The organism is Sulfitobacter sediminis, assembly GCF_040811725.1.
GTDB lineage: Bacteria > Pseudomonadota > Alphaproteobacteria > Rhodobacterales > Rhodobacteraceae > Sulfitobacter > Sulfitobacter sediminis.
The window spans coordinates 1-55,853 of record NZ_JBFNXX010000009.1; the positions used below are offsets into that span (position 1 = coordinate 1).

The window sequence follows — 55,853 nt, forward strand, 5'->3', positions numbered from 1 at the left end:
GCACCAGGCGCTCAACATGCGACCGCCAATGCCCGAGACTCTACAAAGAAGTGGCCCAGTCCGTGGGGGCTAGACACGAGATCAACATGCTGTAGCCCCCGTAGCTGCTAGAACGAACAAAATCACCAGACCAGCGAGAAGCCATCGGAACCTTGCTCGTTCTTTTACTATCTCTGGAGCGATGAAAGTTGAAACGTTTGGAGTGTTGTAGATTTCGTTGTGCATGAGCAGACTTCAGTTGGCAGATTAGGGCGAGCATCCTTCTTTTGCATGATGAATGAGGCGAGAAGTTGCCGAGAAGTTGCCGTAACTTGGGTATTTCGGTTGTGCGATGGAGGCCGCTCGAGACTCAGATCAAAGCAATCAATAATACCTGCCATCCCGCGCCAGACAAATGACGTGAAAAGCAACACTCGACATCTACCTAAAATAGAACTGCGCTCAACGTACCAACTCTTCCTATTGCCCCCTTGGTTCACTCACCTGAGCCTTGGGGTGCCTTTTGAGTTCGGGTGGCCTGGGTTTGTTTTCCGCTACTTCCAATTGAGATCAACACAACTGGAGGTTCGCCGGTCAATTCCTAGACAGACTGCATGACATTCGACTAGCCTTAGGCCAGTCATAACGAAATCGATTGCAGCAGAGATCAAAGGCAACCCGGTCGTATGAAGAGCCTCAAGTTCATCCCCCTAGCGGCTTGCCTCCTGTTCCCGACACCATCTTCAGCCTCCTCTCTTCCTGATTGCCCAAGCTCCACGGAGGTGGTTTGGAACAACTGTTACGGGAAGCACACTTACTCTGACGGGGGAGAGTATGTTGGGGAGTGGAAAAATGACGAACCACATGGCTTTGGAGTTCTAACTGAGACCAATGGCTGGAGATACGTTGGCGAATGGGGGGAGGTCAGGCCAACGGTCTGGGTACCCTCACTTTGGCCAACGGTGACAAGTACAAAGGTCAGTTTAAAGATGATCAAAAGGACGGCCTAGGTGTCGCCAGATTTGCAGATGGTCTGACCTTCGTTGGCGAGTACAGTAAAGACCAGCAAAATGGCCGAGGTTACTTGGTTTGGCCCCACGGAGCGGCTGACTTCTGCCAATACACGGATGGCAAACTTTCCGACTGTGTAGGCAAATCTGTTGACGATGTCGCCCCAGCACTTATGGAAGCGTACCTCTCTCTCTCAGCTCAATCACGAGAAAGAATTCAAGACAAACTTTATGTTGCTGGTTACATTCTGACCGACAATTCTAGCGTTTGGAGAAGAGACACATTCGTAGGGCTAATCTCCTATGCTGCACTTGAGCTGGGAACAATTGACGTACAGGGCAAAGTAGCTGCTCGCTATGTGATTGAGGCTTTACTGCAGGACATCCCTCAGCAAGACAGTCCAAGTCCCTCCGCAAGAGCTTCATGCTTCAATGATCCCTCAACCTGCTCTGTGAAGCAGCTTTGCTACATGGCTACGAGCACAATTGATGGCAGAAAGGTTTGGAGAACTTCGGAGAATGGCCCTTTAGAGTATGTGGAAGAAGCCAAGAGGCGAGGGTTAGCTTGCGATGTGGAGGTTCAAGTTGCAGAGCCGCAAGTATCTCAAGACGATGAGACATACAGAGTGGCCTCCGGAACTGGTTTCTACGTCTCTAACCAAGGCCATATCATCACAAACAGTCATGTGATTGAGGGTTGTGAAGAGATCAAAGTTCACTCCAGAGGAAGGGTATTGAACACCATTATCATCGCCAGTGACCAACTGAACGACCTTGCCTTGCTCAAAACTGATGAGACCCCTGCCGCTTACTTCTCGCTCAGCAGAGAGAACCCTTACGCATTGCAGGATGTAATCGTAGCTGGCTTTCCGTTTGGTGACAGGCTCAGCTCTTCCCTGAAGTTCACGCAGGGCATTGTGAGTTCTGTGTCTGGGGTCGGTAATAATTACTCGCAAATCCAAATCGATGCTGCCCTTCAACCGGGGAACAGCGGTGGCCCTATCTTGGACGGTTTCGGGAACGTGATTGCTGTTGCTGTAGCAAAGCTCGACTTGAAGAAAATCTTGGAAGACTACGGCGTGATCCCCGAGAATACCAACTTCGGGGTCAAGTCTTCAGCTGTCCGCAACTTGATGGAAGGCAACCGCATTACACCGGAAAGCCCGAGCAAGAAAACACTCTCGAAGTTCGAGCTGAGCGATCTGGCAACTGATGGCACTGTGTATCTGACTTGCTGGATGACAACCGCTCAAATCGAGCAACTGAAGACCCGTAAAGTGATGTTCGAACAGTTTGAATAAGTGCCTGATTAGGCCCCTTAATGAGTCGCCTGGCGGGTGATCCTTATTGGAGGCGAGACCCCCCCCTAAATCGGCCTCTGAGAGCCTCTGAGGTCCATTCTGGCGGCCTTACCCAACCCTACGCTTGCGGCGTGCCATTAGGCCCAAGCCACCAAGCGCTGCTAAAAGCATGGGGAACGCCGCAGGGAGTGGGACCACAGTTGTTTCGAATAGTTCAACTTCAACGAAGCCGCCATCAAAGGAATTTAAGAAGTCCAAATTGATTGATACGGAGTCTGGCGTGAAGGAAAACCTGTCTGAGCTCAAACCAGTAACATTCGACGTGTAGGAGAGTCCTGCAATCCCTGTTCCAAAATCTAGGCTTCCAAATGTAAGGGGCCCTAGCCCAAACATGTTACCGATTCCTGTTGTCATGTCTAAGCGAATGTCGGAGGCACCTATGTCAACAATAATGTCTGTATTCCCGGTTATTCCAACTATGAATTCGTCACCTGATCCAACAACTGCCGTGTTGTTTACGCATATCCAAGTAGATGTGCCACTGGTTGAGCAATTGACGGTGTCCCCAAGAAGAGATGCGCTGGATGCAGCAGATACTGAACAGGTCAGCAACCCGATAGTAGCAACAATTGTTCTTAAGGGTTTCATGTCGATCTTCGGTTTCATCTTAACATGAGCAGAGCACATAGACGCAAATCGAGTCAACGAGCCCAAACGTATATCTCTTACTCTTTCTGGTGCTCTTATACTTCTTGTTTCAATGAAAATGCTTTTGACAGCATCCGGGCCCTCGTTGCTCTATCTCTTGGGCTTCAACGGACATCTTGAAATACGATATTTGGTAAGAATTCGTATCGGCCCAATCAATCAACACATTGATTTAAAACAAAAATACAGAAGGTGTAATTTGTCTGTATGGGAGCCCAGTACTCGGAAGTTACACCTACACCTTGCCAGTCCAGCCAAACCGACCTTCCAGCTTCTTGATCAGCTCTTTAACCTTTTCATCTCCTTCTTTAGACCAATCGTAGTCTTTGGCCTCAGACCGCTTGGCGTTCTTCACATCATCCGCTTTCGTAGGATACCCTTCAACAGTTAACCAATCGGCTAGCTCTTTGTAGGTACAGTCTTTGATGCCATCTTTGTTGTTGGCGAAGTCCTTCAGGAACTGTCTTTTGCACTGATCAACAAGGGGACCCTTGCCTGAGATAGCTCCGGACGATCTGAGCGAGGCTGTATGTATGAAGCGTTCCCAATCTTTCCAGTTGTCCTCGGTTTCTAGGCACTTGGTCTTTCTCCACTCATCAAACCTCTTCCGCGTCTCCCTAAATGTGTCGATGTCTTTGTGTGGTTTTGACTGTAAGGATACGTGATCGTAGTTCTTCTCGTTGATGACCTGACCAACCATGACAGTGGTGGGAGAGTGAAGCTCTCTTTTCCAGTCAAACTCCAGGTTTGTCTTCTTCCATCTTTCCTCCATCAACAGATCAGAGTCCTTCAGGTGCATGTCTCGCATCGAGGTAAGCTGGCGGGTGAGAACCTCTGTGTCCGGTGTCCGCCTGAGAAACAGTTCCAACATCCAGTTGTTTTCAGCTTCGTCTTTGTCGTCAGCCCTGGGAACCGAAACTCCTGCCTTTGCTGTCAGCGTAGGAAGGACATCGTCAAGGATGCCTACGGTGAGTTGCCCTCTTGTCTTCATGCAAATGACTTGCGGGACAACATGCTTGACCTCAATGATCTTCCTATCGCCTGTAAGACGCTCTGCTTGATCTCTAAAGAAAGTGCACAGGGGTCCACTCAGGTCTACCTCCTTCTTCTCGGCATCCGTAATGAAGCCATCTGTCGTTGCGCTGATAACCGTCTTGTCATCTGGAACACGGGTCAGAAGTTCTCCCAGCGTCGCCCTGACAATGGAGGTAATGTATGCCGCGAGAAACGGTTGCGTGATCTTGGAAGGGGGTAATGGCTTGGTTTCATCGCTCCTACTGTCAAAGACTCTCTTCTTTTGAAGACCTTGAGCCACCTTCCCGTAGAGACTGTTCCCGATTTCCTTCCAAGCGCGCTCGAATATCGACCCTTTCGTGTTCTTCGTTCGCTCGTCACGGACCATCTTACTGAAGAGTTCAAATGGCCTTGTGTTATCCTTCCAAGGCACAATGACGCCAGCTTTGATCTCAACATTAGCACCAATTGATTTCGCCAGTTCGATTTCTGGAGAACCGCAGCAGGATTCACCCTTCAGAGGGAAGATCAATCCATTGTCAGACCGCACAGGAAGACACGGGAACTGACAGTCTTCAGGAAACTCAAACCTTACCCTTGCCAGTCCTAACCGATCCTTGGTGAATTCTTTAACATCCTTAGTGTGATACAGGCTTTCCCAGTCGGGGGTCCTAATAGCAGCCATAGCTGTGGAGTACGCACCTGAGATATCAATGTCCGTCCAGAAGGCGTCTTTGGAGGGACCGAACGTGTAAGCTTCATTTCGACCACCGTGGTAACACTCGGTAGCAAGCGCTTGGTTTTCATGAACTTCAGAGATTGGAACCTTACGCTTCTTCGTTAGATAGGCCCCTTTAAGGAACTTCGTCTCTATGACTTCTTCTTGCCCAAGCACATCATCACTCGATATTCCATTGTGATCCCAAAGACTGAACAGAAGCTTTGTCGCAATAGACCCCAAGGTAAGAGGTACCTTGAAACCCAGCCCTTGCTCCTTAGAGAACTCCGCTAGTTTCCAAGCGTACTCAGCAGCAATCTCAGCATCTCTGATCGCATACTCCTTAAAAAGAGTAGGATCGTCTTTAAGAAGCTTATCCATTGCCACCTTATAGGATGGCTTAATCTCTATCTTCTTTAGGCCAACCAAATCACCGAGTGCTGCTAAGGAAGAACCTCCGGGTGAGATCGTCATCGTATCGCGACAATGAACAGTCACCTCATGTTTATTTCTGCTTTTATCGTAGATTGACCGCTTCAATGGACCTCCAACAGAAGCGTAGGTACCGCGAAGCGAGTCTAATTTTCTGGATAATTTCTTGTAATCCTTGAAGCTTGCAAAATCTGCTCTGCTGAAGTGAGCACACGCATAAACTTCTTTCGGCCAGCCGCCTGTAATAACACCCTTTTTCATTGCCTCGATAATGGCTTCAGCGATCAGTTCATTGAAGGTAAACTTGTCCTCATCTTTCTCGGACTTCGTATATACGATCCCTGTACAAAGGCCTTTATCCGACTTGACGGCGTACTGATAACTCAGGATTGCGTTACGCTTCCCACGCCTTACATACTCGCTATCAAACCCAATAATAATCATAGGCGTATTCCTGCACTACTATGACAAAGTACAAATTTCATTGTGCAAATTCCTAATTCATTACCAAAACTATTGCATCGATCACTTCATTATTTCGCCTGAGAACAACACCTGACCTACCACACATTGCTTCCCAGTATTTTCTTGGGGTGCTGAACTCCCACAACTCATCCCCCTCCTTCAGCTTAGATTTCAACTTAACCCACTCTGGGTTATCCAAATTGATGAGAGGTTTAGGTTTAGCGGGACGGAACCATACGCTCAAATATGGAGGTAGACAGCACTCCTGTATCTGTGATCTCAAGTCTGGAGGTGGAACATTTTCAGCCTCTTCTACTGTCAATTTTCTTGTCAGCCAATCGTGCAAGATCAAGTATTCCGACACCAATAGAAACTCCGATAATGTGGCTGGAGAGATGGGCATGACAATGAGGTGTTTCAACCGTTTGTGGTATATTTCTTTTTATTTACTCACAGCACCAAGCTAATTTGCCCTGACATTTGCGTCTTCATTTGCTTCCAAAAATGACCAAGCAAAGCGTCTACAAATCTAGAGGCACCTCAGTTAGAATGCTGGCTAGGTACCCCACTCTTACTCTCAACCCACTGGAAGTTTCACATGATGAACAGGCTTTTGATAACTCTTGGCGTAATAAGCCTGCTAGGAACACTTTTCTCTTCCCAAGCTCATGCCGCCGAAATCCAAGCCTATCCAGGAGAAAATGGTTACCAGGTTATCATGATCACTGGTCCGATAATGAAGGGGGATGGGGATGCATTCTACGCGATAGCGAGAGAAACTCCAAAGGCGTTTGTCCTGCTCACTTCACCGGGGGGGCTAGTTGAGGAGGGAATCTGGATTGCTGCAGAAATTGCCGCTCGAGGTTATCATACGTGGGTGTTGCCAGGCGCTGGCTGCCATTCGATTTGCGCCGTAATGTGGGTCTCTGGAGCTAGACGCTACATGGACAAGGATTCTAACATCAGTGTGCATGCAGCGTACGAAATGGCCATTATGGCTGATGGAAGCGCCAAATATTCAGTGTCCGGGTCGGCAAATGCTAAAATCGGCGCGTTCTTGAATGAGCTAGAATTGTCTTTCAAAGCAATTGAATACTTCACTCGCGCAGCGCCGGGAGAGCCCCTCAAACCCATAACTCCTGATATTGCACTGTGGTTGGATATTGATGCGCATATTGTAGACGGGGAAGAGATTGCTCGTCCAAAAGACAGGCCCACTCCACGCAAGATCACTGATCGGGTGGTCCAGTATTCTGGCATGGCAGCGTACTGCACTGATGTCTTTGGTGTTTCCGAAGAGTTTTTTCGTTCCCAAGCGCGCGCAGTCTTGTCAGCTGGGCATGAAGTCTACGGAGGAGAAGTGTTTGCCGGACTACTAGGAGAGTACAGTGACGCGGCAAAGGATGAGATTGCTGATATTGGATTTGCCCGCTGGTGTCTCGATGTGGAGAAGAGACTCCGATCGCAGTCTATGGATACGGGCATAAATGGTCCCAGCTTCAACTGCGCTAAGGCCGAAACCCCAACTGAGTTTGCCATCTGTCGGTCTGAGGACATGTGGGCACTTGATCGCGCGATGAACTGGATATTCTTTATTTATCGAAGGAATACAAAATCAAGCGTTTCACGCGAGTTCCTTAGACAACAAAGGGATTGGTTGAGTCGTCGAGATGAATGTTCAGACAATTCCGATTGCTTGATCCGAAAATATCAAAGCAGGCTGATCGAATTTGGTTTCTAAACCTACCAGACATGGAGCCGCGGTTGTCTCACTGGACCTTGCCCCAGGGACATATGAGAAAAGTGCCTCAAACGTATACAACTTTTCAATTAAGCCTGATCTAGGTTCAATCGGAGAAGACAATGACAAAGCCAGAGATCGCCCAGAAGGCCCCCTACCCAACTGAAGTCGAAGCCGGAAAGAACTACTTTTGGTGTGCCTGTGGGAAGAGCAAGAACCAACCATTCTGTGATGGGAGCCACAAGGGGACAGACTTTTCGCCGGTTAAGTACACTGCAGACAAGGATGGGAAGGTCTTCTTCTGTGGGTGCAAGGCTTCGGGTAAGTCACCGTTGTGCGATGGAAGCCACTCGAAGATATGACCAAATCTTAATCAAGCACTCGCCGTATTCCTACGCCATCCGACAGACGTGAAAAGAAACACTCGACGTCTACCCAGAATAGAACTACGCACATCGTACCAACTCTTCCCTATTGTGCCCCCTTGGTTCATTCTCCCGAGCCTTGGGAGTTACTTTTGGGGCGGGCCTACATGATAGCCACCAGTAGCATCGGCCTAGCCACAATAATCGCGAACAGTAGCGCAGTGATTAGCAGCAGCTTAACTCGTTCCGGCCTGTACTGCTCCGAAGACAAGAACTCGCCGAACGCAATCAGGGAGTGCAGAACCCAGTGGAAAAAGCCTTTTCCCGTCGGGTCGAGCCGCTCCATTGAAACTCGTGTCAGTCGCCAGAGAGTTCTAAACGTGAAACCGCACCAGATTACAAAAACTACGGTCATTATGGCCAGCCAAGTAAGGTTCAAAACAGTCACGATCCGACCTCCTGATTTGGCTAAAGAACACGCATGGACCAATCCGTTACTCGCTAGTGAGCCGTGCCTTCATTCTTTGGCGACATTAACATAATCCGGGCCTTCGTGTAGATCGTTATCCGAACAGGTTCCTATATATACCCTATAGCACTTTGTTCGGTTAAGGCTTCTTCGCTCATTCCTCTGGCCCCGACCTCTCGCATCCTGTGAATGGGCCAAAACTCCACCTTCAGATCGTGGACGCTTCCTGCACCTCGCTCAACGTGTCCATGTGCATAGGAAGCTTGATCAGTGCGCAAGATGGCGGCAACATCAAACTGTTAGTGTTCTAGATGACGAATGCTAATTAGGAAATTCCTGCTAGGGGGGAACATGCATGCCTGACCTAAGAAAAGCCGCGGACAAAAAGCCCGGCAGAAACAAGCTCAAGGAACTGGAAGGAGACAAAGCTTATTGGAAAGCATATGACGCTTACGTGCAATCTATTTTAAGCGAGCCACTCTCTCGGCTGTATGATCTCGAGAATAAACTCGCACCTCATTTGAAAGTAGCGCGCAGCTTTTATACTGAGAACGAAAAACGCATGAAGGATAAGTCATACTCGAAGGAGGACCTCGATTGGCTAAAGAAGCACCGGAAGTTTGCTTACGACCTCGGTGTCCTACTGCGCGATGTTGAAAAGGCACTAAAGAGCAAAAAATTCTAGATTGCCAAGAGTGAGATGCGTTGTTGATGGAGTAGTTTTATTAGGGACGCAAGAAACCCGGAAATATCCCGTAACCTTGAAATATCCGTTTGGGGTGCGCAGGCAGGTTCAGAAAAACCTAAATTCTACTACTATGACCGTGTATCAGTTCTTTTTTTCCCATATTTAGCTAGCCATCGCGTCGATAAGTTCTACAGACTTCTTTTCCACTTCCGCGATCTGAGCCTTTAATGAAACAAGCTGCTTTTCAAGAACTGAGATCATGGAAAGGTGCGTCTTGATGGCACTGTTCATTTCTGCCTTGTAGCCTTCTGCAAGTTTTACTAGCTCCCTAACCTTCTTTTCAGCATCTTCGCTGATTGAACTCCACGACCAACCGCCTCCACTAACTCCTCTCGTGAACACCCACATGTAGTGTGCATAAGATGTGGCATCATCATAGAAGCGTAGAGCTTTTCCAAGACCCGTATCGGCGTCGGTTCCCTTTGCACCAAAATCCACTGCGAGAGATTGAAGCCCATCAGCCTTGTCCTGCAGAACTCCAAGCCCAATAAGATGGCTTTTGGTTACCTGGTCACCCTCTGAGATCATCTTGCTTTTCAAGAGGCGACTTCTCGATTTCTCAATTTGCTTTAACGTTTGCTTTTCGATCTTCTTCTCAAGCTTCGATCCACCCTTAACAACCACTTTCTTTAGACCTTCTTTGGCAAGGGTATTGTGCATTGTCGCAAAGCTCTGAATTAAGTCAGCATGGTCACGCGCGTCCTCAGCCTTTTTCATATATTTCTTAATCTCTGCGACCTTCTTTAGGACCACATCATCAATACGTTTTATGTAATACTGAATGTAGCCATTTCGCTTTTTTAAATCAGAGATACGCGCTTTGGCATCTTCGCGGGCCTCCAAGAGGCTGTTTCGGTGGAGGTTCATATTCAGCAAGACAACTTCAAGTTCTTTTAGAACCCATTTCGGCATCGGCAAAAAGAGGACATCACCCGGCTTCAACTTCGGAGGCAGTTTTTGCTTCCCCTTCTTGGCGGACTTGGCCTCTGCCTCCCAAGCTTTTCGTAGTTTGGTATTCCTCTTATCTTTCCATATAATATCAATATTTTCATATTTGTACTGTCGGGCGATACTCTCAAGTGTTTCGCCCTTCTTAACTTTATGAAGTCGCTTTTTTGCTGCCATTGCCGCCTCGACCAAAGTACGGATTAAGATTGCCTACTCATCAAGGGTACTAAAGGGACGCACCTGTACACAACGTCAAAGACAGGCCCTCTGCAGCCATTCCCTGACCTGCTCCACCGCGTACCCCCTTCCGTAGCTCACTCCCACACCCCCAACAGTCCTCCATCCACCGATCTGGTCAATTAGGTCATTGGGACATTCCAGGGCTCTGAGACGATCTCTCATGGTATGCCTGAGGCAATGGGCAGTCATTCCCTCGAAGTCCCTCTTCAACCACTTGTTGAGGGCATTAGACGCGTGTGTGGCCTTGCAGGTGCCACCCTTGATGTATCGGGGGAACAACCACTCTCTTTCTGACCTTTGTATTACCTGCTCTATGGCCAGCTTGGCGTATCCCACCAGAGGGAGTGTCCGTGTCGAATTTGGTGTCTTTAGTCTTCTGGCTGAGTTTGGACGAATGTGGATCAGGTCCTCCTGAAGGTCGATGTCTTCCAGTTTCAGGCCAACAATCTCTGCCAATCGACACCCAGTTTCTCCCAACAGAGGCATCAGGAGCTTCACCGTACTGCCTGAGGACAATGCCTTGTCGTATCCCTGCTTCAGTTGATCATTGGTGAAGGTACCACGCTTGAGGCTGTCCTCTCCTTCTCCCTGTATCAGAAGACGTGTGAAGGGATTGCGCTTGTCGATGTCTAGCTCAGAGTAGGCATAGTTCAGGATAGCTGACAGGCTGTTGATCCTACGGCGGATGGTAGCTGTCTTGTTGCCCCTCTTGAGCAGATGACACACGAATAGCTTGGCGTCCTCACGAGTGTATCCTGCAACGTCCCTATTACCTGCCAGGGAGATAAAGGTAGCCAAAGCTGATCTTGGTGGTGTTTCGTCGATCCTCCTCAAAGACAGATACTCCTCTGACATTTCAGACAGAAGAACGGACCGTGGCTTGAAGCTTTCCACCACAGCAGCGACGTCAACAGGTTTCACACAGGACGGGTTCACCCAAGATGCCTCTAGCACATTACTTAGACGTTCTGCATAGGCAGCTGCTTCATCTGGGTCTTGAGAGAGTGCTTGTCGTATGAACTGGCCGTATGCTTCAACGGCATGTTTGGGTACACGGCGGTTGTAGTAAAACGTGCCTGAACGGAAAATTGTGTACGGAATGTGTGCCACAGAAGTAGACCTTCAGTTGGTTAACTTGAAGGAACTTCAGGGACTTATCTAAGGATGTATGGTGCCGCTGAAGGGACTCGAACCCCCGACCCCATCATTACGAATGACGTGCTCTACCAGCTGAGCTACAGCGGCGCTCCGCGAGCGCTTTAGCAAAGGGCGAAGGCCAGCGAAAGCCCTATTTATCGGCCCCCTGCCCCTCTTTTTCACCCACATCGCCATCGCCGACGATCTCGGCATCCTCGATGTCGCTGCGCGTGGCGATCTGGCCTTCCACCTCCGCGCCCGACTTGTCCTCAACCGCCCCAACGATCAGCGGCAGCATCTGAACACCGCCCGGCATCGCAACCTCCGACATCGGCGGCGTCTTCCATGTCAGCGTGTCGAAACTCTTGCAGTTGATGCAGATCGGACGCCATTCCGCGTGGATGTGCTGGCAATTGTCGCAAATCCACTGCGGCCCGCGCGGCACTGTCAGCGCCCGCGCCAGCCAGCCTTTCACAACCGTGTCCGACGCCCCCTCGCCCCGCTCAATCGCCGCCATCAGCGTCACCGACCGCGCCGTCGGATCGGTTTCCACCAGATCGCCCAGAGCGCGGCGGGCGGCGGGGAAGTCCTCGTCCGCAATATGCAGCTCGGCCTTCAGCATCTTGGTTTCGGGATGGTCCGGTTGCGACTTGGTCAGCGCCACGAACCGCTTGATCCGCGCGGAGGGCTTTTCGTCCGGCGCGATCTCGGCAAAGGCCGCGGCGAGGTCCGGGTGCGGATGCACGCTCCAGGCCTTGGTCAGAACGCGCGCCGCGTATTTCGGCTTGTTCTTCTCGATGTACCCACGTGCCGCCATCACCGCCGCCGGAATGAGGTCCGGTGACAGGCGGTTCGCCTCGATCGCCGCCTCGCGGGCGTCGATATCACTGCCCTCGTGGAACACGTCCCGCGCCTCCGACAGCGCCAGAACCGCATCGCGCCGCTTGTGCACATCGCGCGGCAAATGCCCGTTCTTCAGCTTGGCGCTCAGCGTCTTGCGCGCGCCCTTCCAGTCCTCTTTCTCGGCCTGAAGCTGCAACAGCAGATCGCCGGTTTCCTCGTGCTTGGGCTTCAGGGCAAAGGCCTTCTCGGCCAGTTTCAGCGCAGTGTCGGTGTCGCCTTCGGCCAGCTTCTGCTTCATGATCCCGCGCACACCCACGAACCGCGTGGATTCGTTCTCGACCAGCTTGCGATACGTCTCCTCGGCCTTGCGCCGGTCGCCCGCCATTTCGGCGGCCTGCGCGGTCAGCAAATTCGTCAGCTCCGGCTTGTTGAGATACTTGTCCGCCTTCTGCGCCTTGGCCAGCGCTAGCCGGCCCTCGCCGCTGGCTAGCGCCATCAGCCCTTCGGAGAGCGCGTTGAACCCCTTGCGCTCGCGGTTACGGTCGAAATAGCGCGACAGCGCGGTCTCGTCGCCGTTGAGGAAATGCCAGGTTGCCACGAGCAGGGACATGATCTTGAGCAGCAGCCAGACGGCAATCACCAGGACCACGACCGCGATGACGGACTGCAAGGGACCAAAGCTGTACTCGGTTCCCATCACCGTCACCTGAACGCCGCCCTGGCTTTCCAGCAGGTATCCCGCCCCCCAGGCCAGCGCCGCGATGGCGGCGACGAACACGATAATCTTGATCAGTGACCAGAGCATAAGTTCAACTTCCTCAGTTTGCCGTCAGGCGTTGGGACAGGTCCTGCACGGCAGCTTCGGCATCTGCACGGGCGCGCGCGTCTGCGAGCCAGCTTTCCATGGCCGCCTGCGCCTCGGCGGGCAGCGTTTCTATCTCGGCTAGGGCGTCGGCGATACGACCGTCGCGCACCGCGGCCTCGGCCCGGGACAGCACAGCATCTGGGTCCGATCCCTCGCGGGGCTGAACCGACCGCGCGCCCAGCTGACGGCGCAAGAAGGTACCAATCCCGTCGGTCTCGCCATCTGCCCCGGCGGCGCGTGCGGCGGCAAGCGCGGCACGGGCGTTGTCCGGGAATTCCGTCTGCAGCCGCAGCAGCGTCGGCACGCCGTCGTTTGCCGGGGCGGCGAGGGCGTCGGGCACTTGTCCGACGCCGTTGGCGCTCAGGTCATCCAGCGCGGGGGCGTATCCGCTTCCGGTATTCAAGGCAGCGGTGATGTTGGTGAGCGCACTTTGAAGCGCGGCCTGTCGCGCGGCATTTGCCGTCGCTTCCTCAACACTCTGGGCGTTGGCGATCAGTCGTTCGATCTCGGCCCGCTGGGCCTCGATCGAGGATTGCAGGGCAGCAAGTTCCGCACTGTAGTCCTGTGCCGGTCCCGTGGATGCATCACCCGGGACAGAGGGACGCGCCTCCAACTCGGTCAAGCGCATTTCAATACCAGAGACGCTTTCGGACAAGGCGGCGAGGTTAGCGTCGATCCCGCTAAGGTTGGGCATTTCAACCGTCTGGGGCGCGGCAGGTTCGGCACTTTCAAGAGCTGCGATGCGATCCCCTTGCGCTGCAATCATCTCGCTGATTTCAGCCGTCTCGACCCGGGTGTTGAAAACGTTCATCTCTGACGCGGCAAACCCGACCGCGCCAGCAAGGATACCGCCAAGAAACAGCGGCCAGAACACGCTTCTTTGCGGCTGACGACGCGTCGCGGCAGGTGGAGCGGAACGCGGGCTGGTGTCAGCCGATGCCGTGGCACCTGGTGCCGAAGTCTTTGCGGCGTCCGCGCCCTTGGGCGTTTCGGGCTTGGCGGATGTCGGTTGATGCTTACCGGTCTCTTCTGGCTTCGCGTCCGTGGCATCAGCCTTTTTGGGCGCTGCCGTCTTGGCCACATCAGCAGCCTTTGCCGGCGCCTTGTCGCCCCCCTCACTCACCGCTGGCATGTTAGCCTTCTCTGGCACAGCCGCGGGCTTTTCGACCTTGGCAGAGGTCTTCGGCGGACTTGCCTTTGCGGTTTCGGATGTAGCGCTTGACGTGTTGCTGGTCGCCGTGGTCTTGGCCTTCGCCACCTCGGACGCCGACGATGTCTCAGTCGACTTTTCAGTGCCGGGGAGCGCGGTATCGCCCGCAGCCTTCGATGATTGTGGCGTGGTCTTGCCGCCAGAGGCCGGTTTCTTTTCTTTCGCCACTCCGATGTCCTTTCTGATTCTGATCGCCGGACCAGATGAACCCGCTAACCTTACCCGGCAACGCGCACCGCCTTCAAGCTAAGCTATCCTCACGCAAAAGCATTTCAACCGCATCACGCATTCCGTCGCCAGTGGGCGAGCACGCGATATGCAGGCATTCGACGTCAAGCGCGCGCAACGGCTCCGCCACCGCCTCGCTCATGGCGACAAGGCGCAATCGCGCTGCGCCTTGGACCTCTTGCGCGAACTGACCGGCGGTGCGCGGAGAAAAGAGCGGGGCTACCACAGGACCCGACCCTGCAAGCAACGCCCTCGCCTCGTCCGAGAGGGGTCGGAGCACCTGGTCGTAGATCGCAAGCGCATCCGTTTTCAGCCCTGCCTCAGACAGTCTCTCGGCCACCTGTCCCCGGCGATGGGTGCCGCCCAGATGCAGGAGCGGCGTATCGACAGGGTCCTTCAGAAGTGACGCAACGAGTTGATCGGCATCCACCGCAATCCGCTCAACCCGCCAGCCGCGTTCTTTGGCCAGTTCCGCCGTCTTCGCACCGACGCAACAGGCGGGTCTGCCCGCTCCGTTTTCAGTAATCTCGACTGTGGTCGAAGAGGTGAAAATCACCCCGGCATAGGCCGAAAGACCGATATGCACGTCCAGTTCGCAAATGTCGATCAGCGGGGAGATCACCACACGGACGCCCTGCATAACCTCTGTATCAAGGCGCGCGACGAAGGCCTCGGCACCTTTTCTCGGGCGGGTCAGCAGGAGGGCGGGCTTTTCCATGAACGCTCTCGGCATTGTTTGGCACGGGTCTCGGTGTTACCTGCGGTGCAGCAACCTTGCAACGGAAAGCGCCCATGCCGCCGTCTTTGACAATCCTTGGACTGGAAAGCAGTTGCGACGACACCGCAGCGGCCATTGTGCGCATCGGGGATGACGGCACAGCGCAGGTGCTGTCGTCGGTGGTCGCGGGGCAGACCGATCTGCACGCGGCCTTCGGCGGCGTGGTACCCGAGATCGCGGCACGCGCGCACGCCGAGAAACTGGATATTTGCGTTGAACAGTCTCTGATAGAGGCCGATCTGGCCCTTTCGGACGTGGACATGATCGCGGTGACCGCCGGTCCCGGGCTGATCGGGGGCGTCGTGTCGGGGGTCATGTGTGCCAAAGGCCTGTCGGCCGCGACGGGCAAGCCGCTCTACGGTATCAATCACCTTGCAGGCCACGCGCTGACACCCCGGCTGACAGATCAGGTGCCCTACCCCTATCTGATGTTGCTTGTGTCTGGGGGGCACTGCCAGTTCCTTCTCGTTCTGGGCCCGGATGAGTTCACGCGCCTCGGCGGCACGATCGACGATGCGCCGGGCGAGGCTTTCGACAAGGTCGCGCGCCTGATCGCGCTGCCACAGCCCGGAGGCCCCGCAATCGAGGCCGCAACACGAAAGGGCGATCCCAACCGTTTCGCTTTTCCCCGCCCATTGCTCGACCGTGACAACTGCGACATGTCGTTTTCGGGGCTGAAAACCGCCGTGCTCCGCGCCCGCGATGCAATCGTTGCAAAGAAAGACGGTTTAACCAGGCAGGACCAGGCGGACCTTGCTGCCGGATTTCAGGCGGCGGTTGTCGATGTACTGGCGTCGAAGACACGCCGCGCCTTTGCCCAGTATCCCGACGACGCGCCAAGGACCCTTTGCGTGGCGGGCGGTGTGGCTGCCAACCAGGCAATTCGGTCTGTGTTAGAGACTGTTTCGAAGGATTTTCGGGCACAGTTTGTCGCCCCGCCCCTTGCACTCTGTACCGACAACGCAGCGATGATCGCCTATGCCGCTGCCGAACAGCGCGCGCTGCGGGGTCCGGACGATCTGACGCTATCGGCGCGCCCTCGATGGCCGCTCGATACCGCGCGGCCTGCCATGCTGGGCAGTGGCAAGAAGGGAGCAAAGGCATGAGCATCGCCGTCCTTGGTGCGGGTGCCTTCGGCACGGCGCTGGCCATATCGCTGGCCCAGAACGGGCCCGTGATACTCTGGGCGCGTGACCCGGGCGACATGGCGCACCTGCGCGAGAACCGCGCCCGACTGCCGGGTTGCCGTTTTCCCGATGGGCTGAGTGTGACAGGCGATCTACCAGATGCGGCCGCCGCCGATATCCTGCTGATTGCTGTGCCGATGCAGAAACTGCGGGCCTTCCTGTCCGACCACGCAAAGCATTTCGCCGACAAGACGCTCGTCGCCTGCTGCAAGGGCATCGAGCTCGAAAGCGGGCTTGGCCCGGTGGCCGTGATGTCCGAGGTGCTTCCAACCGCAACACCTGCCATCCTGACAGGGCCCAGCTTTGCCACCGATATCGCCCGTGGCTTGCCGACAGCACTGACTTTGGCCTGCGCTGAAGACAAAAAGGGTCTGCGTCTACAACAGTCTCTAACAACGCCAAATCTGCGGATATACCGCACCACCGACACCATCGGCGCAGAGCTTGGCGGCGCGCTGAAAAACGTTATTGCCATCGCGTGCGGTGCCGCGATGGGTGCCGGACTGGGCGAAAGCGCGCGCGCCGCCCTGATGACGCGCGGCTACGCCGAGATGCAGCGGCTTGCCGCCCGTCTTCACGCCGACCCCCGAACCCTTTCCGGTCTCTCCGGGTTTGGCGATCTGTCGCTCACCTGCACCTCGACCCAATCGCGCAATTACCGGCTAGGCCTGTCGATTGGAAAGGGAGAGGGCTTCGACCCCGCCGTCACGGTCGAAGGGGCCGCCACCGCGTTGGCGGTCGATGCGCTCGCGCGGAAACTGGGGCTCGATCTGCCGATCACCGCCGCCGTTGCGGGGCTGGTCGAGAACCGTCTAGATGTCAAAAGCGCGATGGAGAACCTGCTTTCGCGCCCGCTCAAGGAGGAATGAAATGCTTGTTGCCCTCGTCGCCCGGGACAAATCCGGTGCACTGTCGATCCGGCAGGAAAACCGCCCCGCGCACCTCGAATACCTGAAATCCACAGATCTCGTCGCGCAGGCAGGGCCCCTGCTGGACGCAGACGGCAGTATGATCGGATCGCTGATCATTCTCGATGTCGCGGATATGGCACAGGCCAAAGACTGGGCCGCGAACGATCCCTATGCCAAGGCGGGCCTCTTCGAGAGCGTGACACTGACCCATTGGAATCGGGTGATCGGCTGATGGCATACTGGCTTTTCAAATCCGAACCCAACACCTGGGGCTGGGACGATCAGGTCGCCAGGGGAGATGCGGGCGAGGAATGGGATGGCGTGCGTAACTACCAGGCCCGGAACTTCATGCGCGAAATGAAGAAAGGTGATCTGGGCTTCTTCTATCACTCGATGAAAGAGAAATCCGTCGTCGGCATTGTCGAGGTCATCGCCGAAGCGCATCCCGACAGCACCACCGACGACGACCGCTGGGAGTGCGTGGACATCAAGGCGGTTCGCCCCTTTGCCAAGCCTGTTTCTCTCGATCAGATCAAGGCGGACGGACGGCTAGACGACATGGTCCTGGTCAAAAATTCCCGCCTGTCGGTGCAGCCGGTCACGGACGAGGAATGGCGGATCATCTGCAATCTGGGCGATACGAAGCCGTAGCGCCAGGACATATTCGGTTGCATACTTCGCCTATCCACCTGGGAGAGGAGAAGACCATGGGTTTCCTTGCAGTGATTGTCGCGGCGATTGTCGGTTTCGCCTTCGGGGCAGCCTGGTACATGGCCCTGCAAAAGCAATGGGTGGCCGCGTCGGGCATTGCGGTCGACGAAAAAGATCAACCAATCAACGCCTCGGCCACCCCTTTCGTAATGGCGGGCATCGCGATGCTTCTGGTGGCGGGGATGATGCGGCATGTCTTTGTCCTGTCGGGCATCGACACACCGATGGAGGGATTGGTCTCTGGTCTTGGTGTCGGGCTTTTCTTCATCAGCCCCTGGATCATGATCAACAACGCGTACGGACAGCGGCCCTTCGCCTTGACGGTGATCGACGGTGGTTATGCCACCTTCGGCTGTGCGATCATGGGGCTGGTGCTGACCCTCTTCTGATACGCAGCCAACTTGAAACAAGAAAGGGTTCCGACGCCAGCGCCAGAACCCTTTCTCACCCCGTGTGCTCCCAAACCACCACACACGTATAGAAATCTGTTCTGGCCATCCTGGCCGTCTGAACTGCCATAGCAAGACGGCGTGATTCAGCCAAGGAATTGATGTCTAAGAATTAAATCAAAAGAAAACGCCCGCGGCGAGCCACGGGCGCGATCCCTTCCACAAGGGCCGTGTCAGCCGTAGACGGATTCTTTACCGAAGTGCTTGGTCAGCATGTAATAGATAACCGCGCGGTACTTGTTGCGCTCGGACTTGCCGTACGTCTCGATCGCCTTGTTGATCCCTTCCATCAGGTTTGGCCCATCCGGAAGACCCAGCTTCTTCATCAGAAAGTTCTTCTTGACCAGTTCCAACTCGCTTTCCTGGCTGGAGGCAACGGTCTGCGCGTCGGCGTTATAGATCGAAGGGCCGCAGCCGATGGTCACCTTTGTCAAGAGGTCCATGTCGGGCGTCATGCCGCATTTGTTCTTCAGATCATCCGCGTATTTCGCGATCCACTCGTCTCGTTTCCCCATTCAGAATTCTCCCACCTTTAATCAAATTTCAGGCCTTCACCGGCCTCGAAACCAGCCTAGTCAGATATTTCCTCAATCAAAAGGAAATATTTCGCGGGCTTTTCCCAGCAAAAGAAGATGCTCAGAACGGAGATGCACCGGGCAGATCCCTGCCGCCGAGGACCATTAGTCGAGCCTTACGCCTTCGCGCACGCCATGGTTTGTGCGGCGGTCAAAGGCAAGATCGATCTCGTTGTATTTTCGGATGATCTGATGCGGCCGTTTGCACCGAGACTCGGAAATTTCACGGGCCGCGCTGATGCCGTTCCTGCCGTGCTGCCGCTCGTGCGCCATCAGACGTTCCAACATGGTCTGGAAGCTCTGTCGCATCCTGGGGTCCATCGCATCGGGGTTGCGATGCCGGGGCATGGTGTAATTCACTTGCACTTTCACATTGCAACCGCCGGACCAGCGAATTTCCCAACGTGTATAGGCCCAGAACCCCTTGGGCCCCTTCCTGCGCATTTCATTGGCAAGGCCGCGGGCCGTTGTAGCGCTCACCTCGTAATGGCGCAGGGTCTCGGTGATCTGCGGCTCAGCCAGCGCCGGGGCCGCGAACAGCCCCGTCGCCAGAATGATCGTCAGGATATGGCGCACCAGAACCACGAACCGCCTAGTACCGATAGTGTTCCGGCTTGAACGGCCCCTCGGGCTTCACGCCTATGTAGGCTGCCTGCTCGGCATTCATCTGTGTCAACTTCACACCGATCCGGTCCAGATGCAGGCGCGCGACCTTTTCATCCAGATGCTTGGGCAGGATGTAGACATCGTTTTTGTACTGGTCGCCCTTCGTCCAAAGCTCGATCTGCGCCAGCACCTGGTTGGTGAAGGACGCCGACATCACGAAAGACGGATGGCCGGTGGCATTGCCAAGGTTCAGAAGACGGCCCTCGGACAGCAGGATCAATCGATTGCCATTCGGCATCTCGATCATGTCCACTTGTTCCTTGATATTCGTCCACTTGTGGTTCTTCAGCGCCGCCACCTGGATTTCGTTGTCGAAGTGGCCAATGTTGCCGATGATCGCCATGTCCTTCATCTCGCGCATGTGCTCGATGCGGATCACGTCCTTGTTGCCGGTTGTGGTGACGAAAATGTCCGCCGTGCTCACCACGTCTTCCAGCGTCGTCACCTGGAACCCGTCCATCGCCGCCTGCAGCGCGCAAATAGGGTCCACCTCGGTCACGATCACCCGCGCACCGGCACCCTTGAGCGACGCGGCAGAGCCTTTGCCCACATCACCGTAGCCCATGACCACCGCAACCTTGCCGGCCATCATCGTGTCCGTCGCCCGGCGAATGCCGTCCACAAGGCTCTCCTTGCAGCCATACTTGTTGTCGAACTTGGACTTGGTCACGCTGTCATTCACGTTGATCGCGGGGAAAGGCAGATGACCGTCGCGCTTGAGCTGATAGAGGCGGTTAACGCCGGTCGTGGTCTCTTCGCTGACACCCTTGATCTGGTCCCGCATCTTGGTGAACCAGCCGGGCGAAGCCTTCATGCGCTTCTTGATCTGCGCCTTGATCACGTCCTCTTCCTCGGAGGTCGGGACGGGGATAATCTCTTCGCCGGCCTCGGCACGCGCGCCAAGTAGGATGTAGAGCGTCGCATCGCCACCGTCGTCGAGAATCATGTTGGGGCCCTCTTCAAAGAGGAATGACTTGTCGAGGTAATCCCAGTGTTCTTTGAGGGTCTGGCCCTTGATGGCGAAGACGGGAACACCGGCTTCGGCGATTGCCGCCGCCGCATGATCCTGTGTCGAAAAGATGTTGCAGGAGGCCCAGCGCACATCCGCGCCAAGCGCTGTCAGCGTTTCGATCAGGACACCCGTCTGAATCGTCATGTGAAGCGATCCAACAATGCGCGCACCCCTGAGTGGCTTTGCCGCGCCATACTCTTCGCGGAGCGCCATCAGGCCCGGCATTTCCGTCTCGGCGATGTCCAGTTCCTTGCGGCCATAACCGGCAAGATTGATATCTTTAACGATGTAGTCGTTGGCCATGCGGCACCTCATCCGTGTCTGTTGAAGGCCAGCTAGCACTTTTGCCGAACTGCCTCAACATGTGATGCGGTCACATGGCTGACGGACGATTAATCGGAAAGTCTTGCGATGACTGCAGCCTCGTCGCGGCCGGTCATCCAGCCGTCTCCCTGTGCCAGAACACAGGCATTCCCGTCCGAGAACATGCGGATCATCGTCCAGGTGCCTGTCTCCTGCGACACCCAGATTTGCTCGTTCGTCTCGGTCGGCTCTGAAATCGGGCGTTCGCCGTACCAGTCGATCAGGGCCGCTTTCATCTCGTCGGCCGTCATGCATACCTCCTGCGCCTGCGCTGATGGCGCGGCGGCGAGGGCAAAAGCCAAGGCTAATACAGAAATAAGCGGTTTCATCGTTTTCTCCTTCGTGGGAAAAACAACGGGTTAACCAAAAAGTTCCCCGGAACATCAGACGTGAAGGCATCCCGAGATGGCGCAGCAACCAAGGGCATGGCAACGCATGTTATCGGGCAGGCGGCTCGACCTGCTTGATCCGACGCCAATGGATATCGAGATCGAGGATATCGCCCACGGGCTTGCCTTCGTGGCGCGCTGGAACGGTCAGACCCGGGGCGATTATGCCTATTCGGTGGCCGAGCACTCGCTACTGGTCGAAACGCTGTTCGGGCGGATGAATCCCAAGGCACCGCCGAAATGGAAACTGGCCGCGCTCCTGCACGACGCGCCGGAATACGTGATCGGTGACATGATATCGCCGGTAAAGGCTGCTGTCGGGCCGGGATATGGCGCGCTTGACGATCGTCTAACAGCCGCGATCCATTTGCGCTTCGGACTGCCCGCAACGATCCCCGCCGCGATCAAACGCCAGATCAAGAAAGCCGACAAGATCAGCGCATGGATGGAGGCCACCCAGATCGCCGGTTTCTCCGAAGCGGAATCGACGAAGTTCTTCGGCAGGCCCGACGCGGCCCTGATCGCGGACCTTGGCATTCTGCTGCGTCCGCCGGTCGAGACGCGCAATGCCTTCACCGCCCGGCACGCTGCTTTGCTAGCGCATATGACATGATCCGCGTCCGCACGCCCATCGCACTCGACCTGCCAGACATGGCGCGGCTTTTGAACGCGATCATAGAAGAAGGCGGCACGACCGCACTCACCCGGCCCGTCACGGGCGACGATCTGGCCGAATGGATGGATTTCGCACCCGACCGCAGCGCCTGGCACGTGGCCGTGGACGCAGATGAGCGCTGTGTCGGTTTCCAGTGGATCGAGCCGCATGACACCCTGCCGCCCGAGGTCGCGAACATCGCCACCTTCGTCAAGATCGGCCAGACCGGGCTTGGCATCGGATCAGCGCTTTTCGAGGCGACGAGAAAGGCTGCGAAAGAGCTAGGGTATGTCTGGATCAACGCAAACATCCGCGCGGATAATGAGGGCGGTCTGATCTATTACCAAAGCCGGGGATTTCAGGATTACCGGGTGATCGAAGGGGTCGAGATGGCCAATGGTCAGGTGGTGGACAAGCGGCTGAAGCGCTATGACCTCTGACCTACCTTGGCGACCGTTTTGCCAGAATCCGCTGAAGCGTCCGTCTATGCATGCTCAAACGCCGGGCGGTCTCTGAGACGTTCCGGTCGCATAGCTCATAGACCCGCTGGATATGTTCCCAGCGAACCCGGTCCGCACTCATCGGGTTCTCGGGCGGCGGGGGCAGATCGTCCCCCTTTGCCAGCAGCGCGTTGGTGATGTCATTGGCGTCAGCGGGCTTCGACAGGTAATCGGTCGCACCGATCTTGACCGCCGCCACGGCAGTCGCAATCGCGCCGTAGCCGGTCAGCACGACCACCCGTGCGTCTTCGCGCCGCTCGCGCAGCACCTCGACCACGTCAAGGCCGTTGCCATCCTCAAGCCGAAGGTCGATTACCGCGTAGGCCGGTGGCCGGGCGGTGGCGATTGCGCGGCCACCGGCCACGCTATCGGCTGTCTCGACCTCGAAACCGCGCTTCTCCATCGCCTTGGCGAGGCGGCGCAGGAAGGGTTCGTCATCGTCGACCAGAAGGAGGCTCTTGTCAGGCCCGATCTCCGTCATTTGCTCAGTCACGTCTCAGCATCCATGCTCAATACAGCTTCCCGCCTAATATGGGTCCGCGCATCGAGTGGTCAAATCTGATCGAGGAAACAACCGATCTGGTCGGCCATCTGCTGGGGGCTGACTTCACGACGGAAATAATCGACGAACCCGATCTCGGGCAAAACGAGATAACTGAACGTGGAATGATCCACGAGATATTCGCCATCGACCACGGGTTGCGCCTTGTAATAGGTCCGATACGCCGTGCTTGCGGCCTTGATCTGTTCCGGCGACCCGGTCAGTCCGATCATACGGGGATGCATCACCTCGGCGAATTCGCCTACCACCTCGGGCGTGTCCCGCGCGGGGTCGACCGAGATGAAGACCGGCGTCACCATCTGGCCCCGCTCTTCGAGAATTTCGACCGCGGAAGCGTTGCGGTCCACGTCCAGAGGACAGACGTCAGGGCAGTAAGTGTACCCGAAATAAAGCAGCGAGGGGCCGGTGATCACATCTTTGTCAGTCACCGTTTCGCCCGCCGCATTGACCAATTCAAACGGGCCGCCGATGTCGCCGGCGACAGTGCCGCTGCGGCAGGATGCAAACTGGTCCGACCCTTTGCCGCCGTAGAAGGCAAACCAGATCGACCCCAAGAGGAACAGCGCCGCGACAAGAACGGAAGCGATGGCAAGTTTTGAGCGCATGTTAGCCCCTCCTGCGCCAATGGGCGCTCTTGATCGTGCATTTCCGCACTCCTACGCTAAGTCACTTAAGTAAGAACCGCAGGAAACAAAAGGTGCGCACATGACGCAGCCAACCATTCGTCCCCTGAGCGGGCGCACAAGGGCGAACTGGATCAGGCTGCGCACCATGATCCTGTTGCGCTGGGTGGCGATCGTCGGGCAGCTGATCGCGATCACGGTGGCGCAGATCGTCTTCGGTCTGCAACTCGAGATGGGGCTGTGCTACCTCGCCATCGGTGCATCGGTCATCGCCAACCTGATCACCACCTTCATCTATCCAGAAAACAAACGCCTGTCGGAATATGAAAATCTCTGGATGATCCTGTTCGACCTGCTGCAAATCGCCTTTCTTCTCTACCTGACGGGTGGGCTGAATAATCCTTTCGCGCTATTGCTGCTGGGTCCGGTGACCATCTCGGCGACGGCACTCTCCCTTCGCTCCACCATCGTCCTGTGCTCGGTCGCCATCGTTGCGGTCAGCCTGCTTGCCGTCCTTCACCTGCCGTTGACCACCCAAGGCGGCGATGTTCTCGAAATTCCGAGCCTGTTCATATTCGGCCAATGGACCGCCCTTGTCATCGCGATCCTCTTCACCAGCGCCTATTCCCGCCGCGTGGCGACCGAAGTGCACTCGATGGGCGATGCGCTGGCCGCGACCCAGATGGCGCTGGCGCGGGAACAAAAACTGACGGACCTCGGCGGCGTGGTGGCCGCCGCCGCGCATGAACTCGGGACACCGCTGGCGACGATCAAGCTGGCCAGCGCCGAATTGCTCAATGACCTCAAGGATCACCCCGACCTTGCCGAAGACGCAGCACTAATCTGCGAACAAGCGGACCGGTGCCGCGATATCCTCCGTAATATGGGCCGGGCGGGCAAGGACGACCTGCATCTGCGCCAGGCCCCGCTTGAGGCTGTCGTGCTGGAAAGTGCAGAGCCGCACATGGATCGCGGAAAGGACGTCTTGCTCTCGCAGGTACCAGGTCCCGATCAACGCAAGGATCAGCCGACGATCCCGCGCAAGCCGGAAATCATCCACGGTCTGCGCAACCTCGTGCAGAACGCCGTCGATTTCGCCCACAGCACTGTTTGGGTCGAGACAAGCTGGTCGGAGAAGGACGTGTCGATCCGCATCATGGATGACGGGCCCGGCTTCTCGGTCTATATCCTGAGCCGGATCGGCGATCCCTTCATGCGCGAACGGTCCCGTTCCCAGACCGCGATCACCCGTCCCGAATATGAAGGCATGGGTCTGGGACTTTTCATTGCCAAGACCCTCCTCGAACGATCCGGCGCGCGGCTGCGTTTTGCGAATGGATCGGCGGAAAACCCCGAATCCCATGCGACCGGCGCCGTGGTCGAAGTGACATGGCCCCGAAGCGCGCTCGAGGTGGAGAGCACCGTCAGAGACGGGGCCATCGGACAGAACCAGCCGATCACGGTATGAGACGCCTTCGGGCTTTTTAACCATCCGTTAACCAAAGTTCACAAAACTCTACGGCGGAACAGCGGATCGGGACAGAACCCATGTTGCAGCCCTCTGAGCTCTTGCTCATTCTTGGTGTGTCGGTCATCGCGGCCATCGCCGCGGTTCTGCTGTTCGAGGGTCGGCAACGGTTGCCGAACCGGCAAGCGTCTGAAACCGCCGAAAACGTCGCCCTGCTCTTTGACGATGAGGTGCTGCACCACGCGACACAGCCGGCGCTCACCCGGTTTGCGCTGTTTCCGGGTGCCCATGTGTGGGACGATCTGCGTGCGGCTCTGCTGCCCCGGTTTCCCGATTTTCCCAAAGCGGCAGGGCCCACCACCCAGGGCAACATGACGATGCGGCCCGATGATCCCGACGATCCATCCTTCATAGAAATCGCCTGGCGGGACGGCATGTCCTGGGTCGCGCTTCACGAAGAACCCGTGCCCAACAATCTGACGCATGCTCAGACCGACTCACTGGTCCTGTGCTGCGAAACCTTGCCGACGCCAGCGTGGGAAACCAGCGCCGATGGGAGCATCGCCTGGCGCAACGCCGCGTACCAGACACTCGCCAAGGCTCTGGGCAAGGAGCCGCATGCGGAAATATTCGAGATGCCCCAAGAGAAGGAAACCGCGCGTACCAGCGTCAGGGACGTGGCGGGCAATCACGACTGGTACGAGATCACGACCCATCGCAAGGATGACAGGCGTCTGCATCACGCTGTTCGCATCACGCCGCTGGTACAATCCGAAACCGCCCAGCGCAATTTTGTCCAGGCCCTGGCCAAGACCTTCGCACATCTGTCCATCGGGCTTGCGATCTTCGACCGCGATGGTCGGCTGAGCATCTTCAACCCCGCTCTTGTCGATCTGACGCGGCTTCAACCCGGCTTTCTCGCCGGGCAGCCAGACATGCTTTCCTTCTTCGATCAGCTCCGGGAAAACCGCGGCATGCCAGAGCCCAAGAACTATGTCACGTGGCGGCAGCAGATCACCGAGGTCATCGCCGCCGCATCCGGCGGGCAGTACCGCGAAACATGGACTCTGGAAGACGGTCGCACCTTCGCCGTTCAGGGCCGCCCTCACCCCGGTGGGGCCACCGCCTTCCTGATCGAAGACATAAGCCCCGAAATCACGCTGACCCGCAATTTCCGCACCGAGATGATGCAATACGAAGTGCTGCTCGACACCGTGGAGACCGCGATGGTCGTGTTTTCCGCAAGCGGCATCCTCACTTTCTGCAATGCAGCCTATCGCAAGATGTGGAGCCAGAACCCCGAAAGCGCCTTTGCCGACGTCACCGTGCACGACGCCGTAACCCTGTGGAGAAAGGATGTAACGGGGGACACACCCTGGGAGTCGCTGCTGGATTTCGTGACCACGCTCGGCCAGCGCGACCCGCGAAGGTTGCCCCTCGGGTTTCGCAACGGAAAGCTTATGGATTGCGAGCTTGTGCCCATTTCATCTGACGCGACCCTTGTCCGATTCGTCAGACACCCGGCAGAGAACCAAGCGGGCGAAAAGGCGATGCTCGATCAGCGCGCGTGACGGGCTGCCGCGCTTTCGGCTTGCAGAGGGCCGGGGGCGTTGCCACCATGCAGTATGGCCACGAAGACCCGCTCATTCCACTCCAGTTCTCCCGATGAGACGGCCCGCTTCGCCGCGGGCCTTGCCGCAAAGCTATCACCGGGCGATGTGATCCTTCTGGAAGGAGACGTGGGCGCTGGAAAGACGCACTTTGCCCGGGCGCTCATCCAATCCCTTCTCGAGCAATCGGAAGACGTGCCCTCGCCCACGTTCACGCTTGTCCAGACCTACGCAACGCCGCGGGGCGAGATCTGGCACGCCGATCTTTACCGCGTGACCTCCACACTGGAGATTGAGGAACTGGGCCTGATCGACGCCTTCGGCACAGAGATATGCCTCGTCGAATGGCCGGACCGGCTCGGCACGTTGGCGCCAGCCGACGCGCTGACGCTGGCATTTCAGGCCGGGAAAACGGACGAGGCCCGCCAGATCACCGCCCGCTGGAGCGCAGCGCGGTGGGACGACCTGTTGGGGGCATTGGCCGCGTGAGCGCGAGGGAAAGCCAGATCCGCACCTTTCTTGCGCGCGGCGGCTGGTCGGATGCCGCCCGGCGAGGAATCGCGGGAGACGCCTCCAACCGCCGGTACGAACGGCTGACCAAGGACGGCGGAGAGAGCGCTATTCTGATGGATGCGCCTCCCGAAATGGTCGAAACGACGCGTGCTTTTGTCAAGATCGCGGACCACCTGCGCGCCCACGGACTCAGTGCACCCCGCATCTATCTCCGCGATGAAACTGAAGGCCTGCTGCTTATCGAAGATCTCGGTGACGGGCTTTTCGCCCGGTTGATGGCACAGGACGCCACGCTGCAAATCCCGCTCTACCGTGCCGCCGCCGATGTGCTCCTCGCGCTGCGCGAGGTGCCGCCGCTCGATCTTGACCGCTGCGATACGGCTTGGCTGGTCGACATGCTAGAGCCCCTTTTTGAATGGTATGCAACCGGCGCGCAGACCGGCGCTCGCTCCGCTTTCGAGAGGCTCTTCCGCCCCCTCGCGCAGTCGGCGACGGATGTGAAGCCGGTGATCATGCTGAGGGACTATCACGCCGAGAACCTCCTGCTGATTCCCGGCCGTGAGGGCATCGCCTCTGTCGGCATTCTCGATTTCCAGGACGCGATGCGCGCCCCACCCGCCTATGACCTCGTCTCGATCCTGCAGGATGCACGCCGCGACGTTGCCCCCGTGCTGGAAAATGAGATCGTCGATCACTACCTCGGCCGCTCCGGCGATGATCCTGCGCGTTTCCGACAGGACTATGCGCTGCTTGGCCTGCAGCGGAACCTGCGTATCCTCGGCATTTTTGCGCGGCTCTCGCGCAGGGACGGCAAGCCGCATTACGTCGATATGATCCCCCGCGTCTGGGGGTACGTGGAACGCAATCTTGCGCACCCAGCCCTGCGATCTCTGGCCGCCCCACTCGCCGACATACTACCCGCAGCGACACCCGACTATCTCAAGCGCCTGAAAGAGCCATGTTCCAGCCACCCTGCCCCGTGATGATGTTCGCCGCGGGCTTCGGGACGCGGATGAAGGACCTGACGAAAGAGCGTCCAAAACCGCTGATCGAGGTCGCGGGTAAGCCGCTGATCGACCATGCGCTTGGCCTGGCGTCGGAGGCACGCTGCGCCCCGATTGTCGCAAATCTGCACTACAAGGCGGAAATGCTGGAAAAGCACCTCGCGCCGCTCGGTGTCACGACGATCACCGAGGCGCCCGATATCCTCGACACAGGCGGCGGCCTGCGCAACGCGCTGCCGCTTCTCGGTGCATCGACGGTTGTCACCATGAATACCGATACCATCTGGGCCGGGCCGAACCCCATCGCCATGCTGAAGCACGCGTGGCAACCGGATCGGATGGACGGGCTGCTGATCTGTGTTCCGCTAGACAGCGCTGTTGGGCATGCGGGCAGCGGGGATTTTCTTATCTCAGAGACCGGTCTTCTCGAACGGGGGCCCGGCGCGGTCTATGGCGGCATTCAGATCATCAAGACGGACTTGCTGCAGACCATCGAGGAAGAAATCTTCTCGCTCAATTTGCTGTGGGACAGGATCCTGTCCGCGGGGCGTCTTTTCGGGCTCAGTTATCCGGGAAAATGGTGCGACGTCGGGCACCCGGCTGGCATTGAGCTTGCAGAGGAGATGTTGAGGGGGGCGCATGTTTGACCCCTCGGACCGACCGCGCCTGTTCGGCGTCCCTCCGGGCGTCGATTTCCCCGCCGCGCTGATCGCGGGGCTGCAGGACAGGCTGCAGGGGCAGCCTCCGCACGCAATGGCCCAGGTCGACCTCATTGTGAACACCCGCCGCATGGCACGTCGCCTGCGCACCCTATTCGATGCCGGGCCACCGGGCTTCCTGCCGCGCATCCGGCTGCTGACCGAGATCGAAACGCTGGTGCCCGGCATCGTCTTGCCACCCGCCACGACGGCATTGCGCCGCCGGTTGGAACTGATCAAGCTCATCTCCCGTCTGCTTGAAACCGACAGCGCAATCGCGCCGCGCGCATCGCTTTTTGCCCTCGCGGACAGCCTTGCCGGGCTCATTGACGAGATGCAGGGCGAAGGCGTCAGCGTCGAAGACATCACCGAGCTGGACGTCAGCGATCAGTCCGGTCACTGGGAACGCGCACAGGCGTTTCTTGCCATCGCCCATGCGTACCTCGATCGCTCGATCGGTCAGCCGGATACGGAGGCGCGGCAGCGCCAGTTGGTCGAGCGTATCGCGGCACATTGGCAAGAGCATCCGCCGACAAACCCGGTGATCCTTGCAGGCTCTACCGGGTCGCGCGGCACGACGCAGCTTTTGATGCAGGCGGTCGCGGCGCTGCCGCAGGGCGCGCTGATACTACCAGGTTTCGATTTCGACATGCCCAAGCATCTCTGGGGCATGCTGGAGGATCGCGAACCGCCCGAGGATCATCCGCAATACCGTTTCATCGACCTAATGAAAAAGCTTGATCTCACCCGCGGCGACATCCTGAACTGGGCCGGTATCGCGCCGCCATCGCCCGCACGCAATGCGCTTGTGTCCCTGTCGCTGCGGCCGGCCCCGGTGACCGACACCTGGCTGACCGAAGGGCCGAAGCTGGACGATATTGGCAAGGCGACCGATGGGATCACGCTGATCGAAGCGCCAACGCCACGCACTGAGGCACTTGCTATCGCAATGCGGCTGCGCAAGGCGGTGACGGAAGGCAAGACCGCCGCACTGATCACACCGGACCGGATGCTCACCCGGCAGGTCACATCAGCGCTCGACCGGTGGAACATCCTGCCGGACGACAGCGCGGGCACGCCGCTGCAACTCTCTCCGCCGGGACGGTTCATGCGCCATGTCGCAGCGCTCTTGGTGCGCAAGCTCGATGCGGAGGCATTGCTGACGCTGCTGAAACACCCGCTGACCCACAGCGGTTCTGGCCGCAACCTGCACCAGCTCAATACCCAGCGGCTTGAACTTCTCATCCGCCGCGAGGGTCTGCCCTACCCCGATGCCGAAAACCTCGGACGGATTGGGGCGAAGGCAACCAACACCTCCGAGGACGGCGCGCAATTCGCGGCGTGGATTGATTGGGTCGGCAGCACCTTCTGTCACCGCGCCGCCGGTGTCGCGCATCTGTCAGATTGGGTCGAGACGCATCTGGCGCTGGCGCACCAGATCGCCGCGGGTGCACCGCAGGATGCGGCCCACGAGCTTTGGCAAAAGAAAGCGGGGCAGAAGGCGCTGGAGGTGATGGAAAACCTGCGCGCCAACGCGGAATACGGGGGTGAGATGACAGCCTCCGATTACGCCGATCTCGTCGGTGCGCTCTTGTCGACCGAAGAGGTTCGCGACCGCGATGCACCGCATCCGCAGGTGATGATTTGGGGCACGCTCGAAGCGCGCGTTCAGGGGGCCGATCTGGTCATTCTGGGCGGATTGAACGACGGTACCTGGCCCGAAGCGCCGCCGCCCGATCCCTGGCTCAACCGCCAGATGCGGCTCAAGGCGGGGCTGCTCCTGCCGGAAAGGCGCATCGGACTCTCCGCACATGACTACCAACAGGCTATCGCCGCGCCGGAGGTTTGGCTGACGCGGTCGATCCGCTCGGACGAGGCGGAAACCGTGCCGTCGCGCTGGCTGAACCGGTTGCAGAACCTGCTCAAAGGGTTGCCGAAGTCCGACGGTGCGGCAGCCCTGGATGCCATGCGGGAGCGTGGCAAACACTGGATCGCACAGACCGAGGCGCTGGAAGCCTACGCCCGCGCCGCCCCCGCCACGCGACCGTCCCCGCGTCCGCCCGTCTCAGCGCGTCCGCGCACGCTGTCGGTCACGGAGATCAAGCGGCTGATCCGCGATCCCTACGCGATCTACGCCAGACATACGCTTGGCCTGCGACCGCTCGACCCGCTGGTCCAATCTCCCGATGCACCGGTGCGCGGGATCGTCCTGCATCAGATATTCGAGGCTTTCGTCAAATCAGTCCGCGATGACCCATCGCTGCTGACGAAAACCAACCTGCTCGCGATTACAGATCGGGTCCTGCAGCACGAAGCCCCCTGGCCCGCCGCCCGGCTGATGTGGCGGGCGAGGATCGAGAGGGTTGCGGATTGGTTCATCGAACGCGAGGCGGCCCGCCAATCCTTTTCGGAACCCGCGCTTTTCGAGGCGCGGGGCGAGATCGCCTTCGATGACATCGGCTTCAAACTGCGCGGCTACGCCGATCGCATCGACCGCACCGAAGACGGCGACGCGCTGATTTACGACTACAAAACCGGCACGCCGCCCAGCAAACGCGAGCAGGAGTTCTTCGACAAGCAGCTTCTGCTCGAGGCGGCGATGATCGAAGAGGGCGGGTTCAAAGATATCGGACCCGCCCATGTAGCCCGCGCCGTCTTCATCGGGCTGGGTGCCAAACCGACGGAAGTCGACGCACCCCTGACCGAGGAAACACCGCAGCAGACGCTGGCCGGGCTGCGCAAGCTTGTCCAAAGCTACCTTGACCCGGCCCAGGGTTTCACCTCTCGCCGGGCCGTGAGGACCGAGGCCGCGCCGGGCGACTACGACCAGCTTGCGCGCTTTGGCGAATGGGATGGCACGATGCCCTCCACACCGGAGGATCTGACCTGATATTCAATGACGCAACCCGTGCGCAGATAGAAGCGGCCCGGCCCGACGTCTCCACCTGGTTGGGGGCGAACGCCGGATCGGGCAAGACGCGGGTTCTGACAGACCGCGTGGCGCGCTTTCTGCTCAACGGTGTGAACCCTCAGAACATCCTATGCCTGACCTACACCAAAGCCGCTGCGTCGGAGATGCAGAACAGGTTGTTCAAACGGCTCGGGGCCTGGGCGATGTTGGGGGACGACGACCTGCGCGCCGCGCTGGCCGAACTGGGTTTCGAAGGCACCCTCGATGCGGAGAGACTGCGCAGGGCACGCACGCTCTTCGCGCTTGCGATCGAGACGCCGGGCGGCTTGAAAATCCAGACCATCCACTCTTTCTGCGCGGCCCTGCTGCGGCGTTTCCCGCTCGAGGCGCAGGTGAGCCCGCAATTCACCGAGATCGAGGATCGTGCCGCCGATCTGCTGCGCGCCGATATCGTCGACGAAATGTCCGACGGGCCGGAGGCTGCGCTGGTCGCGGAGCTGGCGCATTTCTATTCGGGCGAGGATCTTGGACGACTGACGAAAATGATCGTCGGCATGCGGGAGGCCTTTGCCACGCAACTGTCACGCGGCGATATTCTTTTTCAACTCGGACAATCCGCCGATCTGGACCAGGACCGGATCGAGGCGACCGTCTTTACTGGCGAGGAAACGGCGCTGATCCGTGGAATCGTTCCTGTGCTTCTGGAAAAAGGCGGAAACGACGAAAAGGCGGGCCGGGCGCTTGAGGCGATCTCGCGCTTTGATCTCTCGGCATTGCCGGAGCTTGAGCGGCAATTTCTTTTCGGCGCATCTGCCAAGGCGCCCTTCTGCGCCAAGATCGACAGTTTTCCAACCAAGCTAACCCGCGCGACGCTGGGTGAGGCGACAATGGATAGGGTCAATGCCTTCATGCGCCGTGTCGAGGACGCGCGCGACGCGCGGCTTGCCTTGGAAACCGCCGAAAAAACCGTCGCACTTCACGCCTTCGCGCGCGCCTTCCTGAGGCGATATGAGGCGGCCAAGCAACAGCGGGGGTGGCTGGATTTCGACGATCTGATTCTGAAAGCCCGGGCACTGCTGCGTGACGATCGTGTCGCGCCATGGATTCTTTTCCGGATCGACGGCGGGATCGACCATATCCTTGTCGACGAGGCGCAGGACACCTCGCCGCGGCAGTGGGACGTGATCGAGGCGCTGACGGCGGAATTCTACAGTGGCGCGGGGGCTCGCCCCGATGTCGACCGGACGCTCTTTGTGGTCGGCGACAAGAAGCAGTCGATCTACTCTTTCCAAGGGGCCGACCCGCAGGAATTCGACCGCAAGCGCGAGATGTTCGGGGAGAAGTTCGAAGAGGCGGGCAAGGTGTTCCAGAAGCTCCCCCTTGAATACTCGTTTCGCTCATCATCGGCCATATTGCGCCTTGTAGACACTGTTTTCGATCCACGGCGTCGGTCCGGCTTTGACGCCGAGAACCAGCATATCGCCTTCAAGGACACCCTGCCCGGCCGCGTCGATCTCTGGCCTGTCGTCGATCCCGCAGCAACCGACGACGATGGCCCATGGACCGATCCGGTGGACCGGCGTAGTGCCCAGCACCATACCGTCGTCCTTGCCCAACAGATCGCGGAAAAGATCAAAACGATGATCGACCCTGCAGACCCTGCGTTCATTCCCGATGACGCCGGATCGAAGGGATCCCTCATTCGCCGCCCGGTCAGAGCGGGCGATTTCCTGATCCTCGTGCAGCGCCGTTCGGCGCTCTTTGCCGAGATCATCCGTGCCTGCAAGGCCGAAGGTCTGCCCATCGCCGGAGCCGACCGCCTAAAGGTGGGCGCGGAGCTTGCTGTAAAGGACCTCGCGGCGCTGCTGGCCTTTCTCGCCACGCCCGACGATAGCCTCTCCCTGGCGACGGCACTGAAATCACCGCTCTTCGGCTGGCGTGAACAGGATCTCTTCACCCTCGCCAATGGCCGCAAGCAGCCTTCTCTATGGGAAACGCTGCGCAAGGCCGAAGACCTTTATCCCGAAACGCTCTCCGTTCTGCGCGATCTGCGTGCTCAGGTCGATTTCCTTCGCCCCTTCGATCTGATTGAACGTATCCTCACCCGCCACGAGGGCCGCAAAAGGCTGCTCGCTCGGCTGGGACCGGAGGCGGAAGACGGGATCAATGCGATGCTGACGCAGGCGCTCGCTTACGAGCGCACCGATATCCCAAGCCTGACAGGCTTCATCGCGTGGATGCAAACCGACGATCTGGAGATCAAGCGCCAGATCGACAGCGCCTCGGACCAGATCAGGGTGATGACGGTCCACGGATCGAAAGGGCTGGAGGCGCCCATCGTGATCCTGCCCGATACCGGAAAACGCGACATCACGATCAGGAATGAAATCGTGAGCCTGAACGGTACACCCGTCTGGAAACCCTCGGCAGATGACATGCCGGCCCCGATCACCGCGCGGATCGACGAAATGAAAGCAGCGGAACACGCGGAGCGTCTGAGGCTTCTCTACGTCGCGATGACGCGGGCCGAGAAATGGCTGATCGTCGCGGCCGCGGGTGAATTGGCGAAGGACAATTCCACCTGGTACCAGATCACGGAAGAGGCAATGGGCCATATCAATGCGGAGGAGGTCGGAAAGACAGGCATTCGCCGTTTTCAAGAAGGGGATTGGGATGGGCTTTCCAAGGTTGAGGAGGCCGAAAGAAAACTCGAAAAGCGTCATTTAGAGACTGTTTTTCTGGCCCCGGCACCCGACGCCCCCGTTATCGCCGAAGTCCTCACACCATCGGACCTTGGCGGGGCCAAGGCCCTACCCGGTGATCTGGGCGAGGAAACCGAGGCGGCCAAGGACTACGGCTCTGTCCTACACGAACTTCTGGAAAGGCTCCCTCAGCTGGAGGAGCCCGCCCGAACCTCCGCCGCGCGCCAGATCACTCGTCATCTCGACAACGAACGCAGCGCGGAAGCGATTGCAGAAGCCGTGCAGGTGATTACCTTGCCGACCCTTGCCGATGTCTTTTCTCCGAATTCGCTGACCGAAATCCCGATTACCGGCACCGTCAGCGGCAGGCGTCTTCACGGGGTGATCGACCGGCTCCTGATCGGCGACGACGTCGTGCAACTGATCGACTACAAGACCAACCGGCAGGTGCCGGACCGGCCCGAGACCTGCCCAGAAGGCCTGCTGCGCCAGATGGGCGCCTATGCCGCGCTCTTGTCACAGACCTTCCCGGCGCATGAGATCAAGACCGCCATTCTATGGACCGCGAATGCGACGCTCATGCCGCTTAGCCACGATCTCGTGACGGCGGCTCTGTGGCGGTCAGATCACCTTGACGCGGGGGATGCGCGTTCCTAGGTTCTGCGCAACGCATTCACGCATTTCAGGAGAGCATCATGGCCACCGTCGCAGTCACGGACGACACATTCGACGCCGAAGTTCGGCAATCCGACATCCCTGTCGTGGTAGATTTCTGGGCCGAATGGTGCGGTCCCTGCAAGCAGATCGGACCCGCGCTTGAGGAACTCTCGGCAGAGATGGACGGCAAGGTGAAGATCGTGAAGGTCAACGTCGACGAGAACCCGAACTCCCCCGCCCAGATGGGTGTGCGCGGCATTCCGGCGCTGTTCGTGTTCAAGGACGGTCAGGTCGTGTCCAACATGGCAGGCGCGAGGCCGAAGGCGGCGCTGCAAAGCTGGATCGAAGATTCGATCTGATCCGGATTACCGGAACGACATTAAGAAGGCGCTCCCTGCGGCACGCCTTCTTTCATGGGATCGGCCATCCAAAACGCCTGAGCCGGTCAGCGATCTTCGCCCTGGCATCGTCGCGGCCTGCGTTGATGGATTGATCCTGCCAGAACCACCAGACGTACTTGTCGAAGGGCGGCGCCGCGCGTGCAATTTCATCGAAGCTTGCGCCCAGCGCGTCCATGTCCGCGCGCACAGCGATGTGATGAAAGTCGATCTGACCGAACAGAAGCGCCGGTTTCCCAAAGAAAAAGCCCGAGAAAGCTGCACCGGAGTTCTGCGTAACTACGAAGTCGCATCCCTTCAGATGCGAGACCATGTTTCCGGTGTCCAGCCGCAACCGATCGTGCCGCCGGGCAAGCGTTTCAAGTTGGCCGAGTTCACGCCGCGTATAGCTTTCGTTGGGATGCAGCGTGGCCACGATCTGCCGCCGGGGGTTAAGGGCTAGACAATGCTCGATCATCTCCATTGGGCTGCAAGCCTGAAAAAGCCTTTCTTCGGTCAGGCGGCCCTGTAGCGGGACATAGACAAATCCATCGCGTCCGGCCTGATTGGGCGCATCGCCGAAAAGACGTTTCTGCCAGAAGCTGTAGAACCGTGGCGCATCCCGGGATGCAGTGTCCGGATCGAAGGTTGCCCGCGCGACATCCCAGTGCCAGCGCTGGGCCACCGCCTCGATCTGCCAGAAGGGGTAGTGATAGACGCGCCGAAAGACGAGGCCGCGGTCATTGGGTGGGTTCACCATGTGGCTGAGCGAAAATCCAGTTGTCGGTTCGCCACGGATAGGCAGGTCTTCAAAGACCGGATGGAGGCCGGCAGCTTTGAGGACATACGCTACCAGATTAATGAAATTGTGTTCGCCGCGCGCAGCGGAGGTGCGAAATGGTTCCTCGAGATAGAAATGAACTGTCGCGTCCTCGGCCATGTCCGGACGCTAGCGCCCGTTGATCCCGCTCACAAGCCACGCGCCCTTGTGCCCCTCTGCCATGGGGGCCATATAGCCACGAAGAACAACGGAGGCTTTCATGGCGCAAGAGGATTTCCCAGGCTGGCACGGCACCACGATTATCGGCGTGAAGAAAGGCGGCGAGGTGGTGATTGCGGGCGACGGGCAGGTAAGCCTGGGCCAGACCGTGATCAAGGGGACGGCACGCAAGGTGCGGCGGCTGTCGCCCGGCGGGTTCGACGTGGTTGCTGGCTTTGCCGGATCGACGGCGGATGCCTTCACGCTGCTGGAGCGGCTGGAGGCAAAGCTGGAGGCGACGCCGGGACAATTGCAGCGGGCGAGCGTGGAATTGGCCAAGGACTGGCGCACGGACAAATACCTGCAAAAACTCGAGGCGATGCTGATCGTCTCGGACGGGCAGGAGCTGCTGGTGATCACCGGTGCGGGGGATGTGCTGGAACCCGAACATAACGTGGCGGCCATCGGATCCGGTGGGAACTATGCCCTGGCCGCTGCGCGCGGCATGATCGACAGCGACCGCGATGCCGAAGCGGTGGCACGCGACGCCATGGCCATCGCGGCGGACATCTGCGTCTACACCAACGGCAATCTGACCGTGGAGAAAATCTCGAAATGACCGATCTCACCCCCCGCGAAATTGTCTCGGAACTCGACCGGTTCATCATCGGCCAGAAAGATGCCAAACGTGCCGTGGCCGTGGCGCTGCGCAACCGCTGGCGACGCAAGCAGCTGGGTGACGATTTGCGCGACGAAGTGTACCCGAAGAACATCCTGATGATCGGACCCACAGGCGTGGGCAAGACCGAGATCAGCCGCCGGTTGGCCAAACTGGCCCGCGCGCCTTTCCTCAAGGTAGAGGCAACGAAGTTCACCGAAGTCGGCTATGTCGGCCGGGACGTGGAGCAGATCATCCGCGATCTTGTCGATGCCTCCATCGCGATGACGCGCGAGCATATGCGCGAGGATGTGAAGGCCAAGGCGCATCAGGCGGCAGAAGACCGGGTGATCGACGCGATTGCGGGGGCAGATGCCCGGGAAGGCACGCGCGAGATGTTTCGCAAAAAGCTCAAGTCCGGCGAGTTGGACGAGACCATGATCGAGCTTGAAGTGGCCGAGACCGCCAGCCCCTTTCCGATGATGGAAATCCCCGGCCAGCCCGGCATGGGCGCGGGGATGATGAACCTGGGCGATCTTTTCGGCAAAGCCTTTGGCGGGCGGACGGTCAAGAAACGCCTGTCGGTCGCGGACAGCTATGAGGTGCTGATCGGCGAGGAGGCGGACAAGCTGCTGGACGATGAGACCGTAACGAAGACCGCCATCGAAGCGGTTGAGCAAAATGGGATCGTATTCCTGGACGAGATCGACAAGGTCTGCGCGCGCTCGGACATGCGCGGAGGCGACGTGAGCCGGGAGGGCGTACAACGCGATCTGCTCCCGCTGATCGAGGGGACGACCGTCAGCACAAAGCACGGGCCGGTGAAGACCGATCATGTGCTTTTCATCGCGTCAGGTGCTTTTCATATCGCAAAGCCTTCCGACTTGCTGCCGGAACTGCAGGGACGTTTGCCGATCCGTGTCGAACTTCGGGCGCTGACCGAAGAGGATTTCGTGCGCATCCTGACCGAGACCGACAACGCCCTGACCTTGCAGTACACTGCGCTGATGGGGACCGAGGATGTGACTGTCTCCTTCACCAAGGAAGGCATCGCGGCATTGGCCAAGATCGCGGCGGATGTGAACCACACCATCGAGAACATCGGGGCGCGCCGTCTTTATACCGTGATGGAGCGTGTCTTCGAAGAGCTGTCCTTTACCGCGCCGGACCGGGCAGGGGAGACGATCGAGGTGAACGCGGACTTCGTCGAGAAGAACCTTGGGGAGCTGACGAAGTCGGCTGATCTGAGCCGCTACGTGCTTTGATCCGGGCTGGGTGTCGATTTCTTTGAAGAAATCGGGATGGTCTTTTCGAAAAGACCGGTCGCTTCGCCACGGTTGGCTCTTTCCATTTCTGGCGGCAGGGCAGATGAAGGCGCATGGGTTACCTTCGCTTTCTCCGCGCCAACTGGCTGTTCCTGCTTGCGGGATTCCTGCTGACCTTCACTTCGTCCTATGGGCAGACCTATTTCATTTCCCTCTTCGCCGGTGAGATCAAAGGCGATTTCGGGCTGACTGACGGGCAATGGGGCGGCATCTACACCGTCGGGACTACCGCATCGGCCATTGCGATGATCTGGGCGGGTGTCTTGACGGACCGGTTCCGGGTGCGTGCCCTCGCCCTGGCGGTGATGATCGCGCTGGCGGCCGCCTGCGTTGCGATGGCCCTCAATAAATCCTGGGTTCTGCTGATGGTCGTGATCTTTGCCCTGCGCCTGACCGGGCAGGGGATGATGTCGCAGCTTGGCGCCGTGGCGATGGTCCGATGGTTCGAGGCGACGCGGGGCAAGGCGCTGTCGCTTGCCTCCATGGGTTTCTCGGCGGGGCAGGCCATTCTGCCGGTTGTCTTCGTGGCGCTTTTCGCAGTGGTGTCCTGGCGCATGTTGTGGGTTCTGGCAGCCGTGCTGGTGCTGCTGACCATCCCGGTCTTGCTGATGCTTCTCCGGCAAGAGCGAACACCGCAATCCATGGCCGCCGAGGCACAGATCGCGGGGATGGAGGGCCGACACTGGACGCGCCGCGAGATGCTGCGTTCGGGGCTGTTCTTTCTGATGATCCCGATGATCGTCGGACCAGCGGCCTGGGGCACGGCGCTGTTCTTCCAGCAGGTACACCTGACCGAGGTGAAAGGTTGGGAACTGGTCGCCTATGTTGCCCTGATGCCGATCTACACGTTGGCTGCGGTTGTCTCCACCTTTGCCTCAGGCTGGGCCATTGATCGTTTCGGGGTCAGCCGAATCGTTCCCTTCCAGATGCTGCCCTTTGCGGCCTCCTTTGCGGTGCTGGCCTTCGCCGATACGATCTTTGTCGCGGGCATCGGGCTGGTGATCTTTGGTGTGGGGCAAGGGTTGCAGGCAACAGGCGTTTCGACGTTCTGGGCCGAATACTACGGCACGCGACATATTGGTGCGATCAAGTCCGTTGCGGCGGCGTTGATGGTCTTCGGGTCGGCCATTGGTCCGGGGGTAACAGGCTGGCTCATCGACCTTGGTATCGACTTCCCCGACCAAATGCTTCCTATCTCGGTCTATTATGTGATTGCTGCAGGGATGGCGACGGCGGGTATCCTGCGGTATCGCCCGACGCTTGGCCGCTAGCGCTGTTTGCGGAGATAGACGTAGTAAGCACCGGTGCCACCGTGGCTCACATGCGCCGGAGTGACCTGCAATACAGCGGAGGACAGCGGCGGCATTCCCAGCCATTGCGGCACCTGATGGCGTAGAACGCCGTGGCGCAAGGGGATCGGACCGTCGTCATCACGTTTTTTCCCCTTACCTGTGATGACAAGAACAAGCCGCTTTCCACTCTGATGCGCGGACAGGATAAACCGGCTGAGGGCGGGATAGGCGCGCTCCAGCGTCATGCCGTGAAGGTCGATCCGCGCCTCGGGCACCAACTTGCCACGTTTCATCCGACCGAAGGCTTTCTTGTCCATCTGTACCGGCGCGCGGTTCAGCTGATCCGTGATCGAGGGCAAGAGATCGTGGGAGTTGCGGGAGGGTCTGGCGCGCGGCTTGCCCGGGATCGCGGTTTTCGATGCCTCGAACCTGGCGGGGGCAGGCGTATCGACGTCGGGCGTGAAGAGGGACTTCAGATCGAGTTTCTCGGTCCGCTCCGTCACCTTGCGCCAGAGGGCGAGGTCCTCATCGTTCAGGCGTCCGTGTCTGCGGTTCCGGGTCACAACGCGCTCTCCGGCAAGAGCGCATAGGCGCGCTGGATTGGCATGAGCACCACCATGCGGCCGGGATCGCGCAGGCGACCCGCGGCCTGGCCCGCCGCATCGCCTGTGCCAAAGAACACATCTGCCCGTTGGGCACCCTTGATGGCAGAGCCGGTATCCTGGGCGATCATCAGGCGACGCATCGGTTTCTTGCCGTCCTTCTCGATCCAGACCGGCGCGCCGAGTTTTACGTAAACGGGATCAACCGCAATGCTGCGCATGGCGGTCACCGACCGGTTCATCGCGCCAAGCGGCCCCTCGTCAGAAGGCACCTTGCTGACTTCGCGAAAGAAAACGTAAGACTCGTTGTGATAGAGGAGTTCGCGCCCCGCCTCGGGATTGCGTCGAACCCAGTTCTTGATCACTTCGGCGCTCACCTGATGCGCGTCATAGATGCCGCGCCGCACAAGTTCGACGCCGATGGAACGATAAGGATGCCCGTTGGAACCGCGATAACCTACGCGCAGGCGCTCTCCGTCAGGAAGTCTAATGCGGCCAGACCCCTGAATTTGCAGAAAAAACAGCTCGACCGGATCATCGACCCAGGCAATTTCGAGCCCGCGACCCTCCATCACGCCGGTTTCGAGGATTTCCCGACGCGTCAGCCACGGGTTCGATTCAAGCGCCTCGTTCGGCATCTTGTAGACCGGGTAGCGATACCGCACCGAACGATAACGATCGCCGTCCAGTTCCGGCTCGAAGTAACCGGTAAAGAGCGCCTCTTTCCCATCGTTAATCAGAACCGGGCGAAAGAATAGCTCGAAGAACTCACGCGCGTCCGGATTGGCTTCGGCGAAACGGCACAGGGCGCGCCAGTCGACGTCGTCCATGTCACGGCAGGTCTTGAGAAACACCTCAAGCGCCGCCGCGTGATCGTCGTCAGCCCATCCGTCGAGCTGGTCAAAATCGAGAACTTCGTATGTCACATCGCTTGCCTTGGCCGGGGTCATTGCAAAGACCCCCGCGCAAAGCGATGCCGCAAGTGCATGGCTTAGCCGTCTGTAGAGACCAGCAGCCAATTCGGATCGTCCGAGCCCATGATCCGGGCAAAGACCCAGGTATCCTTCTGGCGCTTGACCTCGGTCAGGCTGCCCTCGACAATATCGCCAGCTTCGTCCCGAACGGCAGAGGTCAGCTCGCCCACGAAGCGGATCGTCATCTCGGCTTCCTTGGTGTCAGGATCGAGAGAGGCGTTCACCAGCTCGGTCTCGCGCACACCGATGAATTCAGCTTCGATGGTCAGGCCCTGATCCTCGCGCGCGGCAACACCGTCAACGAAGCTTTCGTAGATTTCCTCGGAAAGGAACGGCTGGATCTTGTCCAGCTCGCCGCGTTCGTAACCCAACACAATCATCTCGTAGGCCTGGCGCGCGCCGGCGAGAAAGCCGGTTACCTCGAACGAAGGCTCGATGCGCTTCATCTCGGCCAGCGCTTTGCCCGCGGGACTGTCCGCGGGAACGTGATCGGTGATATCAAGGTCCGGGCCGCCTTCGATGACCTCAAAAGCCGGGCTATTGCTGCGCCGCGCGGGGGATTGATCGGTCACGGGCGGCTTTTCAAACCCCTCCCGAGAACCAAGCACGTTTTTCAGACGCAGGATCAAAAATACGGCAATACCGGCCAAAACCAGAAGCTGTATCATGGGTGAATTCATCGGAACCTCTGAGGTCAAAAAGTGGAAACGCGTGCTTTGAACCCTTATGTAGGTGCAGAACCGGGGTGAGTCCACTCTGGCACCAGCAAAAGGATGCCGCGCCGATGTGGCTTTTGATCGCATTCATTACCGTTCCCATGATCGAGATCGCCCTGTTCATCCAGATCGGCGGTGCCATCGGTCTTGGGTGGACTCTGGCAATCGTGCTGATCACGGCCATACTGGGCACCTGGCTTGTCCGCACGCAGGGAGCGATGGCGCTTGGGCAGTTGCGCGCATCCTTTTCCGACATGCGTGACCCGACCGAGCCGCTTGTACATGGTGCGATGATCCTTTTCGCCGGCGCGCTGTTGCTGACACCGGGGTTCTTTACGGACGCTGTCGGGTTCTCCCTGCTGATACCGGGCGTCCGGCAGGCAGCTTACCGCGCCATCCGTGCCCGCGTGAACGTCCAGACCTTCAGCACGCATGACCAGGCACGTTACCGGGGCGGCCCGCAGTATCCCGATGCCAGCGGCGACGTGATCGAGGGCGAGTTTCATGAAATTCCCGAGAACGCCAAGCGGGACAAGGGCCCATCTGGTTGGACTAAGCATTGAGGGCCAAAGGCCCATCTGCTAAGCCCCCGTGAATGCAGTTTTCATGAGGGAGATACCCATGGCCGAAGAAGCAACAGCACAACAGCAACAGGCGCAGATGCGCGTGCTGGGTCAGTACATCCGCGATATGTCGTTTGAAAACATCATGTCGCAAAAGGGCGGCAACGCAGACGTGCAGCCGGACGTGCAGGTCGAGGTCAATCTCGACGCCAAGAAGCGGCCGACGGAGAACCAGTACGAATCCTCGATCAAGCTGAACGTGACTTCGAAAGACAAGAACAGCGACGCCACGCTCTTCATGCTCGAAGTCGACTATGTCGGCATTTTCTACATCGCGAACATCCCCGATGAGCAGATCCACCCCTTCCTGCTGATCGAATGCCCGCGGATGATCTTTCCGTTCCTGCGTCGCATCGTCAGCGACGTCACCCGCGACGGCGGTTTCCCGCCGCTGAACCTTGAGAACATCGACTTCGTTCAGCTTTACCGGAATGAACTTGCCCGCCGTCAGGCGGAACAGGGCGCGCCCAAGGCCGACGCCTAAGTCTTGGACCAAAGAGCACCGTCGCCCAACTGCTCGACAAAAGCAGCGTGGGCGGCGGCTTCTTTTTCGGTAATCCGTGACGGCAGAGGTGTCGGACGCGGTTGCGGGGTCCAGACGCTGCCTGTGTTCGCGTCTGTTGTGACCGTGGTTGCCGATAGCGCAAAGTTGGGTTGCCGCCCGCCGATCAATTCAAGATAGACCTCGGCCAGAATTTCACTGTCGAGAAGCGCGCCATGCAACGTGCGCGCGGAATTGTCGATGTTGAACCGTCGGCACAAAGCGTCGAGCGATGCGGGTGAGCCGGGGAAACGCTTGCGCGCGATCTCGAGCGTATCGACCGCGCGCTCCCACGGGATGAGCGGGAGCTTCATCCACCGGAGTTCTGCGTTGAGAAACTTCATGTCAAAGGCCGCGTTGTGGATCACCAGTTTCGCATCGCCGATGAACTCCAGGAACGCCCCGCCGATCTCGGCGAACTTCGGCTTGTCGCGCAGAAAATCATCGCCCAGGCCGTGCACCTCAAAGGCTTCTTGCGGCATCTCGCGTTCGGGGTTGATGTATTGGTGGTAAGTGCGTCCCGTCGCCACGTGACCCATCAGCTCAACAGCGCCGATTTCGACGATCCTATCGCCGGTTTCGGGGTCGAAGCCCGTGGTTTCTGTGTCGAGGACAATCTCACGCATTCTTCAGTTTCTCCCGAATATCCCTGACCACAGATTGCACCTGCGTCCGGGCATGTTCAATCGTATCGGTCTCGATCACGTAGTCGGAGCGCGCGCATTTCTCGGCCGACGGCATCTGCTTGGCCTTGATCGCCTCAAACTGGGCCTCGCTCATCGTACCGCGGGCCATCACCCGTTCTTTCTGCGTCTCATCATCCACTGTGACACAGGCCACGGCATCGACGCGGGCATTACCGCCTGTCTCAAAAAGAAGGGGTATGTCCAGCACGACGATGTCCGTCTGCGCTTGCGCAATGAACATTGCACGGTCCTCACCCACAAGGGGATGAACGACGGCTTCGATCTGTTTCAGCGCATTGGGGTCTTTTCCTATGATCTCTTTCAATGCCGGACGTGACACCGCCCCATCAACAATCGCTTGAGGGAAGAGAGCGCCCATCGGTTCGACCGCAGCGCCGCCATTTGAATAGAGACGGTGGACGGCTGCATCCGCGTCCCAGACGGCGCAACCTTCATCGGCGAAAAGCTTGGCCGTTGTGGATTTGCCCATCCCGATGGACCCGGTCAGCCCCAGCAGGAACATCAGCGCAGCGCCGCCGCGCGCGTGGCGCGGTCCACCTCCGGTCGGACACCGAACCACCGTTCGAAGGCCGGCACCGCCTGATGGAGCAACATGCCAAGACCATCAACCGTGGTGCAGCCGACTTCCTCCGCTGTCTCCAGGAGTCTTGTCTTGAGCGGCGCATAGACCAGATCAGTCACCACCGACTCCTTTCGCAATCCGTCGAGGGGGACACGCAATTCGCTCTTTCCGATCATACCAAGCGACGTGGTGTTCACCACCAGCGCTGCGTTATCCAGCATATTGCCTGCTTGCACCCAGTCGAAAATACGAAGACGGCTGCCGAAATCGGACTTGAGCTTTTCTGCCCGGACACGGGTCCGGTTCGACAGCATGATCTCGGGCACACCCGCGTCAAGCAGCGACGCGATCACCGCGCGCGCCGCACCACCGGCACCCAGTACAGCAGCGGGTCCGGATCGTGGGGACCAGTTTGGCGCCCCGGTCTTGAGGTTCTCGATGAACCCATAGCCATCGGTGTTGTCCGCATGGATTTTTCCATCCTTCCGGAAGATCAGCGTATTCGCCGCCCCGATCAGGATCGCGCGGTCCGTCACCTGGTCCGCAATCGAAAGGATCGCCTCCTTGTGTGGAATGGTGACGTTCACTCCGACAAAACCCATCCGGGGCAATGTCCGTACCACGTCGGCAAGGTCCTGCGTGCTGACATCCATGGGAATGTAGTAGCCCTGTATGCCTTGGGTCTGCAGCCAGTGCCCGTGGATTTGCGGAGACTTCGAATGCGCGATGGGTGATCCGATCACGCCAGCCAGCGGAATCTTGGGCAATGTCATGTGGCGAGGTCTCCGCGCAGGGTCAGGTAGTTCAGCAGTTCAAGAAGTGGCATGCCGAGAACGTGAAAGTAATCCCCTTCCATCGAGGTGAAAAGCCGAACACCTTCTTCCTCGAGTTTGTAGCAGCCAACCGAATGGCGGATGCTGTCCCAGTTGCGGGAAACGTAATCCTCGATGAATTCATCGCTGAGGTTTCGCATCCGAAGGCGCACCTGCCCGATCTGCCGCCAGATGGGTTGACCATCCTCGCAGATGACCGCCGCGGACAGAAGCGCATGCCGGTCATCTCTGAGCGTCCGAAGCTGGGCTGCGGCATCAGCGGGGTCTTCGGGTTTCGACAGGAGCGTGCCCCCATGGTCGAGCGTCTGATCGCACCCGAGCACCAACGCACCGGGGTTCTTTTCGCTGATCCGACGCGCTTTCATCTCTGCCAGCGTGTCCGCGATATCGCGTGGCGTTGCATCCTCCGCCAATAGCGCCTGCTTGATCATATCCTCGTCAATCCGGGGGACATCCACGACAAAGGAAATCCCTGCCTGCCGCAGAAGCTGGGCCCGGATGTCGGATCCCGAGGCAATAATGAATGGCTGCGGCATGGGGATAAGCCTGTGTGCGCGGTTAAGAAATTGTTAGGAGGTCTTAGTGCAAAACTCGGGAAGGGGCCACCACGGTTGGATCAAGGGCGATTTTTGCGTTCGCTATCCCGTGTTGTGCCCGCGTGGAAAAGGAAAAACGGTTTCGCTGGAGGAATCGGTTTACCCGGAAGTTACAATAGACTTTTGCACAGCGCGATCAGGGAAAAAGATCGCTAAGGTTCTGATTTAAATAGCGATAATCTCTATTTACAAACAACGATCCACAGGGGGCGGACATCTTTCCAACCGCGTTGAGGAACCTGCGGATATCTGGGTAATCCACAGAAACCGGCTTCTCTACAAACAACATCATCTTTCTTCTTTTATCTATTTATATAAGAAGGGCCTCGAGAACGGAGTGGGATATGTTTGACTTCCTTGCCCTTGCCTACCCTTGGGTTCTGGCCTTGCACATCGTCTCCGTGATCTCATGGATGGCGGCGCTTTTCTATCTGCCGCGCCTCTTCGTTCATCACACCGAACGGGTGGGCCTGGAAGGTGAGACGCACGCGCTTTTCTCGATGATGGAATTCAAGCTTGCGCGGATCATCATGCGGCCCGCGATGCACGCGACCTGGACCTTTGGTCTGATTCTGGTTTTTACGCCGGGTATCGTGGACTGGTCGATGGTCTGGCCTTGGACCAAAGGTGCAGCGGTGATCGCTATGACGGTCTTTCACACGTGGCTCATGTTTAGGATGAAAGCTTTCCAGCGCGGAGAGAACCATTTGACGGGCCGCCAGTACCGGATGATGAACGAGGTGCCGACGGTGCTGATGTTCATCATCGTATTCTCGGTGATCGTGAAGTTCTGATTTGTTGACAGGGTCCTGACCGCCCCCTATATCCGACGCACCGCTCCGTCCGGGGCAGGTATCTGCTTTTACATCTCACACACGACCAGCGCGCGGATGTCACGCGGCTGCACGGGACCGTTCCATGAAAATCGAAAGACTGAACCTCGCCGATCTCAAGGCGCAAACGCCCAAGAACCTGCTGGCTATGGCAGAAGACCTGGAGATCGAGAACGCCTCGACCATGCGCAAGGGCGAGATGATGTTTCAAATCCTCCGCGAACGTGCGGACGAAGGATGGGAGATTTCCGGCGACGGCGTTCTTGAGGTTCTGCAAGACGGTTTCGGCTTTCTGCGCTCGGTCGAGGCGAACTATCTCCCGGGTCCGGATGATATCTATGTCTCGCCTGACATGATCCGTCAGTGGTCGCTGCGGACCGGGGATACCATCGAGGGACTGATCAAGGCGCCCGACGATAACGAGCGTTACTTTGCGATGACCGAGGTAACCCGGATCAACTTCGAAGAGCCGGAGAAGGCGCGCCACAAGGTGGCCTTTGAAAACCTGACGCCGCTTTATCCCGATGAGCGGCTGACGATGGAAGTGGATGATCCGACAATCAAGGACAAGTCGGCCCGGGTGATCGATCTGGTGGCGCCCATCGGCAAGGGGCAGCGTTCGCTGATCGTGGCGCCGCCGCGTACGGGTAAGACGGTGATCCTACAAAACATCGCGAACTCGATCGAGAAGAACCATCCAGAGTGTTACCTGATCGTCCTTTTGATCGACGAACGGCCGGAGGAAGTGACGGACATGCAGCGGTCGGTGAAGGGCGAGGTCGTGTCTTCGACCTTCGATGAACCGGCAACGCGGCACGTTGCGGTTTCGGACATGGTGATCGAGAAGGCCAAACGCCTCGTCGAGCATAAGCGCGACGTGGTGATCTTGCTTGACTCCATCACCCGACTGGGTCGCGCGTTCAACACCGTGGTCCCGTCGTCGGGCAAGGTTCTGACGGGCGGTGTCGATGCGAACGCGCTGCAGAGACCGAAGCGTTTCTTCGGCGCTGCGCGGAATATCGAGGAGGGAGGTTCGCTCACCATCATCGCCACAGCGCTGATCGACACGGGTTCGCGCATGGACGAGGTGATCTTCGAGGAATTCAAGGGCACCGGTAACTCCGAAATCGTTCTTGATCGCAAGATCGCGGACAAGCGCGTGTTCCCGGCGATCGACATCCTCAAGTCCGGTACACGCAAGGAGGATCTGCTGGTCGATAAGGCAGACCTGCAGAAGACTTTCGTGCTGCGTCGTATCCTCAACCCGATGGGCACGACGGATGCCATCGAGTTCCTGCTGGGCAAGTTGAAGCAGACCAAGACAAACTCGGACTTCTTCGACTCGATGAACACCTGATTGTTATTTATTAACAAGAGGTTAAACTGAAATGACCACGATTTTCGCGCAGGCGACAGCCGCGGGGCGCGCTGGTGTTTCGGTGATCCGTATCTCGGGTCCCGACGCGCTTCGGATCGGGTCATCCATCGCGGGACGGCTGCCCCCATCGCACCAGGCTGGCTTGCGCAAGCTTCGCTTCCCGGATGGAGAGGAGATCGACCGCGCGCTGGTCCTCTCGTTTCATGCGCCCAGCAGTTTCACTGGCGAGGACGTGGTGGAGCTGCACCTGCATGGCAGTATCGCCGTAGTCGATGCGGTGCTGCGGTTGCTGGGAACCTTCGAGGGTAGCCGACTTGCCGAGGCTGGGGAATTCACCCGCCGCGCACTGGAGAATGAGAAGCTTGATCTGACCCAGGTCGAAGGGCTTGCCGATCTGATCGATGCTGAAACGGAGGCACAGCGGAAGCAGGCGTTGCGGGTGTTGTCAGGTCATCTTGGTGATCTGGTCGAAGGATGGCGTGCAAGTCTGATCCGCGCGGCAGCGCTTCTGGAAGCGACGATCGATTTTGCCGACGAAGAGGTGCCCGTTGATGTGACGCCAGAAGTTACCGGGTTGCTTCAGGGTGTCGCGAGTGGTCTGGAAAAGGAAGTCGAGGGCGCGAAGGTGGCCGAGCGGATCAGAACGGGGTTCGAGGTCGCCATCGTGGGTCCGCCCAACGCGGGTAAATCGACGTTGCTTAACGCGCTGGCCGGGCGTGAGGCGGCGATCACCTCCGAGATCGCTGGAACGACCCGCGACATTGTCGAGGTGCGGATGAATCTGGAAGGTCTTCCCGTAACGCTGCTCGATACGGCCGGTTTGCGGGAAAGTGAGGACGTCATCGAAAGTATCGGCGTCGAACGGGCGATCAGCCGCGCATCGGATGCCGATCTGCGGGTTTTTCTCGCAGAACCCGGAGAGACATTGCTTCTGGAGCCGAAGGCGGACGACATCGTAGTCGCCCCGAAGGCCGATCTGCGGGACGGAACGCCGGGCGCTGTTTCCGGAAAAACGGGGCAGGGTGTGTCGGAGTTGGTTTCCAAAGTGACTGCGGTCTTGAAAGAACGTAGTTTCGCCGTCAACGTCGCGACGCACGAACGGCATAGGCTGGCTATGGCTGATGCCATCAACAAATTGATGGGTGCGCTTTCTATGGTGGAAAGGGGCCCCGACACATACGATATAGCCGCAGAAGAAATGCGCTCGGCAATCAGGAGTCTTGAGACTGTCGTCGGTCGGATCGGTGTCGAGGATTTGCTGGACGAGATCTTCTCGAGCTTCTGCATCGGAAAATGATGGAGTGTTTCACGTGAAACATTTTGAAGTTGTTGTTATTGGCGGCGGTCACGCCGGGGCGGAAGCGGCCCATGCCGCTGCGCGCATGGGCGTGCGGACTGCTCTTGTGACGATGACGATGGACGGTATCGGTGTGATGTCCTGCAATCCGGCCATCGGCGGTTTGGGTAAAGGTCACCTGGTACGCGAGATCGATGCGATGGACGGGGTGATGGGTCGGGTCGCCGACCGTGCGGGTATCCAGTTCCGTCTGCTGAACCGACGCAAGGGCCCAGCAGTACAGGGCCCGCGCGCGCAGGCGGATCGGAAGATATACCGCGAAACGATGTTGGCCGAGATGCTGGACCGTTCCAAGCTTGAGATTGTCGAGGGGGAGGCAACGGACTTTGTCATCGAGAACGATCGTATTACTGGCGTCGAAATCAATGATGGAGAGATCATCAAGGCCGCCGCCGTTGTTCTGACGACCGGGACATTCCTGCGCGGGGTGATCCACATTGGTGATGTATCCCATTCCGGCGGCCGCATGGGCGATCGGGCTTCGAACAAGCTTGCCAAACGACTGGACGCTCTTGCGCTGCCACTTGGACGGTTGAAGACCGGAACGCCGCCACGCCTGGATGGGCGAACGATTGATTGGAGTGTGCTGGAGAGCCAGCCAGGCGATGAAGACCCAACGCTGTTTTCCTTCCTGTCGAGCTCGGTTTCGGCGCGCCAGATTTCTTGTGGCATCACGCACACCAATGAGCGGACTCATCAGATTATCCGGGAAAACCTGGGCCGTTCGGCGATGTACGGTGGCCATATCGACGGTATCGGCCCGCGCTATTGCCCCTCTATTGAGGACAAGGTCGTACGTTTTGCGGATAAGGACTCCCACCAGGTGTTCCTTGAGCCGGAAGGAGCCGACGATCACACGGTGTACCCCAACGGTATTTCCACCTCCCTGCCGGAGAGTGTCCAGGCAGATTATGTCCATACCATGCGAGGTCTGGAGGATGCCGTGATCCTCCAGCCAGGATATGCCATCGAGTACGATTACGTTGATCCGCGCGCGCTGAGCAGCACACTTGAGCTTCGTGCGCTGAAAGGGCTGTACCTTGCAGGGCAGATCAATGGGACGACAGGTTACGAGGAAGCCGCGGCGCAAGGACTTGTCGCCGGTCTGAACGCGGCCTTAGCTGTCCGGGGAAAATCCGCGGTTCATTTCAGTCGCGCCGACAGCTACATCGGCGTCATGATTGATGACCTGACAACCCGGGGCGTCAGCGAGCCCTATCGTATGTTCACGTCCCGCGCCGAGTTCCGTTTGTCTTTGCGCGCCGACAACGCCGACCAGCGTCTGACGCCACTGGCATTGGATCTGGGATGCGTATCCGGGGAACGTGCGGAGGCCTTCACGGCCAAGATGGAAAAGCTGGAACGGGTAAAGCAGCGCCTGACGGGGACGAGCTTTACCCCGTCGGAGGCGGCAAAATCCGGGATTTCCGTCAGCCAGGATGGAACGCGGCGCACCGCTTTTCAATTGCTGTCATTCCCGGATGCGAAATTTGAGGATGTGATATCGCTCCTCCCGGACCTTTCGGAAACAGAGCCCGAGATCCGTCAACAGATCGAGCGCGATGCGCTCTACGCCAATTACCTGGGTCGTCAGAAGGCCGAGATCGAAACCTTGCGAAAGGATGAGGCGCACAGGATCCCAGAAGGCTTTGCTTATGAGGCGCTCGAAGGGCTGTCCAACGAACTCAAAGCTAAACTCTCGGCCGCGAAGCCCGAGACGCTGGCTCAGGCCGCACGGGTGGATGGGGTGACACCAGCAGCCCTGACGCTGATCCTCGCCACACTGCGTCGCTTGTCGGACAAGAAATCGGCGTGATGACCTCTGAAGACCTGAATGTTTCACGTGAAACATTTGCCAAGCTGGATGCTTTCGTAAAGCTCGTTCAGAAGTGGACAGCGAAAATCAACTTGATCTCCCGACAAAGCGAAGCCGAGCTTTGGGAGCGGCACATTTTGGACTCAGCGCAACTCTTCGCTCTTGCGCCCCCCTTCGAAACATGGGTCGATCTGGGGAGCGGGGGCGGGTTTCCCGGGATCGTGGTCAGCATTCTTGCTCAGGAGAAAAGCAGGGATCAGCGGTTCGTTCTTGTCGAAAGTGATCTACGCAAGGGAACCTTTCTGCGTACCGCTATCCGCGAGCTGGGTCTGAATGCCAAGGTTATTTCTGGGCGGATCGAAGAGATTGAACCGTTGAACGCTGATGTCCTGTCCGCGCGCGCGCTTGCGGAACTGGATGTCCTCCTCGAGTTTGCCGAAAGACATCTGAAGTCAGGGGGGACAGCGCTTTTCCCGAAAGGTTCCCTTTGGGAAACGGAGCATCAGAAGGCGCGAATGCGGTGGTCATACGAATGTGATCCCATTAGAAGCAAAACCAACCCCGACGCCGCGATTCTGAAGATCAAGGATATCTCTCGTGTCTGACTTGTCCCGCCCCGCTGGCCCCAAGATCATTGCCGTTGCGAACCAGAAAGGGGGTGTCGGCAAGACGACCACATCCATCAACCTGGCCGCGGCTTTGGTTGAACAGGGCAAGCGGGTTTTGCTTGTGGACCTCGATCCGCAGGGGAATGCGTCGACAGGTTTGGGGATTGACGTGGATGACCGGGAATACACGACATACGAGCTGCTTCTTGATGATATCGCGCTTGATAAAGTGGTAATGAAGACGTCTTACGATGATTTGTACATCGTGCCGGCGACGGTTGACCTGAGCTCTGCGGATGTCGAGCTTCTTTCCGCTGAGAAACGCAGCTTTCTTCTGCACGATGCCCTGCGGCAGACGCAGATCGACACTTTCAACCTCGACTACATTCTAATCGATTGTCCGCCCTCGCTGAACCTTCTGACCGTCAACGCGATGATCGCGGCGCATTCGGTATTGGTTCCGCTGCAAAGTGAATTCTTCGCGCTGGAGGGTCTCAGTCAATTGATGATGACTATTCGTGAAGTGCGTCAGAGCGGAAACAAGGAATTGCGTATCGAAGGTGTTGTGTTAACCATGTACGACAAACGCAATAACTTGTCCCAGCAGGTTGAGCATGATGCGCGCAGTAATCTTGGTGAGCTTGTGTTCAAAACGGTGATCCCGCGCAACGTTCGGGTCAGCGAGGCGCCAAGCTTTGCCATGCCGGTGCTGTCCTACGATCCGCAATCCAAAGGGGCGATGGCCTATCGGTCCTTGGCCAAGGAAATCATCAAGAACAACGTCGCATAGAGGGTGACCATGGCAGACAGACCAGAAAGAAAACGCGGCCTGGGACGGGGTCTGTCGGCTTTGATGGCGGATGTGGCAGAGACTGAGGCGGTTGCAGCCAAGGGGCCGGCGGCGGCAGAGCAATTTGTTGCAATTGAGCGAATCTCGCCAAACCCTGATCAGCCACGTAAGAGGTTCGAGAAATCCGAACTGGACGATCTGGCGGCGTCCATCAAGGAAAAGGGCGTGATTCAGCCCCTTATCGTCCGTGCCCGCGCAGACGGCAGTTTCGAGATCGTTGCGGGGGAGCGGCGCTGGCGGGCGGCACAATTGGCGCAGCTTCATGAGTTGCCGGTGATCGTGCGGGACTTCACCGATGTTGAGGTTCTTGAGGTCGCGATCATCGAAAACATCCAGCGTGCCAACCTAAACGCCATTGAAGAGGCCGCGGGGTATCGGCAGTTGATGGACAAGTTCGGCCATACGCAGGAAAAGATGGCAGAGGCTTTGGGCAAGAGCCGCAGTCACATCGCGAACCTCCTGCGGCTTCTCAATCTGCCTGATGCGGTGGTCGAGATGGTCCGTGAAGGTGCACTCAGCGCAGGACACGCGCGGGCGCTTGTTCCGGCGCAGGATCCGGTAAAGATGGCGCATCAGATCGTAAAGGGCGGGCTGTCGGTTCGGGCTGCGGAAGCACTGGTCAAGAAAGAGGCTTCGGCTTCCGAAAGTGGCGAGACACCGAAGCGAAAAGTGCAGACTGAAGAAAAGGACGCGGATACCAAGGCGCTTGAGGGCGATCTGTCGGCCTCGACCGGTATGAAGGTAACGATCGATCACAAGCCGGGCCAGGAAGGCGGGCGCTTGACGGTTCAGTATGGCTCCCTTGATGAACTGGATACCCTGTGCCGCATGCTGGGCGGGGGCTAGTCCGGGAGAAGCGCTTCAATTACGGCGTTCAAGACGACAAACCCTTGATTTGTAACGGTTAATCTGTCTTCGGCCAGCTGAATCATGCCGATCTGTTGAAGATGTTCCAGGTTTTCACGTCCCAGGCTTTTTCCACTCAAGTTGGCGTAGCGAGACAGGGAAACCCCTTCTTTCAGGCGGAGACCCATCAGGAGAAACTCCGTCGCCTGCGCGTCGCGGCCAAGCGCCTCGCGATCCCGTTCTGTCTGACCCAACGCAGCACCGGAAAGCCAACGGTCGGGATTGCTGAAACACTCCGTGGCCCAGCGCGTCCCGTTCTTCGTCAGGCGCCCGTGCGCCCCAGGACCGATTCCCAAGTAGTCCCCACAGCGCCAGTAGATCAGGTTGTGCCGCGATTGCGCGCCATCGCGGGCGTGGTTCGAAACTTCATATGCTGCCATTCCATGAGCGCCACAGATGTCTTGCGTCAGCGCATAAAGGTCCGCGCCGAGGTCTTCGTCCGGCAACCCCCGGAGCTTGCCCTTGGCATAGCGGTCGCCGAACGCCGTGCCTTGTTCGATGGTCAACTGATAAAGGGAAATGTGGTCAATCGCCAATGATAGAGCCTGATTCAGCTCCGCTTCCCAATCCGCAAGCGTCTGATCCTGTCGGCCGTAGATCAAATCGAAACTGACTCGCTCGAAGTGATTACGCGCAATGTCGAAAGCAGCAAGCGCTTCGTCGACGCTGTGGAGACGTCCGAGTCTTCTCAGATCGGGATCGTTCAGCGCCTGGATACCCATGGAGACACGATTGACGCCGGCGGCGCGGAAGGCGGCAAACCTTCCCGCCTCGACCGAGCTAGGGTTGGCCTCAAGCGTGATTTCGAGATCATTCGCAACGGGCCAGTGCTGACGGATTACGGCGATGATTGCGGCCACCGTGTCGGGGTCCATCAGGCTGGGTGTGCCACCCCCGAAAAAGACCGAGTTCAGGACGCGGCCGGGTGTCTCATGCGCCGCGCGCCGGATTTCTGACAGATAGGCCTCGCGCCAGGCTGACTGGTCGATGGAGCGGCTTACATGGCTGTTGAAATCGCAGTAGGGGCACTTTGCCTCACAGAACGGCCAATGAATGTAGAGGCCAAAGCCGCCCTGGCGCCAATCCTCAGTCAAAGCAACCCTTCAGCAGCTTTGCAACCGCATCCGCACGGTGGCTGATGGCGTTCTTCTGATCCGCCTCCATTTCGGCGAAGGTCGCATCGTATCCGTCCGGCTGGAACATCGGATCGTACCCATGACCAAGCTTTCCGCGCACCGGCCAGACCAGCGTACCAGAGACTGTTCCGGCGAAAACCTCGTCATGTCCGTCGGGCCAGGCGAGGACCAGCGTGGCGCAGAAGCGCGCCTTGCGGGGATGCGCCGCGCCGCGCTCTTCGAGGAGATTATGTGTCTTGGTCATTGCCATCATGAAATCGCGGCCATTCGGCGTTTCGGCCCAATCGGCGGTATAGACACCGGGTGCGCCGTCAAGTGCCTCGACCTCGATCCCTGAATCATCGGAAAGCGCGGGCAGACCGGTCGCCTTGGCGGCGGCGTGTGCCTTGATCCGGGCATTGCCGACAAAGGTGCTTTCGGTTTCTTCGGGTTCGGGCAGGTTCATCTCGGCAGCGCCCACGACGGTAATGCCGCGCGGTGCGAAAAGCTGCTGCATCTCTTCCAGCTTGCCCGCGTTATGCGTGGCGATCAGCAGTCGGTCCGAGGTGAATTTGCGTGTCACGCGGTCGCGCCCTTCTGGATTGCGACCAGCTCAGTGACACCTTTCTCGGCCAGATCCATCAGGGCGTTCATCTGGTCACGGGAATAGGTCGACCCTTCGGCGCTCATCTGCACTTCAATGAGGCGCCTCGACCCGGTCATGATGAAGTTCCCATCGACGCCAGCCTCGGAATCCTCGGGGTAGTCAAGATCGATAACCGGCTGGCCCGCGTAGATGCCGCAGCTGACGGCGGCAACCGGATCGGTCAGCGGATCGCT

General features: G+C 58.4%; 57 protein-coding genes and 1 tRNA gene (1 of these 58 running past the window's edge). 33 read left to right on the forward strand and 25 right to left on the reverse strand.

Translation table 11 applies throughout. The features are described from left to right. Nucleotides 1-665 precede the first annotated feature (665 nt). Together AB2B41_RS12755 and AB2B41_RS12760 are read left to right on the forward strand one after the other, a co-directional pair. Nucleotides 666-989: a hypothetical protein gene (locus AB2B41_RS12755; protein ID WP_367878184.1), complete on the forward strand. Its 324-nt coding sequence runs from the start codon at nt 666-668 to the stop codon at nt 987-989. Continuing rightward, entirely contained in the window at nt 932-2,290 is a 1,359-nt protein-coding gene (locus AB2B41_RS12760; protein WP_367878185.1) for a S1C family serine protease, read from the forward strand. The genes AB2B41_RS12755 and AB2B41_RS12760 overlap by 58 nt, the downstream gene beginning before the upstream one ends. Nucleotides 2,291-2,398: 108 nt before the next feature. Here the strand turns inward: AB2B41_RS12760 and AB2B41_RS12765 are convergent, their stop codons facing one another. Both AB2B41_RS12765 and AB2B41_RS12770 read right to left on the reverse strand, forming a co-directional pair. Then, the gene (locus tag AB2B41_RS12765; RefSeq protein WP_367878186.1) at nt 2,399-2,956 is read right to left on the reverse strand and encodes a VPLPA-CTERM sorting domain-containing protein; all 558 of its coding nucleotides are present in this window, start codon (nt 2,954-2,956) and stop codon (nt 2,399-2,401) included. A 277-nt stretch (nt 2,957-3,233) separates the two neighbouring features. Next, entirely contained in the window at nt 3,234-5,606 is a 2,373-nt protein-coding gene (locus tag AB2B41_RS12770; protein WP_367878187.1) for a DNA polymerase, read from the reverse strand. 619 nt (nt 5,607-6,225) lie between these two features. Between AB2B41_RS12770 and AB2B41_RS12775 the strand changes: the two genes are divergently transcribed. The 3 genes from AB2B41_RS12775 (at nt 6,226) to AB2B41_RS12785 (ending at nt 8,887) form a co-directional block, all read left to right on the forward strand. After that, nucleotides 6,226-7,368: a hypothetical protein gene (locus AB2B41_RS12775; protein WP_367878188.1), complete on the forward strand. Its 1,143-nt coding sequence runs from the start codon at nt 6,226-6,228 to the stop codon at nt 7,366-7,368. 122 nt (nt 7,369-7,490) lie between these two features. Then, entirely contained in the window at nt 7,491-7,730 is a 240-nt protein-coding gene (locus tag AB2B41_RS12780) for a CDGSH iron-sulfur domain-containing protein (RefSeq protein ID WP_367878189.1), read from the forward strand. An 827-nt stretch (nt 7,731-8,557) separates the two neighbouring features. After that, nucleotides 8,558-8,887 carry a hypothetical protein gene (locus AB2B41_RS12785; RefSeq protein ID WP_367878190.1) on the forward strand — a complete coding sequence of 110 codons (330 nt, stop codon included), beginning with the start codon at nt 8,558-8,560 and terminating at the stop codon, nt 8,885-8,887. 165 nt (nt 8,888-9,052) lie between these two features. Here AB2B41_RS12785 and AB2B41_RS12790 read toward each other — a convergent pair whose 3' ends face one another. From AB2B41_RS12790 to AB2B41_RS12810, 5 genes are all read right to left on the reverse strand, one after another. Then, a complete protein-coding gene (locus AB2B41_RS12790; protein ID WP_367878191.1) occupies nt 9,053-10,075 on the reverse strand; it encodes a LysM peptidoglycan-binding domain-containing protein in 1,023 nt (340 codons plus the stop codon). A gap of 75 nt (nt 10,076-10,150) precedes the next feature. Beyond that, nucleotides 10,151-11,248 carry a tyrosine-type recombinase/integrase gene (locus AB2B41_RS12795; RefSeq protein ID WP_367878192.1) on the reverse strand — a complete coding sequence of 366 codons (1,098 nt, stop codon included), beginning with the start codon at nt 11,246-11,248 and terminating at the stop codon, nt 10,151-10,153. A gap of 59 nt (nt 11,249-11,307) precedes the next feature. Then, nucleotides 11,308-11,383: transfer RNA gene (locus AB2B41_RS12800), tRNA-Thr, on the reverse strand. A gap of 43 nt (nt 11,384-11,426) precedes the next feature. Further along, on the reverse strand, nt 11,427-12,923 hold the full coding sequence (locus tag AB2B41_RS12805; RefSeq protein WP_367878193.1) for a heme biosynthesis protein HemY: 1,497 nt from the start codon (nt 12,921-12,923) through the stop codon (nt 11,427-11,429). A gap of 13 nt (nt 12,924-12,936) precedes the next feature. Next, complete coding sequence (locus AB2B41_RS12810) at nt 12,937-14,115, reverse strand: COG4223 family protein (RefSeq protein WP_367878194.1); 1,179 nt, start codon at nt 14,113-14,115, stop codon at nt 12,937-12,939. Here AB2B41_RS12810 and AB2B41_RS12815 point away from each other — a divergent pair. After that, on the forward strand, nt 14,114-14,443 hold the full coding sequence (locus AB2B41_RS12815; RefSeq protein ID WP_367878195.1) for a hypothetical protein: 330 nt from the start codon (nt 14,114-14,116) through the stop codon (nt 14,441-14,443). The two genes, AB2B41_RS12810 and AB2B41_RS12815, sit on opposite strands and share 2 nt — an antisense overlap. On the opposite strand, the gene AB2B41_RS12820 is transcribed toward AB2B41_RS12815, so the two are convergent. Further along, a complete protein-coding gene (locus AB2B41_RS12820; RefSeq protein WP_367878196.1) occupies nt 14,435-15,154 on the reverse strand; it encodes a uroporphyrinogen-III synthase in 720 nt (239 codons plus the stop codon). The genes AB2B41_RS12815 and AB2B41_RS12820 overlap by 9 nt on opposite strands. Before the next feature lie 59 nt (nt 15,155-15,213). Between AB2B41_RS12820 and tsaD the strand changes: the two genes are divergently transcribed. The 5 genes from tsaD to AB2B41_RS12845 are packed head-to-tail and all read left to right on the forward strand — an operon-like array spanning nt 15,214 to nt 18,397. Continuing rightward, a complete protein-coding gene (gene tsaD / locus AB2B41_RS12825; RefSeq protein WP_367878197.1) occupies nt 15,214-16,305 on the forward strand; it encodes a tRNA (adenosine(37)-N6)-threonylcarbamoyltransferase complex transferase subunit TsaD in 1,092 nt (363 codons plus the stop codon). Further along, nucleotides 16,302-17,255, forward strand: coding sequence for an NAD(P)H-dependent glycerol-3-phosphate dehydrogenase (locus AB2B41_RS12830; protein WP_367878198.1), 954 nt, complete (start codon nt 16,302-16,304; stop codon nt 17,253-17,255). Before tsaD ends, AB2B41_RS12830 begins: the two co-directional genes overlap by 4 nt. Before the next feature lies 1 nt (nt 17,256). After that, entirely contained in the window at nt 17,257-17,529 is a 273-nt protein-coding gene (locus AB2B41_RS12835; protein ID WP_367878199.1) for a YciI family protein, read from the forward strand. Continuing rightward, entirely contained in the window at nt 17,529-17,948 is a 420-nt protein-coding gene (locus AB2B41_RS12840; RefSeq protein WP_367878200.1) for an EVE domain-containing protein, read from the forward strand. The genes AB2B41_RS12835 and AB2B41_RS12840 overlap by 1 nt, the downstream gene beginning before the upstream one ends. 56 nt (nt 17,949-18,004) lie before the next feature. Next, nucleotides 18,005-18,397, forward strand: a complete 393-nt coding sequence (locus AB2B41_RS12845) for a DUF1761 domain-containing protein (protein ID WP_367878201.1) — start codon at nt 18,005-18,007, stop codon at nt 18,395-18,397. A gap of 233 nt (nt 18,398-18,630) precedes the next feature. Here AB2B41_RS12845 and AB2B41_RS12850 read toward each other — a convergent pair whose 3' ends face one another. The 4 genes from AB2B41_RS12850 to AB2B41_RS12865 all read right to left on the reverse strand — a co-directional run bounded on the left by AB2B41_RS12850 (nt 18,631) and on the right by AB2B41_RS12865 (nt 21,402). Continuing rightward, entirely contained in the window at nt 18,631-18,972 is a 342-nt protein-coding gene (locus AB2B41_RS12850; RefSeq protein WP_367878202.1) for a DUF2853 family protein, read from the reverse strand. A 165-nt stretch (nt 18,973-19,137) separates the two neighbouring features. Further along, the gene (locus AB2B41_RS12855; RefSeq protein WP_367878203.1) at nt 19,138-19,608 is read right to left on the reverse strand and encodes a DUF922 domain-containing protein; all 471 of its coding nucleotides are present in this window, start codon (nt 19,606-19,608) and stop codon (nt 19,138-19,140) included. A 16-nt stretch (nt 19,609-19,624) separates the two neighbouring features. Beyond that, the gene (ahcY, locus tag AB2B41_RS12860; protein ID WP_367878204.1) at nt 19,625-21,013 is read right to left on the reverse strand and encodes an adenosylhomocysteinase; all 1,389 of its coding nucleotides are present in this window, start codon (nt 21,011-21,013) and stop codon (nt 19,625-19,627) included. Nucleotides 21,014-21,102: 89 nt separating this feature from the next. Next, a complete protein-coding gene (locus AB2B41_RS12865) occupies nt 21,103-21,402 on the reverse strand; it encodes an S-adenosyl-L-homocysteine hydrolase (RefSeq protein ID WP_367878205.1) in 300 nt (99 codons plus the stop codon). A 76-nt stretch (nt 21,403-21,478) separates the two neighbouring features. On the opposite strand from AB2B41_RS12865, the gene AB2B41_RS12870 reads away from it, so the two are divergent. After that, nucleotides 21,479-22,075, forward strand: coding sequence for an HD domain-containing protein (locus tag AB2B41_RS12870; protein WP_367878206.1), 597 nt, complete (start codon nt 21,479-21,481; stop codon nt 22,073-22,075). Beyond that, nucleotides 22,072-22,557 (forward strand): GNAT family N-acetyltransferase, encoded by a 486-nt coding sequence (locus AB2B41_RS12875; RefSeq protein ID WP_367878207.1) that lies wholly within the window; start codon nt 22,072-22,074, stop codon nt 22,555-22,557. The genes AB2B41_RS12870 and AB2B41_RS12875 overlap by 4 nt, the downstream gene beginning before the upstream one ends. Before the next feature lies 1 nt (nt 22,558). Here AB2B41_RS12875 and AB2B41_RS12880 read toward each other — a convergent pair whose 3' ends face one another. Both AB2B41_RS12880 and AB2B41_RS12885 read right to left on the reverse strand, forming a co-directional pair. Further along, the gene (locus AB2B41_RS12880; RefSeq protein WP_367878347.1) at nt 22,559-23,098 is read right to left on the reverse strand and encodes an ActR/PrrA/RegA family redox response regulator transcription factor; all 540 of its coding nucleotides are present in this window, start codon (nt 23,096-23,098) and stop codon (nt 22,559-22,561) included. 71 nt (nt 23,099-23,169) lie between these two features. Further along, nucleotides 23,170-23,784, reverse strand: a complete 615-nt coding sequence (locus tag AB2B41_RS12885) for an SCO family protein (RefSeq protein ID WP_367878208.1) — start codon at nt 23,782-23,784, stop codon at nt 23,170-23,172. A 100-nt stretch (nt 23,785-23,884) separates the two neighbouring features. Between AB2B41_RS12885 and regB the strand changes: the two genes are divergently transcribed. The 8 genes from regB to trxA all read left to right on the forward strand — a co-directional run bounded on the left by regB (nt 23,885) and on the right by trxA (nt 35,724). After that, nucleotides 23,885-25,270, forward strand: coding sequence for a sensor histidine kinase RegB (gene regB, locus AB2B41_RS12890; protein WP_367878209.1), 1,386 nt, complete (start codon nt 23,885-23,887; stop codon nt 25,268-25,270). Between the two features lie 80 nt (nt 25,271-25,350). Then, nucleotides 25,351-26,841, forward strand: coding sequence for a PAS-domain containing protein (locus AB2B41_RS12895; protein WP_367878210.1), 1,491 nt, complete (start codon nt 25,351-25,353; stop codon nt 26,839-26,841). Nucleotides 26,842-26,895: 54 nt separating this feature from the next. Continuing rightward, nucleotides 26,896-27,369, forward strand: coding sequence for a tRNA (adenosine(37)-N6)-threonylcarbamoyltransferase complex ATPase subunit type 1 TsaE (gene tsaE, locus AB2B41_RS12900; protein ID WP_367878211.1), 474 nt, complete (start codon nt 26,896-26,898; stop codon nt 27,367-27,369). Continuing rightward, nucleotides 27,366-28,376, forward strand: a complete 1,011-nt coding sequence (locus AB2B41_RS12905) for an aminoglycoside phosphotransferase family protein (protein ID WP_367878212.1) — start codon at nt 27,366-27,368, stop codon at nt 28,374-28,376. Before tsaE ends, AB2B41_RS12905 begins: the two co-directional genes overlap by 4 nt. Beyond that, nucleotides 28,376-29,044: a nucleotidyltransferase family protein gene (locus AB2B41_RS12910; RefSeq protein ID WP_367878213.1), complete on the forward strand. Its 669-nt coding sequence runs from the start codon at nt 28,376-28,378 to the stop codon at nt 29,042-29,044. Before AB2B41_RS12905 ends, AB2B41_RS12910 begins: the two co-directional genes overlap by 1 nt. After that, nucleotides 29,037-31,985: a double-strand break repair protein AddB gene (addB, locus tag AB2B41_RS12915; protein ID WP_367878214.1), complete on the forward strand. Its 2,949-nt coding sequence runs from the start codon at nt 29,037-29,039 to the stop codon at nt 31,983-31,985. Before AB2B41_RS12910 ends, addB begins: the two co-directional genes overlap by 8 nt. Continuing rightward, nucleotides 31,943-35,365: a double-strand break repair helicase AddA gene (gene addA, locus AB2B41_RS12920; RefSeq protein WP_367878215.1), complete on the forward strand. Its 3,423-nt coding sequence runs from the start codon at nt 31,943-31,945 to the stop codon at nt 35,363-35,365. The genes addB and addA overlap by 43 nt, the downstream gene beginning before the upstream one ends. 14 nt (nt 35,366-35,379) lie before the next feature. Then, nucleotides 35,380-35,724 carry a thioredoxin gene (gene trxA, locus AB2B41_RS12925; RefSeq protein ID WP_367878348.1) on the forward strand — a complete coding sequence of 115 codons (345 nt, stop codon included), beginning with the start codon at nt 35,380-35,382 and terminating at the stop codon, nt 35,722-35,724. Nucleotides 35,725-35,776: 52 nt separating this feature from the next. On the opposite strand, the gene AB2B41_RS12930 is transcribed toward trxA, so the two are convergent. After that, nucleotides 35,777-36,682, reverse strand: a complete 906-nt coding sequence (locus AB2B41_RS12930; protein WP_367878216.1) for a hypothetical protein — start codon at nt 36,680-36,682, stop codon at nt 35,777-35,779. A 100-nt stretch (nt 36,683-36,782) separates the two neighbouring features. On the opposite strand from AB2B41_RS12930, the gene hslV reads away from it, so the two are divergent. The 3 genes from hslV (at nt 36,783) to AB2B41_RS12945 (ending at nt 39,975) form a co-directional block, all read left to right on the forward strand. Beyond that, nucleotides 36,783-37,340, forward strand: a complete 558-nt coding sequence (gene hslV / locus AB2B41_RS12935) for an ATP-dependent protease subunit HslV (RefSeq protein WP_367878217.1) — start codon at nt 36,783-36,785, stop codon at nt 37,338-37,340. After that, nucleotides 37,337-38,644: an ATP-dependent protease ATPase subunit HslU gene (gene hslU / locus AB2B41_RS12940; RefSeq protein WP_367878218.1), complete on the forward strand. Its 1,308-nt coding sequence runs from the start codon at nt 37,337-37,339 to the stop codon at nt 38,642-38,644. The genes hslV and hslU overlap by 4 nt, the downstream gene beginning before the upstream one ends. Before the next feature lie 113 nt (nt 38,645-38,757). Next, nucleotides 38,758-39,975, forward strand: coding sequence for an MFS transporter (locus tag AB2B41_RS12945; protein WP_367878219.1), 1,218 nt, complete (start codon nt 38,758-38,760; stop codon nt 39,973-39,975). Here the strand turns inward: AB2B41_RS12945 and AB2B41_RS12950 are convergent. The 3 genes from AB2B41_RS12950 to AB2B41_RS12960 are packed head-to-tail and all read right to left on the reverse strand — an operon-like array spanning nt 39,972 to nt 42,252. After that, nucleotides 39,972-40,559, reverse strand: a complete 588-nt coding sequence (locus AB2B41_RS12950; RefSeq protein ID WP_367878220.1) for a Smr/MutS family protein — start codon at nt 40,557-40,559, stop codon at nt 39,972-39,974. The two genes, AB2B41_RS12945 and AB2B41_RS12950, sit on opposite strands and share 4 nt — an antisense overlap. After that, complete coding sequence (gene mltA, locus AB2B41_RS12955; protein WP_367878221.1) at nt 40,556-41,548, reverse strand: murein transglycosylase A; 993 nt, start codon at nt 41,546-41,548, stop codon at nt 40,556-40,558. Before mltA ends, AB2B41_RS12950 begins: the two co-directional genes overlap by 4 nt. A 41-nt stretch (nt 41,549-41,589) precedes the next feature. After that, entirely contained in the window at nt 41,590-42,252 is a 663-nt protein-coding gene (locus tag AB2B41_RS12960) for a Tim44/TimA family putative adaptor protein (protein ID WP_367878222.1), read from the reverse strand. Nucleotides 42,253-42,356: 104 nt separating this feature from the next. Between AB2B41_RS12960 and AB2B41_RS12965 the strand changes: the two genes are divergently transcribed. Beyond that, nucleotides 42,357-42,851: an FxsA family protein gene (locus AB2B41_RS12965; RefSeq protein WP_367878349.1), complete on the forward strand. Its 495-nt coding sequence runs from the start codon at nt 42,357-42,359 to the stop codon at nt 42,849-42,851. A 58-nt stretch (nt 42,852-42,909) separates the two neighbouring features. Continuing rightward, the gene (secB, locus tag AB2B41_RS12970) at nt 42,910-43,395 is read left to right on the forward strand and encodes a protein-export chaperone SecB (protein ID WP_367878223.1); all 486 of its coding nucleotides are present in this window, start codon (nt 42,910-42,912) and stop codon (nt 43,393-43,395) included. Here the strand turns inward: secB and dnaQ are convergent. Genes dnaQ through AB2B41_RS12990 form a run of 4 tightly spaced genes read right to left on the reverse strand, consistent with a single transcriptional unit; the run spans nt 43,392 to nt 46,090 of the window. Beyond that, the gene (gene dnaQ / locus AB2B41_RS12975; protein WP_367878224.1) at nt 43,392-44,078 is read right to left on the reverse strand and encodes a DNA polymerase III subunit epsilon; all 687 of its coding nucleotides are present in this window, start codon (nt 44,076-44,078) and stop codon (nt 43,392-43,394) included. The genes secB and dnaQ overlap by 4 nt on opposite strands. Next, entirely contained in the window at nt 44,071-44,661 is a 591-nt protein-coding gene (gene coaE / locus AB2B41_RS12980; RefSeq protein ID WP_367878225.1) for a dephospho-CoA kinase, read from the reverse strand. Before coaE ends, dnaQ begins: the two co-directional genes overlap by 8 nt. Further along, nucleotides 44,661-45,494 (reverse strand): shikimate dehydrogenase, encoded by an 834-nt coding sequence (locus AB2B41_RS12985; RefSeq protein WP_367878226.1) that lies wholly within the window; start codon nt 45,492-45,494, stop codon nt 44,661-44,663. Before AB2B41_RS12985 ends, coaE begins: the two co-directional genes overlap by 1 nt. Continuing rightward, nucleotides 45,491-46,090, reverse strand: a complete 600-nt coding sequence (locus tag AB2B41_RS12990; RefSeq protein ID WP_367878227.1) for a Maf family protein — start codon at nt 46,088-46,090, stop codon at nt 45,491-45,493. The genes AB2B41_RS12985 and AB2B41_RS12990 overlap by 4 nt, the downstream gene beginning before the upstream one ends. A gap of 404 nt (nt 46,091-46,494) precedes the next feature. Between AB2B41_RS12990 and AB2B41_RS12995 the strand changes: the two genes are divergently transcribed. The 7 genes from AB2B41_RS12995 to AB2B41_RS13025 all read left to right on the forward strand — a co-directional run bounded on the left by AB2B41_RS12995 (nt 46,495) and on the right by AB2B41_RS13025 (nt 53,838). Beyond that, nucleotides 46,495-46,944, forward strand: coding sequence for a CopD family protein (locus AB2B41_RS12995; RefSeq protein ID WP_367878228.1), 450 nt, complete (start codon nt 46,495-46,497; stop codon nt 46,942-46,944). A 124-nt stretch (nt 46,945-47,068) separates the two neighbouring features. Then, entirely contained in the window at nt 47,069-48,340 is a 1,272-nt protein-coding gene (rho, locus tag AB2B41_RS13000; protein ID WP_367878229.1) for a transcription termination factor Rho, read from the forward strand. A gap of 31 nt (nt 48,341-48,371) precedes the next feature. Then, nucleotides 48,372-49,658, forward strand: coding sequence for a tRNA uridine-5-carboxymethylaminomethyl(34) synthesis GTPase MnmE (gene mnmE / locus AB2B41_RS13005; RefSeq protein WP_367878230.1), 1,287 nt, complete (start codon nt 48,372-48,374; stop codon nt 49,656-49,658). A gap of 13 nt (nt 49,659-49,671) precedes the next feature. Then, nucleotides 49,672-51,534: a tRNA uridine-5-carboxymethylaminomethyl(34) synthesis enzyme MnmG gene (gene mnmG, locus AB2B41_RS13010; protein WP_367878231.1), complete on the forward strand. Its 1,863-nt coding sequence runs from the start codon at nt 49,672-49,674 to the stop codon at nt 51,532-51,534. Continuing rightward, nucleotides 51,534-52,139 (forward strand): 16S rRNA (guanine(527)-N(7))-methyltransferase RsmG, encoded by a 606-nt coding sequence (rsmG, locus tag AB2B41_RS13015; RefSeq protein ID WP_367878232.1) that lies wholly within the window; start codon nt 51,534-51,536, stop codon nt 52,137-52,139. The genes mnmG and rsmG overlap by 1 nt, the downstream gene beginning before the upstream one ends. Then, on the forward strand, nt 52,132-52,932 hold the full coding sequence (locus tag AB2B41_RS13020; protein WP_367878233.1) for a ParA family protein: 801 nt from the start codon (nt 52,132-52,134) through the stop codon (nt 52,930-52,932). The genes rsmG and AB2B41_RS13020 overlap by 8 nt, the downstream gene beginning before the upstream one ends. A gap of 9 nt (nt 52,933-52,941) precedes the next feature. Then, on the forward strand, nt 52,942-53,838 hold the full coding sequence (locus AB2B41_RS13025) for a ParB/RepB/Spo0J family partition protein (protein WP_367878234.1): 897 nt from the start codon (nt 52,942-52,944) through the stop codon (nt 53,836-53,838). Here AB2B41_RS13025 and hemW read toward each other — a convergent pair. The 3 genes in view from hemW to rph are tightly spaced (each overlapping or abutting the next) and all read right to left on the reverse strand, a layout consistent with a single transcriptional unit that may run on beyond the window. Further along, nucleotides 53,835-54,992, reverse strand: coding sequence for a radical SAM family heme chaperone HemW (gene hemW, locus AB2B41_RS13030; protein ID WP_367878235.1), 1,158 nt, complete (start codon nt 54,990-54,992; stop codon nt 53,835-53,837). The two genes, AB2B41_RS13025 and hemW, sit on opposite strands and share 4 nt — an antisense overlap. Next, nucleotides 54,985-55,596: an RdgB/HAM1 family non-canonical purine NTP pyrophosphatase gene (gene rdgB / locus AB2B41_RS13035; protein WP_367878236.1), complete on the reverse strand. Its 612-nt coding sequence runs from the start codon at nt 55,594-55,596 to the stop codon at nt 54,985-54,987. Before rdgB ends, hemW begins: the two co-directional genes overlap by 8 nt. Next, nucleotides 55,593-55,853, reverse strand: partial view of a ribonuclease PH gene (gene rph, locus AB2B41_RS13040; protein ID WP_367878237.1) — the 3' end only. It continues 453 nt past the right edge of the window; the window shows 261 of its 714 coding nt (coding positions 454-714); its start codon lies off the right edge, out of view — the gene reads right to left on this strand; its stop codon occupies nt 55,593-55,595. The genes rdgB and rph overlap by 4 nt, the downstream gene beginning before the upstream one ends.

Excerpts from the sequence above, each read along its gene's own strand:
- AB2B41_RS12875 (WP_367878207.1), top strand. The coding sequence starts at position 22,072 with ATGATCCGCGTCCGCACGCCCATCGCACTCGACCTGCCAGACATGGCG.
- AB2B41_RS12840 (WP_367878200.1), top strand. The coding sequence starts at position 17,529 with ATGGCATACTGGCTTTTCAAATCCGAACCCAACACCTGGGGCTGGGAC.
- rho (WP_367878229.1), top strand. The coding sequence starts at position 47,069 with ATGAAAATCGAAAGACTGAACCTCGCCGATCTCAAGGCGCAAACGCCC.
- mltA (WP_367878221.1), bottom strand. The coding sequence starts at position 41,548 with ATGACCCCGGCCAAGGCAAGCGATGTGACATACGAAGTTCTCGATTTT.
- AB2B41_RS12805 (WP_367878193.1), bottom strand. The coding sequence starts at position 12,923 with ATGCTCTGGTCACTGATCAAGATTATCGTGTTCGTCGCCGCCATCGCG.
- secB (WP_367878223.1), top strand. The coding sequence starts at position 42,910 with ATGGCCGAAGAAGCAACAGCACAACAGCAACAGGCGCAGATGCGCGTG.
- AB2B41_RS12870 (WP_367878206.1), top strand. The coding sequence starts at position 21,479 with ATGGCGCAGCAACCAAGGGCATGGCAACGCATGTTATCGGGCAGGCGG.
- AB2B41_RS13025 (WP_367878234.1), top strand. The coding sequence starts at position 52,942 with ATGGCAGACAGACCAGAAAGAAAACGCGGCCTGGGACGGGGTCTGTCG.
- mnmE (WP_367878230.1), top strand. The coding sequence starts at position 48,372 with ATGACCACGATTTTCGCGCAGGCGACAGCCGCGGGGCGCGCTGGTGTT.
- rsmG (WP_367878232.1), top strand. The coding sequence starts at position 51,534 with ATGACCTCTGAAGACCTGAATGTTTCACGTGAAACATTTGCCAAGCTG.
- AB2B41_RS12755 (WP_367878184.1), top strand. The coding sequence starts at position 666 with ATGAAGAGCCTCAAGTTCATCCCCCTAGCGGCTTGCCTCCTGTTCCCG.
- AB2B41_RS12820 (WP_367878196.1), bottom strand. The coding sequence starts at position 15,154 with ATGCCGAGAGCGTTCATGGAAAAGCCCGCCCTCCTGCTGACCCGCCCG.
- AB2B41_RS12885 (WP_367878208.1), bottom strand. The coding sequence starts at position 23,784 with ATGCGCTCAAAACTTGCCATCGCTTCCGTTCTTGTCGCGGCGCTGTTC.
- addB (WP_367878214.1), top strand. The coding sequence starts at position 29,037 with ATGTTTGACCCCTCGGACCGACCGCGCCTGTTCGGCGTCCCTCCGGGC.
- AB2B41_RS12785 (WP_367878190.1), top strand. The coding sequence starts at position 8,558 with ATGCCTGACCTAAGAAAAGCCGCGGACAAAAAGCCCGGCAGAAACAAG.
- AB2B41_RS12775 (WP_367878188.1), top strand. The coding sequence starts at position 6,226 with ATGATGAACAGGCTTTTGATAACTCTTGGCGTAATAAGCCTGCTAGGA.
- AB2B41_RS12830 (WP_367878198.1), top strand. The coding sequence starts at position 16,302 with ATGAGCATCGCCGTCCTTGGTGCGGGTGCCTTCGGCACGGCGCTGGCC.
- AB2B41_RS12910 (WP_367878213.1), top strand. The coding sequence starts at position 28,376 with ATGATGTTCGCCGCGGGCTTCGGGACGCGGATGAAGGACCTGACGAAA.
- AB2B41_RS12965 (WP_367878349.1), top strand. The coding sequence starts at position 42,357 with ATGTGGCTTTTGATCGCATTCATTACCGTTCCCATGATCGAGATCGCC.
- AB2B41_RS12865 (WP_367878205.1), bottom strand. The coding sequence starts at position 21,402 with ATGAAACCGCTTATTTCTGTATTAGCCTTGGCTTTTGCCCTCGCCGCC.
- AB2B41_RS12810 (WP_367878194.1), bottom strand. The coding sequence starts at position 14,115 with ATGCCAGCGGTGAGTGAGGGGGGCGACAAGGCGCCGGCAAAGGCTGCT.
- AB2B41_RS12995 (WP_367878228.1), top strand. The coding sequence starts at position 46,495 with ATGTTTGACTTCCTTGCCCTTGCCTACCCTTGGGTTCTGGCCTTGCAC.
- dnaQ (WP_367878224.1), bottom strand. The coding sequence starts at position 44,078 with ATGCGTGAGATTGTCCTCGACACAGAAACCACGGGCTTCGACCCCGAA.
- AB2B41_RS12990 (WP_367878227.1), bottom strand. The coding sequence starts at position 46,090 with ATGCCGCAGCCATTCATTATTGCCTCGGGATCCGACATCCGGGCCCAG.
- AB2B41_RS12780 (WP_367878189.1), top strand. The coding sequence starts at position 7,491 with ATGACAAAGCCAGAGATCGCCCAGAAGGCCCCCTACCCAACTGAAGTC.
- AB2B41_RS12880 (WP_367878347.1), bottom strand. The coding sequence starts at position 23,098 with ATGACGGAGATCGGGCCTGACAAGAGCCTCCTTCTGGTCGACGATGAC.
- ahcY (WP_367878204.1), bottom strand. The coding sequence starts at position 21,013 with ATGGCCAACGACTACATCGTTAAAGATATCAATCTTGCCGGTTATGGC.
- tsaE (WP_367878211.1), top strand. The coding sequence starts at position 26,896 with ATGGCCACGAAGACCCGCTCATTCCACTCCAGTTCTCCCGATGAGACG.
- AB2B41_RS12960 (WP_367878222.1), bottom strand. The coding sequence starts at position 42,252 with ATGAATTCACCCATGATACAGCTTCTGGTTTTGGCCGGTATTGCCGTA.
- AB2B41_RS12835 (WP_367878199.1), top strand. The coding sequence starts at position 17,257 with ATGCTTGTTGCCCTCGTCGCCCGGGACAAATCCGGTGCACTGTCGATC.
- AB2B41_RS12930 (WP_367878216.1), bottom strand. The coding sequence starts at position 36,682 with ATGGCCGAGGACGCGACAGTTCATTTCTATCTCGAGGAACCATTTCGC.
- addA (WP_367878215.1), top strand. The coding sequence starts at position 31,943 with ATGGGATGGCACGATGCCCTCCACACCGGAGGATCTGACCTGATATTC.
- AB2B41_RS12770 (WP_367878187.1), bottom strand. The coding sequence starts at position 5,606 with ATGATTATTATTGGGTTTGATAGCGAGTATGTAAGGCGTGGGAAGCGT.
- AB2B41_RS12850 (WP_367878202.1), bottom strand. The coding sequence starts at position 18,972 with ATGGGGAAACGAGACGAGTGGATCGCGAAATACGCGGATGATCTGAAG.
- hslU (WP_367878218.1), top strand. The coding sequence starts at position 37,337 with ATGACCGATCTCACCCCCCGCGAAATTGTCTCGGAACTCGACCGGTTC.
- AB2B41_RS12815 (WP_367878195.1), top strand. The coding sequence starts at position 14,114 with ATGTTAGCCTTCTCTGGCACAGCCGCGGGCTTTTCGACCTTGGCAGAG.
- regB (WP_367878209.1), top strand. The coding sequence starts at position 23,885 with ATGACGCAGCCAACCATTCGTCCCCTGAGCGGGCGCACAAGGGCGAAC.
- AB2B41_RS12765 (WP_367878186.1), bottom strand. The coding sequence starts at position 2,956 with ATGAAACCGAAGATCGACATGAAACCCTTAAGAACAATTGTTGCTACT.
- AB2B41_RS12945 (WP_367878219.1), top strand. The coding sequence starts at position 38,758 with ATGGGTTACCTTCGCTTTCTCCGCGCCAACTGGCTGTTCCTGCTTGCG.
- AB2B41_RS12845 (WP_367878201.1), top strand. The coding sequence starts at position 18,005 with ATGGGTTTCCTTGCAGTGATTGTCGCGGCGATTGTCGGTTTCGCCTTC.
- AB2B41_RS12985 (WP_367878226.1), bottom strand. The coding sequence starts at position 45,494 with ATGACATTGCCCAAGATTCCGCTGGCTGGCGTGATCGGATCACCCATC.
- coaE (WP_367878225.1), bottom strand. The coding sequence starts at position 44,661 with ATGTTCCTGCTGGGGCTGACCGGGTCCATCGGGATGGGCAAATCCACA.
- AB2B41_RS12790 (WP_367878191.1), bottom strand. The coding sequence starts at position 10,075 with ATGGCAGCAAAAAAGCGACTTCATAAAGTTAAGAAGGGCGAAACACTT.
- tsaD (WP_367878197.1), top strand. The coding sequence starts at position 15,214 with ATGCCGCCGTCTTTGACAATCCTTGGACTGGAAAGCAGTTGCGACGAC.
- AB2B41_RS12895 (WP_367878210.1), top strand. The coding sequence starts at position 25,351 with ATGTTGCAGCCCTCTGAGCTCTTGCTCATTCTTGGTGTGTCGGTCATC.
- hslV (WP_367878217.1), top strand. The coding sequence starts at position 36,783 with ATGGCGCAAGAGGATTTCCCAGGCTGGCACGGCACCACGATTATCGGC.